The organism is Microbacterium thalli, from assembly GCF_028737325.1.
GTDB classification, from domain to species: Bacteria; Actinomycetota; Actinomycetes; order Actinomycetales; family Microbacteriaceae; genus Microbacterium; species Microbacterium thalli.
The window spans coordinates 1-57307 of the sequence record NZ_JAQZCH010000003.1; the positions used below are offsets into that span (position 1 = coordinate 1).

The 57307-nt window shown below is 69.5% G+C and carries 52 protein-coding genes and 1 pseudogene (1 of these 53 cut by a window edge); 25 read left to right on the forward strand and 28 right to left on the reverse strand.

All coding sequences use genetic code 11. The annotated features are described in order from the left end of the window. The first annotated feature begins 257 nt into the window (after positions 1 to 257). Both PUW82_RS14225 and PUW82_RS14230 read left to right on the forward strand, forming a co-directional pair. Positions 258 to 848: a hypothetical protein gene (locus PUW82_RS14225; protein WP_274222977.1), complete on the forward strand. Its 591-nt coding sequence runs from the start codon at positions 258 to 260 to the stop codon at positions 846 to 848. Next, on the forward strand, positions 845 to 1417 hold the full coding sequence (locus PUW82_RS14230) for a Na+/H+ antiporter subunit E (RefSeq protein ID WP_274222978.1): 573 nt from the start codon (positions 845 to 847) through the stop codon (positions 1415 to 1417). Before PUW82_RS14225 ends, PUW82_RS14230 begins: the two co-directional genes overlap by 4 nt. On the opposite strand, the gene PUW82_RS14235 is transcribed toward PUW82_RS14230, so the two are convergent. Beyond that, a complete protein-coding gene (locus PUW82_RS14235) occupies positions 1361 to 1612 on the reverse strand; it encodes a three-helix bundle dimerization domain-containing protein (RefSeq protein ID WP_274222979.1) in 252 nt (83 codons plus the stop codon). The two genes, PUW82_RS14230 and PUW82_RS14235, sit on opposite strands and share 57 nt — an antisense overlap. Positions 1613 to 1793: 181 nt before the next feature. Here PUW82_RS14235 and PUW82_RS14240 point away from each other — a divergent pair, with 181 nt between their 5' ends. Then, positions 1794 to 2216: an acyl-CoA thioesterase gene (locus tag PUW82_RS14240; protein ID WP_274223084.1), complete on the forward strand. Its 423-nt coding sequence runs from the start codon at positions 1794 to 1796 to the stop codon at positions 2214 to 2216. On the opposite strand, the gene PUW82_RS14245 is transcribed toward PUW82_RS14240, so the two are convergent. From PUW82_RS14245 to PUW82_RS14265, 5 genes are all read right to left on the reverse strand, one after another. Then, complete coding sequence (locus PUW82_RS14245) at positions 2217 to 2933, reverse strand: glycosyltransferase (RefSeq protein ID WP_274222980.1); 717 nt, start codon at positions 2931 to 2933, stop codon at positions 2217 to 2219. It lies immediately after the preceding gene. Beyond that, positions 2930 to 4285: a PIG-L family deacetylase gene (locus tag PUW82_RS14250; RefSeq protein WP_274222981.1), complete on the reverse strand. Its 1356-nt coding sequence runs from the start codon at positions 4283 to 4285 to the stop codon at positions 2930 to 2932. Before PUW82_RS14250 ends, PUW82_RS14245 begins: the two co-directional genes overlap by 4 nt. Further along, positions 4279 to 5343 (reverse strand): acyl-CoA dehydrogenase family protein, encoded by a 1065-nt coding sequence (locus PUW82_RS14255; RefSeq protein WP_274222982.1) that lies wholly within the window; start codon positions 5341 to 5343, stop codon positions 4279 to 4281. The genes PUW82_RS14250 and PUW82_RS14255 overlap by 7 nt, the downstream gene beginning before the upstream one ends. Before the next feature lie 67 nt (positions 5344 to 5410). Then, a complete protein-coding gene (locus PUW82_RS14260) occupies positions 5411 to 6721 on the reverse strand; it encodes a UDP-glucose dehydrogenase family protein (protein WP_274222983.1) in 1311 nt (436 codons plus the stop codon). A gap of 107 nt (positions 6722 to 6828) precedes the next feature. Then, positions 6829 to 6978, reverse strand: coding sequence for a hypothetical protein (locus PUW82_RS14265; RefSeq protein ID WP_274222984.1), 150 nt, complete (start codon positions 6976 to 6978; stop codon positions 6829 to 6831). Positions 6979 to 7119: 141 nt separating this feature from the next. Here PUW82_RS14265 and PUW82_RS14270 point away from each other — a divergent pair, with 141 nt between their 5' ends. Beyond that, entirely contained in the window at positions 7120 to 8601 is a 1482-nt protein-coding gene (locus PUW82_RS14270; RefSeq protein WP_274222985.1) for a protein adenylyltransferase SelO, read from the forward strand. Between the two features lie 47 nt (positions 8602 to 8648). Further along, a complete protein-coding gene (locus PUW82_RS14275) occupies positions 8649 to 9569 on the forward strand; it encodes a cation-transporting ATPase (RefSeq protein ID WP_274222986.1) in 921 nt (306 codons plus the stop codon). Positions 9570 to 9578: 9 nt separating this feature from the next. On the opposite strand, the gene PUW82_RS14280 is transcribed toward PUW82_RS14275, so the two are convergent. Next, positions 9579 to 10514, reverse strand: a complete 936-nt coding sequence (locus PUW82_RS14280; RefSeq protein ID WP_274222987.1) for an aldo/keto reductase — start codon at positions 10512 to 10514, stop codon at positions 9579 to 9581. Between the two features lie 127 nt (positions 10515 to 10641). Between PUW82_RS14280 and PUW82_RS14285 the strand changes: the two genes are divergently transcribed. After that, the gene (locus tag PUW82_RS14285; RefSeq protein ID WP_274222988.1) at positions 10642 to 11130 is read left to right on the forward strand and encodes an SRPBCC family protein; all 489 of its coding nucleotides are present in this window, start codon (positions 10642 to 10644) and stop codon (positions 11128 to 11130) included. 32 nt (positions 11131 to 11162) lie between these two features. Here PUW82_RS14285 and PUW82_RS14290 read toward each other — a convergent pair whose 3' ends face one another. Beyond that, the gene (locus PUW82_RS14290) at positions 11163 to 12581 is read right to left on the reverse strand and encodes an HNH endonuclease signature motif containing protein (RefSeq protein WP_274222989.1); all 1419 of its coding nucleotides are present in this window, start codon (positions 12579 to 12581) and stop codon (positions 11163 to 11165) included. Positions 12582 to 12689: 108 nt separating this feature from the next. Further along, complete coding sequence (locus PUW82_RS14295; RefSeq protein ID WP_274222990.1) at positions 12690 to 13505, reverse strand: NAD(P)H-binding protein; 816 nt, start codon at positions 13503 to 13505, stop codon at positions 12690 to 12692. An 84-nt stretch (positions 13506 to 13589) separates the two neighbouring features. On the opposite strand from PUW82_RS14295, the gene PUW82_RS14300 reads away from it, so the two are divergent. Next, the gene (locus tag PUW82_RS14300; protein WP_274222991.1) at positions 13590 to 14012 is read left to right on the forward strand and encodes a winged helix-turn-helix transcriptional regulator; all 423 of its coding nucleotides are present in this window, start codon (positions 13590 to 13592) and stop codon (positions 14010 to 14012) included. 94 nt (positions 14013 to 14106) lie between these two features. Here the strand turns inward: PUW82_RS14300 and PUW82_RS14305 are convergent. Continuing rightward, positions 14107 to 14280, reverse strand: a pseudogene (locus tag PUW82_RS14305) (DUF1905 domain-containing protein); the annotation flags it as partial. Positions 14281 to 14460: 180 nt separating this feature from the next. Here PUW82_RS14305 and PUW82_RS14310 point away from each other — a divergent pair. Continuing rightward, positions 14461 to 15123: an excalibur calcium-binding domain-containing protein gene (locus PUW82_RS14310; protein WP_274222992.1), complete on the forward strand. Its 663-nt coding sequence runs from the start codon at positions 14461 to 14463 to the stop codon at positions 15121 to 15123. 54 nt (positions 15124 to 15177) lie between these two features. Next, on the forward strand, positions 15178 to 15666 hold the full coding sequence (locus PUW82_RS14315; RefSeq protein WP_274222993.1) for a DUF4916 domain-containing protein: 489 nt from the start codon (positions 15178 to 15180) through the stop codon (positions 15664 to 15666). Here PUW82_RS14315 and PUW82_RS14320 read toward each other — a convergent pair. From PUW82_RS14320 to PUW82_RS14335, 4 genes are read right to left on the reverse strand one after another with little or no spacing between them, the layout of a single operon-like run. After that, positions 15654 to 15935 carry a Dabb family protein gene (locus PUW82_RS14320; RefSeq protein ID WP_274222994.1) on the reverse strand — a complete coding sequence of 94 codons (282 nt, stop codon included), beginning with the start codon at positions 15933 to 15935 and terminating at the stop codon, positions 15654 to 15656. The genes PUW82_RS14315 and PUW82_RS14320 overlap by 13 nt on opposite strands. Positions 15936 to 15937: 2 nt before the next feature. Further along, positions 15938 to 16918 carry a GDP-L-fucose synthase family protein gene (locus PUW82_RS14325; protein WP_274222995.1) on the reverse strand — a complete coding sequence of 327 codons (981 nt, stop codon included), beginning with the start codon at positions 16916 to 16918 and terminating at the stop codon, positions 15938 to 15940. Next, entirely contained in the window at positions 16915 to 17943 is a 1029-nt protein-coding gene (gmd, locus tag PUW82_RS14330) for a GDP-mannose 4,6-dehydratase (protein WP_274222996.1), read from the reverse strand. Before gmd ends, PUW82_RS14325 begins: the two co-directional genes overlap by 4 nt. A gap of 20 nt (positions 17944 to 17963) precedes the next feature. Then, complete coding sequence (locus tag PUW82_RS14335) at positions 17964 to 19232, reverse strand: glycosyltransferase (protein ID WP_274222997.1); 1269 nt, start codon at positions 19230 to 19232, stop codon at positions 17964 to 17966. A gap of 52 nt (positions 19233 to 19284) precedes the next feature. Between PUW82_RS14335 and PUW82_RS14340 the strand changes: the two genes are divergently transcribed. From PUW82_RS14340 to PUW82_RS14360, 5 genes are all read left to right on the forward strand, one after another. Further along, positions 19285 to 19833: an LbetaH domain-containing protein gene (locus PUW82_RS14340; protein ID WP_274222998.1), complete on the forward strand. Its 549-nt coding sequence runs from the start codon at positions 19285 to 19287 to the stop codon at positions 19831 to 19833. Next, positions 19830 to 20951 (forward strand): glycosyltransferase, encoded by a 1122-nt coding sequence (locus PUW82_RS14345; protein WP_274222999.1) that lies wholly within the window; start codon positions 19830 to 19832, stop codon positions 20949 to 20951. The genes PUW82_RS14340 and PUW82_RS14345 overlap by 4 nt, the downstream gene beginning before the upstream one ends. Then, positions 20948 to 22078, forward strand: coding sequence for a glycosyltransferase family 4 protein (locus PUW82_RS14350; protein WP_274223000.1), 1131 nt, complete (start codon positions 20948 to 20950; stop codon positions 22076 to 22078). The genes PUW82_RS14345 and PUW82_RS14350 overlap by 4 nt, the downstream gene beginning before the upstream one ends. 18 nt (positions 22079 to 22096) lie before the next feature. Next, positions 22097 to 23323 (forward strand): lipopolysaccharide biosynthesis protein, encoded by a 1227-nt coding sequence (locus tag PUW82_RS14355; RefSeq protein WP_274223001.1) that lies wholly within the window; start codon positions 22097 to 22099, stop codon positions 23321 to 23323. Positions 23324 to 23406: 83 nt separating this feature from the next. Beyond that, positions 23407 to 24378 (forward strand): hypothetical protein, encoded by a 972-nt coding sequence (locus PUW82_RS14360; protein WP_274223002.1) that lies wholly within the window; start codon positions 23407 to 23409, stop codon positions 24376 to 24378. Here PUW82_RS14360 and PUW82_RS14365 read toward each other — a convergent pair. The 9 genes from PUW82_RS14365 to PUW82_RS14405 form a co-directional block, all read right to left on the reverse strand. Further along, on the reverse strand, positions 24332 to 25786 hold the full coding sequence (locus PUW82_RS14365; RefSeq protein WP_274223003.1) for an O-antigen polymerase: 1455 nt from the start codon (positions 25784 to 25786) through the stop codon (positions 24332 to 24334). The two genes, PUW82_RS14360 and PUW82_RS14365, sit on opposite strands and share 47 nt — an antisense overlap. A gap of 104 nt (positions 25787 to 25890) precedes the next feature. After that, positions 25891 to 26910 carry a glycosyltransferase family 2 protein gene (locus PUW82_RS14370; protein WP_274223004.1) on the reverse strand — a complete coding sequence of 340 codons (1020 nt, stop codon included), beginning with the start codon at positions 26908 to 26910 and terminating at the stop codon, positions 25891 to 25893. Next, positions 26907 to 27809, reverse strand: coding sequence for a hypothetical protein (locus tag PUW82_RS14375; RefSeq protein WP_274223005.1), 903 nt, complete (start codon positions 27807 to 27809; stop codon positions 26907 to 26909). The genes PUW82_RS14370 and PUW82_RS14375 overlap by 4 nt, the downstream gene beginning before the upstream one ends. A gap of 161 nt (positions 27810 to 27970) precedes the next feature. Continuing rightward, positions 27971 to 29383, reverse strand: a complete 1413-nt coding sequence (locus PUW82_RS14380) for a Coenzyme F420 hydrogenase/dehydrogenase, beta subunit C-terminal domain (RefSeq protein WP_274223006.1) — start codon at positions 29381 to 29383, stop codon at positions 27971 to 27973. A gap of 98 nt (positions 29384 to 29481) precedes the next feature. After that, positions 29482 to 31047, reverse strand: coding sequence for a sugar transferase (locus PUW82_RS14385; RefSeq protein ID WP_274223007.1), 1566 nt, complete (start codon positions 31045 to 31047; stop codon positions 29482 to 29484). 305 nt (positions 31048 to 31352) lie between these two features. Next, entirely contained in the window at positions 31353 to 33320 is a 1968-nt protein-coding gene (locus PUW82_RS14390; RefSeq protein ID WP_420792771.1) for a glycoside hydrolase family 127 protein, read from the reverse strand. Further along, entirely contained in the window at positions 33317 to 34240 is a 924-nt protein-coding gene (locus PUW82_RS14395; RefSeq protein ID WP_274223008.1) for a carbohydrate ABC transporter permease, read from the reverse strand. The genes PUW82_RS14390 and PUW82_RS14395 overlap by 4 nt, the downstream gene beginning before the upstream one ends. A gap of 1 nt (position 34241) precedes the next feature. Then, positions 34242 to 35147, reverse strand: coding sequence for a carbohydrate ABC transporter permease (locus tag PUW82_RS14400; RefSeq protein WP_274223009.1), 906 nt, complete (start codon positions 35145 to 35147; stop codon positions 34242 to 34244). Between the two features lie 54 nt (positions 35148 to 35201). Continuing rightward, entirely contained in the window at positions 35202 to 36503 is a 1302-nt protein-coding gene (locus tag PUW82_RS14405) for an extracellular solute-binding protein (protein WP_274223010.1), read from the reverse strand. A gap of 158 nt (positions 36504 to 36661) precedes the next feature. On the opposite strand from PUW82_RS14405, the gene PUW82_RS14410 reads away from it, so the two are divergent. The 7 genes from PUW82_RS14410 (at position 36662) to PUW82_RS14440 (ending at position 51050) form a co-directional block, all read left to right on the forward strand. After that, positions 36662 to 37684, forward strand: coding sequence for a LacI family DNA-binding transcriptional regulator (locus tag PUW82_RS14410; RefSeq protein ID WP_274223011.1), 1023 nt, complete (start codon positions 36662 to 36664; stop codon positions 37682 to 37684). Positions 37685 to 37818: 134 nt separating this feature from the next. Continuing rightward, positions 37819 to 44100, forward strand: a complete 6282-nt coding sequence (locus PUW82_RS14415; protein ID WP_274223012.1) for an OmpL47-type beta-barrel domain-containing protein — start codon at positions 37819 to 37821, stop codon at positions 44098 to 44100. 90 nt (positions 44101 to 44190) lie between these two features. Continuing rightward, complete coding sequence (locus PUW82_RS14420) at positions 44191 to 47796, forward strand: OmpL47-type beta-barrel domain-containing protein (RefSeq protein WP_274223013.1); 3606 nt, start codon at positions 44191 to 44193, stop codon at positions 47794 to 47796. Between the two features lie 21 nt (positions 47797 to 47817). Continuing rightward, on the forward strand, positions 47818 to 49512 hold the full coding sequence (locus PUW82_RS14425; protein ID WP_274223014.1) for a LuxR C-terminal-related transcriptional regulator: 1695 nt from the start codon (positions 47818 to 47820) through the stop codon (positions 49510 to 49512). Positions 49513 to 49576: 64 nt separating this feature from the next. Then, a complete protein-coding gene (locus PUW82_RS14430) occupies positions 49577 to 49930 on the forward strand; it encodes a PadR family transcriptional regulator (RefSeq protein ID WP_274223015.1) in 354 nt (117 codons plus the stop codon). After that, complete coding sequence (locus PUW82_RS14435; protein WP_274223016.1) at positions 49927 to 50769, forward strand: hypothetical protein; 843 nt, start codon at positions 49927 to 49929, stop codon at positions 50767 to 50769. Before PUW82_RS14430 ends, PUW82_RS14435 begins: the two co-directional genes overlap by 4 nt. Beyond that, positions 50742 to 51050 (forward strand): hypothetical protein, encoded by a 309-nt coding sequence (locus PUW82_RS14440; RefSeq protein ID WP_274223017.1) that lies wholly within the window; start codon positions 50742 to 50744, stop codon positions 51048 to 51050. The genes PUW82_RS14435 and PUW82_RS14440 overlap by 28 nt, the downstream gene beginning before the upstream one ends. Before the next feature lie 23 nt (positions 51051 to 51073). Here the strand turns inward: PUW82_RS14440 and PUW82_RS14445 are convergent, their stop codons facing one another. Beyond that, complete coding sequence (locus tag PUW82_RS14445; RefSeq protein ID WP_274223018.1) at positions 51074 to 51529, reverse strand: MarR family transcriptional regulator; 456 nt, start codon at positions 51527 to 51529, stop codon at positions 51074 to 51076. A gap of 310 nt (positions 51530 to 51839) precedes the next feature. Here PUW82_RS14445 and PUW82_RS14450 point away from each other — a divergent pair, with 310 nt between their 5' ends. Further along, positions 51840 to 53096, forward strand: a complete 1257-nt coding sequence (locus PUW82_RS14450) for a sensor histidine kinase (protein ID WP_274223019.1) — start codon at positions 51840 to 51842, stop codon at positions 53094 to 53096. Further along, complete coding sequence (locus PUW82_RS14455; RefSeq protein WP_274223020.1) at positions 53093 to 53770, forward strand: response regulator; 678 nt, start codon at positions 53093 to 53095, stop codon at positions 53768 to 53770. The genes PUW82_RS14450 and PUW82_RS14455 overlap by 4 nt, the downstream gene beginning before the upstream one ends. A gap of 84 nt (positions 53771 to 53854) precedes the next feature. Here the strand turns inward: PUW82_RS14455 and PUW82_RS14460 are convergent, their stop codons facing one another. From PUW82_RS14460 to PUW82_RS14470, 3 genes are read right to left on the reverse strand one after another with little or no spacing between them, the layout of a single operon-like run. Beyond that, positions 53855 to 54574, reverse strand: coding sequence for an alpha/beta fold hydrolase (locus PUW82_RS14460; RefSeq protein ID WP_274223021.1), 720 nt, complete (start codon positions 54572 to 54574; stop codon positions 53855 to 53857). A 40-nt stretch (positions 54575 to 54614) separates the two neighbouring features. After that, a complete protein-coding gene (locus tag PUW82_RS14465; protein ID WP_274223022.1) occupies positions 54615 to 55079 on the reverse strand; it encodes a RidA family protein in 465 nt (154 codons plus the stop codon). Then, the gene (locus tag PUW82_RS14470; RefSeq protein ID WP_274223023.1) at positions 55079 to 55900 is read right to left on the reverse strand and encodes an alpha/beta fold hydrolase; all 822 of its coding nucleotides are present in this window, start codon (positions 55898 to 55900) and stop codon (positions 55079 to 55081) included. Before PUW82_RS14470 ends, PUW82_RS14465 begins: the two co-directional genes overlap by 1 nt. 168 nt (positions 55901 to 56068) lie before the next feature. Between PUW82_RS14470 and PUW82_RS14475 the strand changes: the two genes are divergently transcribed. Further along, on the forward strand, positions 56069 to 56335 hold the full coding sequence (locus tag PUW82_RS14475) for a hypothetical protein (RefSeq protein ID WP_274223024.1): 267 nt from the start codon (positions 56069 to 56071) through the stop codon (positions 56333 to 56335). A gap of 9 nt (positions 56336 to 56344) precedes the next feature. On the opposite strand, the gene PUW82_RS14480 is transcribed toward PUW82_RS14475, so the two are convergent. Continuing rightward, positions 56345 to 56698, reverse strand: coding sequence for a MerR family transcriptional regulator (locus PUW82_RS14480; protein ID WP_420792774.1), 354 nt, complete (start codon positions 56696 to 56698; stop codon positions 56345 to 56347). A 140-nt stretch (positions 56699 to 56838) separates the two neighbouring features. On the opposite strand from PUW82_RS14480, the gene PUW82_RS14485 reads away from it, so the two are divergent. Further along, positions 56839 to 57307, forward strand: partial view of a SulP family inorganic anion transporter gene (locus PUW82_RS14485; RefSeq protein WP_274223026.1) — the start only. 1058 nt of this gene lie beyond the right edge of the window; the window shows 469 of its 1527 coding nt (coding positions 1-469); the start codon lies at positions 56839 to 56841; its stop codon lies off the right edge, out of view.

The following is a 57307-nucleotide window of genomic DNA, read 5'->3' on the forward strand; positions in this document are numbered from 1 at the left end:
CGATCCCGCAGGAGTCGATCGACAAGCTCTACGACCGGTACCAGAACGTTTACGGACAGACCACCGACGACCGCCGGCAGCCCCGCACCGGAGCGCTGCGGTAGCCCGTCCCGGGCGGTCAGCGTCGGCACAGGCGAACCTTCGTATTCTGGATAGCCTGGAGCTTGACGTCAGAGGGGGGACGCCATGGCTGCCGTGCCGATCGCGCTGACCGCCGCCGCCGCGGTGCTGCTCGTGTGCATCCTGAGGCCGTCGGTGTGGCCGCCGGCATGGGTGTCGCGGACGTGCTGCCGTGGTTCGGCGTCGGGTCGACGCTGCTGCTGGCGCGGTTCGCGGTCGTGCTGCTGCGTCGCGAGCGCGCCCCGAAGCAGACCCCGCGGACGCGGGCGGTCGCGTGGGCGGCGCTGGCAGCCGGGGCGGTCGTGCCGGTCGCGGTGCTCGCGGCGGCGCGGCAGCCGCCGCTCAGCCTGCCGGGGTGGTTCGATCCGTCGGCGCTGTGGGCTCAGTCGTGGCCGCTGCTGCTCGGGCTCGCGCTCGCCGTCGTGGCGTGGCGTTCGGCGCGGCGCTCGTCGCGGCCGGTACCGAGCGTGCCGCCCGGCGACATCGTCGTTCTCGAGGAGCGCGCGGCGCGCGGGCTGGTGCGCGCGCTGACCGCCGGGTCGGAGGCGCTGGGTCGCGTGCGCGGCGCCGCCGTCGCCCGCCTCGTCGCAGGCCCGAAGCCGGGACCGGTCGTCGAACGGGTGCAGCGGGCGATCGGAAGCTGGCGCGGCTCGGGCGTCGTGCTGGTGATCGCGCTCGCCGTGGTTCTGTGCGCCGCGGTGTTCGCGAACGGGGGAGGGATGCCGTGAGCGGATCGGTGCTCGGGTTACTGATCGGGTCGGTGGTCGGGCGGGTGGTCGTCCTCACCGGGGTGTGGCTCGCCGCGACCGAGGCGTCGCTCGACGCGCTCGGCTACGGTGCGGTGGCGGTGCCGCTCGTCGTCGCGGCGTCGTACGTCCTGACCGGGCGTCCGCGCGGCGGCCGCATCGGCGTCGGACGCCGCGCGCGCGGCATCCTGTGGTGCGTCGAACTGGCCGGGTGGGTGCTGTGGCGCTCGGTGGTGGGCGGGCTCGATGTCGCGCGCCGGGCGCTGTGGCTGCCGCGCCCCGACATCGCTCCGGAATGGTTCGCGTACACGACCGCGTTGGCGACGCCGACCGCGCGCGGCGCCCTCGCGCTGGTCGCGAACCTCATGCCCGGGAGCCTGACGGCGCGGCTCGACGGCGACCGGCTCGAGGTGCACGCGATCAGCCCCGCCGTCGACGTGGCGGGCTCGCTCGACGCGCTCGAGGGCCGCATCGCGCGGATCGAGCGGGTGTGGTCAGCTCGGGGGCGGGACGCTGGTGTCGATGTCGGCCCCGGCCTCGGCCACCCCTGACAGGCGCTCGCGGGTCTCGCGCTCGGCGATGATGCCCAGGAAGTCGGTGACGCGGGCGTCGGCGTGGCTCTCGACCGACGCCTCGGCCTCGCGGCGGATGAGGTCGCCGTCGACGTCGGGTAGGCGCTTGCTGACGCGACCGGTGACCTCGTCGACCAGCTCGGCGGCGTCGTAGTCTCTCGTGGGCTTGTCCATGCCGACATCCTCGGTCGATCCGCCGTGCCGCAACAGCTCTCGCGCGGACGGGCCCGGCGTGCGATGATTCGCGCGGCTACGCTGGATGAACGTGACCGACAACGCGAACCCCGACGCAGCGAACCCCGACACCGCGAATCCCGATACCGCGAAGCCCGAGTGGTACTGGTCGGAGGACGGCATCAACTTCCACACCCGCAAGTGGGTGCGTCCGGAAGACCTCAACGCGAACGGGACGCTGTTCGGCGGCAGCCTGCTGCGGTGGATCGACGAAGAGGCGGCGATCTACGCGATCATCCAGCTCGGCAACTACCGCGTCGTGACGAAGCTCATCTCGGAGATCAACTTCGAGTCGTCGGCGGTGCAGGGCGACCTGGTCGAGATGGGGCTGACCGCGACGCACTTCGGCCGGACGTCGCTGACGATGCGCGCGGTGGTGCGCAACATGATCACGCGCAAGCGCATCCTCTCGATCGAGCGGCTCGTGTTCGTGAGCGTCGACGAGGAGGGGCAGCCGATCCCGCACGGCTACTCCGCGATCACGTACGACCGTGACCGGATGCCGCGCGAGCACCCCCGCACCGATTCGGTGCGGCTGCCCTGATCACCGGCCCGCCCGGCCCGAGATGCGCTCGTGGGTGGCGTGCACGAAGGCCGCATAGCCCCCGGGAGTGCGCCCCTCGAACCGTCCCGAGGTCGTGACCTCGTTGCGGTCGGTCGCCACGACTCGGGCGCCCGCCGCGCGTGCGGCGCGAACGATCTCGACGTCCTCGTGCTCGTCGAGGTCGGGGAAGCCTCCCGCCGCCAGATGGACGGCGCCGCTCATCCCGAGGTTCGCCCCGTGGACGTTGCCGGCGGGCTCGCCGCGGGGATGGGTGTCGAGCCAGTGCGTGGCGTGGGCGGGGGTGAGGTCGGCGAAATCCGGGCGCACGGTTCCGAGCACGACCTGGGCGCCCGCGGCGCGGAGGTCGAGCTGGTGGTCGAGCCAGGTGAGGGGGACGGTGGAGTCGCCGTCGGTCGTCGCGATCCAGGTCTCGTCGGGTGCGGGGTCGCCGAGTTCGGCGAGGGCCGCCGCGACTCCCCGGCGACGTGCGGTGCCGACGCGGCGCGCGTCGATGCGCAGGATGCTCACGGGCCACGAGCGCGCGATGCGCTCGGAGGCGTCGGTGCAGGCGTCGAGGACGACGACGGGCGCGATCCTGATGCCCGGATGTGTTCGACGCGTGTGATCGAGCGCCGCGGTGAGGGCGGCGAGGCAGGCGTCCAGCAGGGCGGCTTCATCGTGCACGGGCACGACGACGGCCACAGCGAGCGGCGTCACGGGACGAGGCCGGTCTCGGCCGCGACCGACCGGGCCTGGCTGCTGCCGAACACCTCGAGGACGAAGTCCTCCTCCTCGTGCCGGAGGAGGCGGCCCAGCACCTGCTCGGCATCGAGCGCGGCGTGGACCTCGTCGCCGGAGAGGGGGTACTCCGCCACCGGATGCCGCCAATGGCAGGCGATGAGGTGGCCGTCGGGGGTCAGGGATGCGGCGATCCGCGCGACCGCCCGGGTGAGGTCGGCGCGGTCCCAGTAGTAGCCGACCTCGGACAGGACGATGAGATCGAACGTGCCCGCGGGCCACTGCGCGGGCAGCCCGGCGCGGGCGAAGCGGACGCCCGGGCGTTCGCCGAGGCGCCGCGCGGCGACGGCGAGCGGGACCTCGGCGATGTCGAGCGCGAGCACGGTGTCGCAGCGGTCGGCGAGGAGAGCGGTGAGCGCACCCGTCGAGCAGCCGAGTTCGAGAGCCGACCGGTAACGCGCGCGGGGCAGGCTCGCCACCGTGACCGCCCGCTTGCGCTGTTCGTACCACCGCGAGTCGAAGCCCCAGGGGTCGTCGCCGTTGCGGTGGTAGAACGCGTCGAAGAAGTCGCGCGTGAGGCTGCCGCTGTCGCGCGGGGGACGGACGAAGACCTCGAAGGGGCGCTCGAAGTGCTGCTGCATCCCCGCGTGGAGCATCTCCTCGTCGCCCGCGGCGGGCGAGAGCGGCTCGACTTGCGAGCGGTGGAGGCGGGTGGCGGCGCGCTTCGCCTCGACCGCGTCCTCGTCGAGTGTCACGACGTCGAGGTCGTCCCAGGGAGCATCGTCGGGCGTGCCCCAGTGCCAGAGCCAGATCGGGTAGGACCGCCAGGGGATGTCGCGCTCGCCGCACACCTGCCCGACGACCTCGCCCACGACGCGGTGGTCGCGGTGGCCGTCGCCCGTCCAGGTCGAGACCACGAGCGTCCGGCCACTGATCAGCGTGTCGCGGAGTGCGGTGGCGATCTCGTCGCGGTGGGTGTCGGTGCCGCCGTCGGGAAGGCCGAGGAATCGTCGCCGGATGCGGGGGGACAGGCGGTCGAGCGCGCGCTCGGCCTCATCGCGGCGCAGGCGGGCCAGGTCGATCGGGGTGTGGGTCGGCGAATCGGGATGCGACCCCTCGCCGTCGGTCGCGATGAGGACCGCGACCGTCCCACCGCGCCGAACCGTGCGCGCCATGAGGCCGGCGACGCCGAGGGTCTCGTCATCGGGATGTGCCGCGACGACGACGAGGTGGTCGAAGTCCTCGGGCAGTGCCGGCAGTGAGCGGTCCGCGAAGGCGGCGGCCCATGTCGCTTCGGCGGTGCCGGGGTCGCGGTGGCTGAAGCTCACCATGCGCCGCGTCCCTCGCTGACGCTCGCGCCGAGGCGGGCGAGGTCGCGTTCGCCGTGGTGCTGGCGGACGTAGATCTGCAGGTCGGCGACGCGGCGCGCGTAGGTCTCGTCTGCCACGAGCGGCAGAGGGCCGAGAGCGCGAGCGGACTCGGCGAGCGTCGTCTCGACGGCATCCACCACGACCGCGCGGACGCGGCCGGCGAGCAGTGCCGGGTCGGGATCGGCGTCGATGGTCGCCGCGGCGGTCTGCAGCGTCAGCCGTGCATTCCACAGGGCGGTGTCGACGCGGCCGAGGTGCACGCGAGACAACTGATCGGCCTCGGGGCGCTGGGCGGCCTCGAGCAGGGCACCGCGCAGGCGCACGGCTGCGCCCCACCAGCACGAGGCGACGCCGATGCCGCCGCGGGCGAATCCGGGGCGGCGCAGGTACCAGCCCGCCTGGCCGACAGGGACCGCGGTGGCCCCGGCGAAATCGACCGGGGCGCTCACGACCTGCGCGAGTCCGCGGGCATGCCACGGGCCGCGACGGGCAGACACCTGGGGGGTGCGCAGGGCGACGGCGAAGAGTCGGCGGGTGTCGCCCACCCACGCGGTGACGAGCGCGTGCGAGAGGTGCTCGGCGAGCGAGCACCACGGCTTCGTGCCCGAGAGGCGCCAGCCGTCGCCGGCGTGCTGGGCTTCGAGTCGCATGCCGGCCCCTTCGGCGGCGAAGACGCCCCACGACGACGCGGCGGTCGCCCCGATCGGTGCGAGGTCGAGGTCGAACCCGTCGCGAGCCGCTTGATCGAGGATGTCGAGTGCGTCGAGGTGCGGTTCGAGGATGCGCGCGGCGGCGACGTCGCGGCTCGCGACCGCGGCGAGGAGCGACCAGTCGTCGACGACCGGGCGATGGGCCGGTCGATCGGCGCCGACCGCGACCGCCCACGCGAGGGTGGCGGCGGTGTCCGTCCCGAACCCGTCGACGCGGGAGGCGGCATCGAGCGCGCGGGAGATGACGCCGTCTGCGAGCGGCTCGTCCGTCAGGAGGTGAGCGGGTCTCGGGTCGCGATCAGCGGGCACCGTTTCATCATCGCCTGTGGCGCCGGCCCTTCGGTTCCGAGTGCTCAAACCGGCGCCGTGGTGTATGTCAGGGGCGTCCCATGCCGTAGTAGTCCCACCCGGCGGCGCGCCAGGCGGCGGCATCCAGGCAGTTGCGGCCGTCGACGATGACGCGGCCGGTCGCGAGTGACGAGGCGTGCTCGGGGTCGAGCTGGCGACGGTACTCGTCCCATTCGGTCACGACGATGACCGCGTCGGCGGCGCGGAGGGCCTCGTCGCGGTCCTCGACGTAGTTCAGCTGCGGGTGGATGCGGCGGGCGTTCTCGATCGCCTCGGGGTCGGTGACGGTGACCCAGGCGCCGAGGCCGTGGAGGCGCACGGCGACGTCGAGCGCGGGGGAGTCGCGGATGTCGTCGCTGTGCGGCTTGAACGCGGCACCGAGCACCGTGACGTTCTTCTTGTACACCGAGCCGCCGAGCGCACTGACGACGAGGTCGACGGCGCGGTCGCGGCGGCGCATGTTGATGGCGTCGATCTCTCGGAGGAACGCGACCGACTCGCCGCGGCCGAGCTCTTCGGCGCGGGCCGAGAACGCGCGGATGTCCTTGGGCAGGCAGCCGCCGCCGAAGCCGATGCCGGCGCCGAGGAAGCGGCGGCCGATGCGGGCGTCGTGGCCGATCGCGTCGGCGAGGGTCGTGACGTCGGCGCCGGTGACCTCGGCGATCTCGGCCATCGCGTTGATGAAGCTGATCTTCGTCGCGAGGAACGCGTTGGCGGCGACCTTGACGAGCTCGGCGGTGGCGAGGTCGGTGACGATGAACGGCGTGTTCTTGGCGACCGAGGGGTGGTACACCTCGCGCAGGACGTCGGCGGCGCGCTCGCCCTCGGCGCCCGCGGGGACGCCCGCGACGAGGCGGTCGGGGTCGATGGTGTCCTGCACGGCCCAGCCCTCGCGCAGGAACTCCGGGTTCCAGACGAGGGTCGCGCCGGTGGGGGTCACGCGCTCGGCGAGGGTCGCGGCGGTGCCGACCGGGACCGTGGACTTGCCGGCGACGATGTCGCCCTCGGCGAGGTGGGGGATGAGGGCGTCGACGGCGGCGTTGACGTAGGTGAGGTCGGCGGCGTACCCGTCCTTCTGCTGCGGGGTGCCGACGCCGACGAAGTGGACCTTCGCGCCGGCGGCATCCGCCATGTCGGTCGAGAAGCGCAGGCGGCCGGACGCGAGACCCTCGCTCAGGATCTCTTGCAGCCCCGGCTCGAAGAACGGCGCTTCACCGCGCGAGAGCGAGGCGATCTTGCGCTCGTCGACGTCGATGCCGACGACCTCGTGGCCGATGGAGGCCATCGCTGCGGCGTGGACCGCTCCGAGGTAACCGCAACCGATAACCGACAGACGCATGGCGCTCTCTTTCCGTGAACCCGGGAAGGGCCGACGTTCCTTCATACCAATTTCATGCGACCGGCGTGTAAACGAGGGGCGCGGCGTGCCATGGAGTGCGGGTGTGATCAGCGGGTGAGGAGCGCGGCGGTCACGAGGGCGATCGCGCCCAGCGCCACCAGCGCGACGCCCACGTAGACCCAGCGCGAGCTCGAGCCGGGTGGACGCGAGGGCGCGGCGTTCACGCGACGGCGGCGGCGTCGACGACTGGCCATCATGGTGTCCCCCTCTGAAAAAGCGAAAGTCCCAGGTGCTCACGGCGGCGTGTCCTGGAACTCACCGCCCACTGTAGGTGATCCGGGAGGCGCTGTGTTGCGGCATCCGGCCCTCGAAGTGTGGTGCGCGCGTAGCCTCGATGCATGTCGGAGCCGTCTGTGTCGCTGTCGCTGTCGCACGAGTTCGCCGACGCGCTGCCGGCCCTGGCGGTGCGGTGGCCGGCGGATGCCGCGCCGGATCCGCGGCTGCTCGTGCTGAACGAGTCGCTGGCCGATGAGCTGGGGCTCGACGTGGCTTTCTTGCGGAGCGAACTCGGGGTGCGGACGCTCGTCGGTGTCGCGGTGCCGCCCGGCGCGACGCCGGTGGCGCAGGCGTACTCGGGGCACCAGTTCGGTGGGTTCTCACCGCGGCTCGGCGATGGCCGGGCGTTGCTGCTGGGCGAGCTGCGGGCGCCGGACGGTTCGCTGCGCGACCTGCACCTGAAGGGGTCGGGGCCGACGCCGTTCGCTCGCGCGGGCGACGGGCTGGCGGCGGTGGGGCCGATGCTGCGCGAATACGTGATGAGCGAGGCGATGCACGCGCTGGGGATCCCGACGACGCGCTCGCTCGCGGTCGTCGCGACGGGGCGCGACGTGCAGCGCGAGTCGGCGCTGCCGGGCGCGGTGCTCGCACGGGTGGCCGCGAGTCACCTGCGGGTGGGCAGCGTGGACTTCGCGCGCGGGACGGGCGACATCGAGGTGCTGCGGGCGGTGGTCGACTACGCGATCGCGCGGCATCACCCCGAGGCCGCGGATGGCGCGGTGCCGGCGCTCGGGCTGTTCCGCGCGGTGGTCGCGGCGCAGGCGGACCTCGTGGCGCGGTGGATGCTCGTCGGGTTCGTGCACGGCGTGATGAACACCGACAACATGACGCTGTCGGGCGAGACGATCGACTACGGACCGTGCGCGTTCATGGATGCCTACGACCCGGCGACCGTGTTCAGCTCGATCGACACGCAGGGTCGGTACGCGTACGGGAACCAGCCCTACATCGCCGAGTGGAACCTCGCGCGGCTCGCCGAGGCGATGCTGCCGCTGTTCGACGACGAGCTCGAGCGGGGCGTCGAGCTGGCGCAGGAGGCGCTCGCAGAGTTCCGGCCGCTGTTCGGCGCGGCGCGGGCGGCGGGGATGCGGCGGAAGCTCGGGCTGGTGGGCGCCGGTGCGGGCGCGGCCTCGGCGAGCGATGCAGACGCCGAGGCGCTCGCCGGTGAGTTCCACGATCTGCTGGCGTGGACGCGCGCGGACTACACGTCGTCGTTCCGGGCCCTGTCGAGCGCCGCGCGGGGAGATGCGGCGGCGCTCGAGCAGGCGGTGGGTGTGTCGGACGGGCTCGACGCGTGGGTCGAGCGGTGGCGGTCCTTCGGGCCGGACGCCGAGGTGATGGATGCCGCGAACCCGATCTACATTCCGCGGAACCACCTCGTCGAAGAGGCGCTCGCGGCGGCGACATCCGGTGATCTCGAGCCGCTGCGCTGGCTGACGATGGTGCTGTCGACGCCGTTCACCGAGCGGTCGGGGGCGCAGCGGTACGCGGAGCCGGCGACGGCGGACTTCATCGCCGGGTACCGGACGTTCTGCGGCACCTGAGGTCGGGCTCTCAGAGGCCTCATCAGCTGGTCGTCTACGGTGCCGGGATGAGCAAGCTCAATCGTCTGATCGGTATGGCCTCGAAGGCGCTCGGCGACAAGAACGGTTCCGGTTCGGCGGGTGCCGGCGGGTCGGACTGCCGGTCGGTCGTGCGGAGCGCGGCGGATGCGCTGACCGGTGACGCGCGGGACACCCGTGATGAATCGCGGCCGGGCGCTGGAGCGGGTGCCGGGGCCGGGGCCGCTGCGCCGGGGCGCGGGTCGGTCGGGCTCACGCCTCCCCGGGCTGGCGCCGGTGCCGGTGGGGGCGCTGGTGCCGGTGCGGGTTCGCGCAGCGCGGCCCGCGGTGGCGTGACGGACGCGGATCGCGCGGCGATCGCCCGGTACGACTACCTCGTGAAGACGGCGGACCCGACGCAGCTCGAGCAGATCCACCGCGAGGCCTTCGCTCGGCTGACGCCGACGCAGCGCGCCGAGGTCGAGCAGCGTCTCGCCGGCGATCTTCCGCCGCATGAGCGGCCTCGCTCGTCGGAGCCGGACCACCTCGCTCGCGCGGCGACGCGCGCCGAGATGATGCGGCCCGGGTCGCTGCGTGGCGTGCTCGCGCGGGTGCGCGGCGGTGTCGGCGCTGGTGGCGGTGGTGGTGGTGGCGCGCGGTCGGGTGCGCTCGCCGGCGTGGGTGCCGGTGTCGGGGGCGCCGCGGCGGGTGGTCTGCTGGCGGCTGTCGCGGGTGGTGCCGTGGTCAGCGCGGTCGCGGCGCCGCTGCTCGAGCAGGCCGCGGGCCTGGTCGATTTCGATGCGATCGCGTCGGGCATCGATCCCGAGACCCTGGTGTCGGGCTTCGACGCCGAGGCGCTGACCGGCGGCCTGGGCGAGCAGGTGTCAGGCGCGGCCGATCACGTCTCCGGGTTCGGCGAGCAGCTGTCGAACTTCGAGCTGCCGAACCTGGGTGACCTGTTCGGACGCTGACCCTGCGGCTCAGGGCACCATGTGTCCGGCGGCCTGGATGAGCCCGTACCACTCGGCGCGCGTGAGCGGGATCTCGCTGCCTGCGGCGGCATCCGCGACGCGCTGCGGGTTCGTGGTGCCGAGCACCACCTGCATGCCGGCGGGGTGACGGGTGATCCAGGCGGTGGCGATCGCGGTGGGTGTGACGCCGTACTTCGCGGCGAGCTCGTCGAGCTTGGCGTTGAGTTCGGGGTACTCCTCGGCGCCGAAGATGACGCCGTCGAAGAAGCCCTTCTGGAACGGCGACCACGCCTGCAGGGTGATGCCGTTGATGCGGGAGTAGTCGACGAGGCCGCCGCCGTCGCGGGTGATCGAGTCGTCTTCGCCGGCCATGTTCGAGGCGAGGCCCTGCGCGATGATCGTCGAGTGGGTGATCGACAGCTGCACCTGGTTGGCGACGAGCGGCTGCGTCACGGCCGTCTTGAGCAGGTCGATCTGGCGGGGCGTGTGGTTCGAGACGCCGAAGGCGCGGACCTTGCCGGATGACTCGAGGTGGTCGAACGCGCGGGCGACCTCGTCGGGCTCGACGAGCGCGTCGGGGCGGTGCAGCAGCAGGACGTCGATGCGGTCGGTGCCGAGCGCTTCGAGCGACTCTTCTGCCGAGGCGACGATGTGCTCGTAGGAGTGGTCGAAGTGCCACTCGTCGGTCATGATGCCGGTCTTGGTCTGCAGCGTGATCTCGTCGCGCTCGGAAGCGCTGAGCTTCAGCGCTTCGGTGAAGCGTCGCTCGCAGGCGTGGCGGGTGGAGCCGTAGATGTCGGCGTGGTCGAAGAAGTCGACACCCACCGCGCGCGAGCTGTCGTAGAGGGCGCGGATGTCGTCGTCGGAGAGCTCCTCGATGCGCATCATGCCGGCGACGACGTTGGGGACCTGGATGTTGCTTCGACCGAGGGGGACGTGGCGCATGATTCTCCGTTGACTCAGGGCGGGCTCGGTTCCGGTGGGGTTCCGGTGCCGGTTCGTTCTCAGTATCGCGGCAGCTGCCCGGGTGAGGGGCCGCTCGGTCGCGGGCGGTCCGTGCCACGATGGGCGCGTGCCGGTCGTCGAGTCGCGTTGCGTCGTTCCCGTTCCCGTCGAGGTCGCGTTCGCGGTGTCGCAGACGCAGGGTGAGGTGCGAAAGCGATGGGATCCGTTCATCCGCCGGCAGCACCTGATCGATGCGGAGCGGCCGGCGAAGGGTGTGCGGACGTTCACGGTGCAGCGGTTCGGTCTGCGGATGGAGAGCGAGTACGTCTCGTACAACCCGCCGACCAACGTGGGGATGAAGATGACGCGCGGGTCGTGGTTCTTCGAGCGCATGGGTGGCGGGTGGCGGTTCAGTGCGGTCGAGGGCGATGCGTCGAGCACGCTCGCGGTGTGGCGCTACAACTTCACGTGTCGTCCGCGGTGGCTGGCGCCGATCGCGGAACGGGTGGGGGCGTTGCTGCTGCAGCGTGACATCGACCGTCGGATCGCCGGGTTCTCGCGCGGGTGCGTCGATCCGGTCGTGCTGGCCGAGGCGGAGCGCATCCGGGCGGCGTGAATCCTCGGGCGTCGGGCCCAGGGCGGTGCGTGTCAGAAGGGTGGCGGGTCGTCCGGCGGTCCGCCGGGATCGCCCGGTCGTCCGGGTGGTGCTGAGACCGGCTCGGGGACGAAGCACACGCTGGGGACGGGAACGTCTTCGCGATAGACCCGACCCCGGGGTGACGTCCACTCGAGAACGCCGCCGCCGACCTGCCGGACCTGCCACTTCGTGAACTGCTTCATCGAGTGGTGCCGTTGGCAGAGGTGGGCGAGGTTGAAGATGTGCGTGTGTCCGCCGAGGGCGTGGTCGATGGTGTGGTCGATCTCGCAGCGGATCGCGGCGCGGCGGCATCCGGGGAACCGGCAGTGCTGGTCGCGCGCTTGCAGCAGCCGTCGCATCGAGGCGGTGGGCCGGTAGGTGTCGGTCTCGACGGGGGTGCGGGTGACCGGGTCGACGAAGAGGCGGTCCCACGTGGCGCTGCGCGCGGCGACCTCGCGCGCGGAGTCGGCGTCGATGAGCGACGCGCCCGCGGCTTCGGCAGGCGCATTGTCGACGCCGGTGAGCGTGTCAGCCGTGACCACGACCTGCACCCGCGCGCGGATCGCCCCGAGGGGTCCGGGCGCGTCGGTGCCGTACGTGGGATCGACGACCGGGGCGCCGCCCAGCAGCAGGTCGCCGAACGCGTCGGCGCGGAGCTGGTCCATCGTGCGGAGGTCGGGTCCGCCGGCTTCGTCGCCGGGAGCGGACGTGGGTAGCCCGAAGGCTTCGCCGGCGGCATCCGGTCGGGTCGACGCGGTCTGACGGGCGTCCTTGACAGACTGGGCCATGGCGGTCAGGCGGTCGTGGATGCCGGTGGCGATGAGCACCGGCAGCGTCGCGGTGAGCTCGGACATGCCGTCGTCGCCGTGGGTGACCCACACGCCCCGCTTGGCGGATGCGGCGAGGTGGCGCTCGGCGAACGAGTCGGGGCGCAGGCGGGCGGCGAGGTTGCGCAGGGGCTCGCGCACGCGCGATGCGATGTCTCGCTCGCAGATCGCGATCGCGGCCTGTTCGTACTCGGGGCGGAGGTCGTCGGCGATGCCGCATCCCGTCCGTACGACCAGGTCGACGTGCTCGCGGGTGACCCGCCGGGCCCGCCACGCGTCGAAGACCGCGGGGTAGTCGTCGACGATGGTCAGGGCGTGGTCGATCTCGTTCTGCGCGCGGCGATCGTGTGAGCGACGCAGGCCCGCGATCTCGGCCGCGATCGACCGCATCTCCATGTCGGAGTTCATGCCGCGGGGACGCGACGTGGCCGCCGCCGCACGCTCCAACGCCGTGCGACCCGCGTCGGCGAGCACGCGGGTCAGCTCGATCTGGGCGGCGTGGAGGACGTCGTCGGCCGCGGTCAACCGGTCGATGATGCTCGCGTACGGCGACTCGGACGACGCGGCATCCCGGTCGTCGAACTCATCGCCTGTCGCCTGCATGTACCCATCTTGCCAAGTGGGTACGACACTGCAGCCGAACATCCGCGCGATGGGGGAGAACTCGTCGACGGTGCCAGTCGGGGAGGAGTCGCCCCGCCGGACGCGCGGTCACATCCCGTTCGGCCGCATCGCGGCGGCGGTGTCGGTTGCGACACCGAGGGCATCGGTGAGCGGCCGGTCGAGCAGGCGTCCAAGGTCGGAACCCGTGTCGCGCAGCAGGCCATGACGGATGCTGCTGGCGATCGAGGCCAGCATCGGCGGTTGGAACGCCAGAAGTGTGTCGTCCGCGAGGAGTCGGGAGCGGTACTCGGAAAGCCCGATCGTCCTGTGGGTGACGCCGAGACGCGCGGCGACGCCGGATGCCGTGATCGGCTCACCGACGAGGTCGTAGGTGGCACCGCGGTGGGCAGGCGGGTCGCTGGCGACGACCGCTGCGGCGGCGGCAAGGTCGGCGCGCGCGACCGCCGCAGGGGCGCCGTCGCCGAACGCGGACTCGAGGCCGGCGGGCGTCCACGTCAGCAGGGCTCCGAACAGCTCGGCGTAGAGACCGTTGCGCAGGATGGTCCACGGCAGGCCGCTGGTGCGGATCAGTTGCTCGGTGACGCGGTGGGCGAGCGCGAAGCCGAGGTGGTCGCCGGCGCGCGTCAGGCTCGTGTAGATGACGTGGGCGACGCCGTCGCGGGCAGCGGCATCCAGGATCGTCCGGTGCCGGGTGATGACGTGATCGTCCTCGGCGTAGCCCGCCGAGATGAGTACCAGCGTCGAGATGCCCGTGAGGTCGAGGCGGGCGGGATCGTCGAAGTCGATGAACCGTTGCCTCTCGGTCGGCGTGCGCGTTCCGCCGATGGTGGGTATGTCGCGAGCGGCCAGCTCGTGGAGGGTGAGTGATGCGAGCTGTCCGTTCGCGCCGGTGACCATGATCATCGCTGTGGGTCCTCTTGGGTGGTTCTCATCAGTAACTACGATGAGCTTCGACCGGTCGCGGCCGGGCCACAAGGAGGCAGTTCTATGTCAGTGACGCACACGGAGGTAACCGCGGGAGCGGCGGAGCTCGACCCGTGCGGGCAGCCGGACCATCCCGACTGCGGGATCCGCGATGTGCTCGACCGCGTCGGCGACAAGTGGTCGGTGCTCGTGATCGTCGAGCTGGCGAGCGGGGCGCGTCGCTTCCGCGAGCTGCAGCGCGCGATCGACGGCATCTCGCAGCGCATGCTGACGCTCACCGTGCGCCGGCTCGAGCGCGACGGCCTGGTCATCCGGACCGTCTACCCGACCGTTCCGGCCCAGGTCGACTACCGCCTCACCGAGACCGGCGCGAGCCTGACACACCTCGTGAAGGCGCTCGCCGACTGGTCGCTCGAGAACCGCGACGGCATCGCGGACGCGCGACAGGCGTACGACGCGCAGCATCCCGACAACGGCATCCGCTAGCGCGGGGCGATGACGACGTCGACGACATCACCGACGTCTTGCCGAGCGCTGTGCGCACCTTCGCGTTGAGCGACACCATGTGCCCGCCGGTGCCGGCCACCATGGCGCCGACGTTCTCGAGCAGGATGCCGTCGACCGTCGCGTCGACGCGGACCGTTTTGCCCGTGCCGAAGAACTCGGCCGAGCCGGGGATCTCGACGCAGCTCCATGTCTCGCCTTTGATGGCGACCCCGATGGTCGTCTGAAACCGTAGCTCGCTCGCGCTCATGCCGTCAGGTTAGGGGAGGGCGCGACGCGGATGCCGTCCCGTGAGATGGCCCGCTATCCGGAATGCGCGGGTGATGCGGGCTCCCGACTTTTCCGCCAAGATGGCGCAGGGGATCGCGCCGGGGAGCGCGACGCGCACGAGTTACGGGCGGCAGCGGTGCCGCCCGGATGGGGGAAAGAGATGACCGAGTCGAGCCTGCCGCCCGCCGGATGGTATCCCGCACCGCACGCCGCGGGGCAGTCGCGCTACTGGGACGGCGCCGCCTGGACCGAGCACGATGTGGAGCCCGAGAAGCAGCCGTCGTTCCTGCAGCGAGGGATGTCGCGGAAGATGGGTCTGATCGCGTCGGCATCCACACTCGCGGTGGGGATTCTGCTCGGGTCGTCGATCGGCGGCTCGGGTGCCGTTGCCGAACTGTCGTCGCTGAAAGAGAAGGTGACCGCGCTCGAAAGCGACATCGGCGAGGCGGAGGTGGTCGCTGCAGACAGCGACGCGGCACTCGCGGACGCTCAGGCGGATCGGGATGCCGCGGTCGCCGAGCTCACCGAGACCACCGAGGCCCTCACGCTCGCCGCAGCCAAGGTCGTCGAGCTTGAGGGTGCCGCGACCGCAAACCAGGGTGAGCTCGATGCTCGCGCCGCGCGTATCGCCGAGCTGGAGGGACAGGTCTCGGCTCAGACCGCGCCCGTCTCAGCGCCTGCGCCGGCGCCCGCTGCCCCGGCGATCGTGTCGTTCGACAACTGCACAGCGGTGCGCAACGCTGGAGCCGCCCCGATCCGCTCGGGCGACCCGGGTTACGGGCGCCACCTCGACCGTGACGGGGACGGTATCGGCTGCGAGTAGTCGCCGGACGCCGGGGTGGCGTCGTGTGCGGGAGATCGGCGCGACAATGTCGGGGTGAGTCTTCTTCCCTACGAGTTCTACCGTCAGGTCGAGCAGACGATGCCGATCGCGTGTATCGATTTCGTCCCCGTGCGTCAGGTCGGTGACGGTAGGCAGGTAGGTCTCATCTCGCGCGAGTCGCCGTATGGCCGAGTCTGGTGCCACCTCGGCGGGCGCATCCGTCGTGGCGAGACGATTGTCCAGGGACTGCAGCGGCATGCGCGCGAGACCGTGGGGGTGGAGACGGACGTCGCCCCCAACGCGCAGCCGGTCTACGTGTACGAGTGGTTCCCGTCAGCTGTCGCTCCGAACGATGGCACGCAGTTCGGCAACGATGAGCGAAAGCACTCGATCGGGTTGTCGTACGTCGTGCGCTTGCTCGGCGATCCGTCGCCTCAAGGAGAGGCGCTCGCATTCGAATGGTTCGAGACAGACCGCTTGCCCGAGAACAGCTGGCCCGGAAGTGCCGAACTGGTCCGCCGACTTCTGGGTCAGGTTTCGTAGTCCCCGATCCACCAGTCCGAGATCTCCGACATCTGCTGGGCGACCGTTTCGTGGCGCGGATCGGCCCGGAACGCCTCGAACGCCGAGCGATCCGCGAAGGTGGCGTCCTCGACCAAAACCAGCCCCTTACGCGTGTCGAGCGAATGATCGATTCGCCACGACGCGACGCCCGGAAGAACGGCGAGTGACCGAAGCGATTCAGTCGCCCCGGTCACTCGTTCTCGTGCCACCCCATCGTGAATGCGGAAGAGCACGATGTGGCGGTACACCGTTACTCTCGCACTCGGTCCACGTTGTCGTGGTACCAGGCCACCGTCCGCTCCAGGCCCTCCTGCAGCGAGATCTGCGCGGTCCAGCCCGCCTCGGCGAGCTTGGAGACATCGAGCAACTTCTGCGGTGTGCCATCGGGCTTCGACGTGTCCCACTCCGTCTCGCCCTCGAACCCGACGACCTCGCCAATCGTCTCTGCGATCTCGCGAATTGTTACGTCAGATCCGGTGCCCACGTTGACCTGCTCAGGCCCGTCGTAGTGCTCCATCAGGTGGAGAACGGCGTCCGCCATGTCGTCGGCGTGCAGGAACTCCCGGCGAGGGGTGCCCGTGCCCCAGTTCGTCACCGAGCTGGCGCCGGACCGTGCGGCTTCGTCGTACCGGCGTATCAGCGCCGGCAGCACATGCGACCCCTTCGGCGAGAAGTTGTCGTTGGGGCCGTAAAGGTTCGTCGGCATGGCCGAGATCCAGGGCAGCCCGTACTGACGGCGCACGGCCTGGGTGTGCAGGATGCCGGCGATCTTGGCGATCGCGTATGCGTCGTTCGTCGGCTCGAGGTGGCCGGTGAGCAGCGAGTCCTCGCGGATCGGCTGATCCGCGAACTTCGGGTAGATGCACGAGGACCCGAGGAACGCGACGCGCTCGACGTCATTCGCGACAGCGGCATCCAGCACGTTCGTCTGGATGCGCATGTTGTCGCTCAGGAAGTCGACCGGGTACGTGCTGTTGGCGAGGATGCCGCCGACCTTCGCCGCCGCGAGAACGATGTACCGCGGCTTGACTTCGCCGAGATAGGCGAACACATCGTCGCGATCCTTGAGGTCGAGCTCTTTCGACGTCTTGCCGACGACGTTAGAGAATCCCGCAGCCTCGAGTCTGCGGACGATCGCCGACCCGACCAGGCCACGGTGGCCGGCAACGTAGAACGTCGCGTCGCGGTCGAGCTCGCCGGGGGTGTAGGTCAGCCCGTCGCTCGCGGTCACTTGTGGCCCCACGAGGCGAGCTTGACGGTGTCGATCCAGTCCGGGCCTTGTTCCAGTGCTTGCACGTCGGCGTCAACCATCAACTTCGCGAGTTCCTTCCCGTCGATAGTGGGAACCCAGCCGAGCCTCTCCGCCGCCTTGGCAGGTTCGCCGATGAGGGCATCCACTTCCGTGGGGCGCAGGTACCGCTCGTCGAACTTGACGTACTCCTGCCAGTCGAGGCCGACGTGGCCGAAGGCCGTCTCCAGGAAGTCGCGGATCGTGTAGCCGACACCGGTGGCGAGCACGAAGTCTTCCGGCTCGTCGACCTGCAGCATGCGCCACATGCCTTCGACGTACTCGGCGGCGTAACCCCAGTCGCGGACGGAGTCGAGGTTGCCGAGGTAGATGTCCTTCTGAGTGCCGGCCTTGATGCGTGCGACCGCCCGCGTGATCTTGCGGGTGACGAACGTCTCACCGCGGCGGGGCGATTCGTGGTTGAACAGAATGCCGTTGACCGCGAACATGTCGTACGCCTCGCGGTAGTTCTTCGTGATCCAGTACGAGTACAGCTTCGCGACGCCGTAGGGCGAGCGGGGGTAGAACGGCGTCTCCTCGTTCTGCGGCGGGGGAGTCGCGCCGTACAGCTCGGAGGTCGACGCTTGGTAGAAGCGCGTCGTGATGCCGGAGAGGCGGACCGCTTCGAGCAGACGGATCGTGCCCGTGCCAGTGGTGTCGGCGGTGTGCTCGGGCTCATCGAACGACACACGCACGTGCGACTGCGCAGCGAGGTTGTACACCTCGTCGGGGTTGATCTCAGACATTAGCGTGACCATGCGCGCACCATCAGAGAGATCGCCGTAGTGCAGGAAGAGCTTCGCGCTTGGGTCGTGCGGGTCGACGTAAAGGTGATCGATGCGGTGAGTGTTGAAGGTCGACGCACGGCGAATGAGCCCGTGCACCTCGTAACCCTTCGACAGCAACAGCTCCGCGAGATAGGAGCCATCCTGCCCCGTGATGCCGGTGATGAGTGCGCGCTTGGACAACTGATGGCTCCGATCGGAAACTATGACGAAGGTGTTGTAGCTTCGGGCGGCTTACGTTTCCTGTTGATAAGCAGCGAGAGCAGATTAGCGAATCGTTCGATCGCGAACGATTCGTCGAGCACCGTCTCGCGGTATCGCCGCCCGCTGGCGCCGAGCGCATCGGCGCGCGCCCTGTCGCGACCAAGTGTGATCGCGGCTGTGAGAAGTTCCGATGGCGAGCCCGCCGGCACCACGGTTCCTGCCCGCGCAGCCCGAATTTCGTCAGCGGTGATCCCGGTCTCGTCGGTGGCAGCGAGGACTGGTCGGCCGGTCGAGAAGTAGGACGTGAGCTTGCTCGGCACCGCCATCTCGGAGACACCGGGCTTCTCGTTCACGAGCAGAACGTCAGCGGCGACAAGTGCTTGCGCGAACTGCTCATCGGGCAGCGGATCGACGAAGTCAAGGTGGGGGATACCCTCGGCCAATTTCTCGAGCTTCGCGCGCTCTCCGCCGTTCCCCAGCAGCACGAATCGCACTCGCGCGCCTTCGTCGGCAGAGCGGCGAGCGGCCGCGATGACGTTGTCGAGTCCTTGCTTCAGGCCCATGTTGCCGGCGTGCAGCACAACGGTCTCGTCACCCCACCCGAGCGCACGGCGTGCCTCCGCCCGATCAATGTCGGGGGAGGGGGGAAGGTGAGTCCAATTGCGCACCACCGTGATGCGGTCCGACTGCACGCGGAGGTCGTGCGCGATGCGCTGCGCGAATCGATCGTGGATCACGACAACGCTGTCCGCGGCTCGGAGGAGGCTGCCCTCCAGCACCCGCATGATCCTCGCAACGATTCCGGAGCCCTGGCCAGTCTCCGTCAGTCCGAGCGTGTAGAGGTCTTGCACCCAGACGACTACTGGCGTGCGACGGTGGAAGAGCTTGGCTCGGGCCATCGCGACGCACGCGCTGAATAGGGCAGGCGAAACGAGGACGAGGGCGTCCGGGGATCCCCAGGGTACGGTTGCGGACCGCAAGCCGAACGTTAGCTCGGACAGCAGCCGGCGCACTCCGGTGGGCGGACGCGGAATGTAATGCCGAACGCGATGCACCTGAACCGCGGCAAGCCGTTCCTTGCGCGACCACTGCCCGTAACCTGGGGCCAGCTCCCAGTCCGGATAATGAGGGTGTGCTGTGACCGCGCGCACGCGCATTCCGCGAGCGGCCAGGCCCCGTGTCAGCGCCCCGGTGTACGGAGCGATGCCCGTCGGCTCAGGAGGATAGTTGATCCCGACTACAGTGACAGCAGGGGCATCCTTCGGCATACTCCTGACCATATAGCGGACAGCGTTTCGCAGTCGTTACGGAGGGCGCACGTTGGATGACATCCCGGTGATCGACCTCTCGAAGGCGCCAGGCGAACGCGCGGCGTGGGATCAGCCGCGATGGAAGGTGTACCTGTGGGCGGTCACCGAACTGCTGTTCGTTACGAACCCGTGGCAGATCAGCTCTAGCATTCGGACCCGTATGCTCCGCGTCTTCGGCGCCGAGATTGGGCGAGGGGTGGTGTTCCGGCCGCGGACACGCGTGAAGTTCCCGTGGAAGCTCCACATTGGAGACCGCAGCTGGATCGGAGAAGGTGTCTGGTTCCACAATCAAGACCACATCTGGATCGGCCACGACGTCGTCATCTCGCAGGAGACGTTCCTCACGACAGGGAGCCATCGACACCGTAAGGATATGGCGCTCGTTACGCGCCCGATCACCATCGAGCCGGGGGTGTGGGTGACGAGCCGATGCCTCATCCTCGGCGGGGTGACGATCGGGCGTTCCGCCTTGATCAAGCCGCTCACCCGCATCGACGACGACGTCGAGCCCAACTCCGTCTGGGATCAGAGCGGTTGGCTCGCGAAGCGATTCGCATGAGAATTGCCCACGTAGTCACCTACATTTCGAACGACGGGTCGTTCGGTGGCCCGGTTCGGGTCGCCCTCAGCCAAGCCGCTGCACTCGCCGCGCGCGGCCACGACGTCACGGTGTACGGCGCGTCACCTGACGCCGTGCCGAGGACCGTCCGCCAAGACGGCTATCGCCTCCGAATGTTTCCTGCCCGGCGGTTGCACCGCGCCCTAGGTTTCGCTGGGATGTTTGCGCCTGGGCTCACGCGGGCGCTGAAGGCCGAGATTCATGCGATCGATGTGGTGCACGTGCACCTGGCCCGAGACCTGGTGACATTGCCCGCGGCTCGCGCTGCGCGGAAGGCGGGTGTGCGTCTCATCGTTCAGCCGCATGGGATGATCGACAGGTCCACCAATCCTCTAGCAGTTCCTGTCGACGCCTGGGAGGTCCGTCCGGCGCTTCGGGCGGCGTCGACGGTGCTTACGCTGACCGACCAGGAACAGCGCGACATCCGCGCGATCGTCCCCACCGCTAGGGTTCGAAGTATTGGTAACGGCATCGTCGTCGCGGACGTGCCGGACTATGAAGGGCGGGCCAACGAGGTGCTTTTCCTCGCTCGCCTGCATCCGCGCAAGCGTGCCGTGGCTTTCGTGGAGATGGCGAGTGAGTTGATCGCCCGCGGTGAGACTGCCACCTTCACTCTCGCTGGACCTGATGAGGGCGACGGGGAAGGCGTCCGTGCTGCGATACGCCGCTCGCCCGCTCCCGAGCGCATCCGCTGGATCGGGCCGGTCGACCCGGCACTGACCGACGCTCTGCTACGACGTGTACGCGTGTTCGTGCTGCCATCCACAGGTGAGATCTTCCCGATGGCCATCCTTGAGGCGTTCGCCGCTGGAACTCCCGTGGTGACGACGGACTCGCTCGGCATTGCCGCTGCGTGCCGCGGTTATGACGCCGCCGCGGTTACCGACGGGTCGATATCCGCGCTAGCGGACGCCGTCTCAGCGGTGCTTGCAAGCAGTGAGCGTGCGCACGAGCTGCGGACGGGAGCGCGAACCTATGTTACGGAGGAACTGGGCATCGACAGGGTCGTAGCCGAACTCCTCGATACCTACGGAGCCATTGAGGAGTTGAGCACATGAGTGGCCTGCGAAAAGACGTCATCGCCGTCATTCAGCCCTTCGTGCCCGGATACCGGCGACCGCTTTTCGATGCTATCGATGCGGAGCTGCGACTGAGGGGACTTCGGCTTGAGGTATGGCACGATTCCCCGAAGGGGCGTGTGGCGGCCAGAGGGAACGCGGCTTCGGGAGAATGGTCGGTGCCAATCCGTCAGCGCCGCGTGTCGCTCGGTCGGCGCAACATCACCTACCGAGGTGTGCTGGGGGAGGCGCGGCGCGTACGAGCGGTCGTCGCCGGGCTGGCCAGCACGAACATCGAGACTTATGCTCTCGCGCTCGACCCGCATGTGCGCCTTATGCTTTGGGGCCACGGGCGGAATTTCACTGCATCAAATAACACAATCGACACGCGTATCGAGGCATGGCTGGCGCGACGGTCGGCGCACGTTCTCACTTACACCGACGAGGGGAAGAGCCACGTCGTAGCGCAGGGGGCACCGGACGATAAGGTCACGGTGGTAGTGAACGCCACCGACACCCGCAGGCTTCGTGCGGAACGCGCTGCGGTCACCCCGCAAGAGTCGGAAGAACTGCGCGCAGCCCACGGGCTCAAGGGGCGCCGTGTGGCGCTCTTCGTCGGCGCGTTCGATGAACCAAAGCAGCTGCCGTTCTTGTTCCACGCGATGGATCAGGTGACCGCCGTTCACGACGACGTAACTCTCGTTCTCGCCGGTGCAGGCCCGGAGGCAAGCGAGGTCGAGCAGTTCGTCGCGGCGCGTCACTATGCTCAGGTAGTAGGACGACTAGAGGCGTCAGAGTTGGCGCGGTTCTCTACCATCACGGACCTTCTCGTGATGCCGGGCCGAGTCGGTCTCGTAGCAGTCGATGCTCTGGGCCTTGGCTTGCCCATTGTTACCACGAGGTACCCATGGCACGCCCCAGAGGCGGCTTACCTCACGGATGGGGTCGATTCGGTGTGGACCGAGTTCGAAGTCACCGCTTACGCAGAGGGTGTGACTGAGTTGCTCGGCGACGCTGCCCGACTCCAGTCGCTGCGGGCCGGGGCCGAACACAGCGGCGCTAGCTTCTCAGTTGAGTCCAGCGCCGCTCGCTTCGTAGCTGGGATCCTTGCGGGTCTGGAGTCATGACGCATCTGGACAACCGGCGTGGCTAACTCGCGCAGAATCGCCGGGCAGTTCGCGTGGGCGTCCTCAAGTCGCGTCGGCGCCGCGCTTTTGCAGGCGCTGCTGTTCGTCCTAGCTGCGCGCGCCCTCGATCCTCGCGAGTTCGGTCTCCTCGCGGCGATGCTCGGTATCACGACACTCCTTCAGACGACGTTTGACATGGGTGTTCAGACCTTCGCGACTCGGGAGCGCGCGGCGCATGGCGATGTCGGCGCGGTAGCTACTGCACTGCGTTTCAACGCCCGCACGTCGGTACTGCTGGCTGTGGTGGGTGCGATTGTGATAGCGGTGGCTGGTTGGACGCTCAACTCGTCGTTCTTCTTCATGCTTCCACTCGCTATCTGCATCAGCGCCGAGCGCACCGCTGACGTGCGTTTGACAATCGCGTTCGCTGACGGCGACGTCCGCGGCAACGCCATCAATCTCATAACCCGTCGGGCGGCAGCCATCGCCCTTTTCCTACCGCTCGTCATGGTCGACGTGGAAGCGCTTCTGTCTTACTCGATTGCCGTCGCGCTAGCAGCCATCGGCTCCTCGGTGTTTGCGCGCGTCTACGTGCGCGGGCGGGTCAACGCGAAGCCCGACATGACCTACCGGGATCTCCTGCGGGCGAGTTGGCCCTATTGGTTGAATTCTGTAGCGACCCAAGCCCGGAATCTGGATTCGACGATCACCGCGGGATTCGCGGGTGCCACCCAAGCTGGGCTTTTCTCCGTTGCCAGCCGGCTGACGAGCCCGTTGCGGATCCTACCTACGACTCTGTCTAGCGTTCTCCTGCCCAACGCGGCGAAGTCCGTAGGTTCCCGGCGCGAGACTCTTAGCCTTCTCAAACTCGCGGGCATCGCGTGGGGGGCGACTACGGTGCTGTACTTAGTGCTGGTCGTGACTGCGCCGTGGTTCGTCCCGCTCCTGCTCGGCGCGGACTACGCGCATTCTGTGCCAGCAGTTCAGATAGTGGTGGCCGGGCTCCCATTTGCTGCCCTCATCTCGCTGCTGTCATCGATTCTGCAGGGCCATGGCCACAAGCACTACGTTGCGACGGTGTCTACCGTCTCGGTCATCGTGTGCTTGGGGATGGTCGCGACAGGAGCGTGGTTGTGGGGTGCGGCGGGAGCAGCGCTTGCGCTGACCGTCAACTTCTTTGCGCAAGCGGTCGCGATCGCAGTCGGGTTCATGAGGCATGTCTGGAATGGGAGCGGCTCGAAATGAGCAAATCTAATCGTGGGCGGAGCGTCTTTTGTACGATCGCGGCGCAACACGACAACTTGGGGGACATCGTGATCCGGCAGAGGATGCTGGACCTCGTTGATCAGCACCACGACTTGCACATCAGTGCAGGCTCGATGCCTGATGAGTATCTCGCAGCCTTCGATCTACCCCTAAACGCTCGCATCTATCGCTCGTCGACAGGCTTCGCGGCGGCGTTCTTTTGGGCGAGCGTGCGCGGTCGAAGCGCGCTGCTTCTTCCGCCTGGCCCCTACCCGCTAACCTCGACCCGCGCGGCGGTGCGTGGTGCTGCCAGTATCGCGGGCACGCTCCTCGCGCGCGCCGGCGGAGGGCCGTCGATCACCGTCGGAAAATCCGTTCGCGGGACGCATCGCGCTGCGGTGCAGATTGAGCGGGTTCTTTTTCGTCTGTCCAACATTTACGTCGCCCGAGATCGACGCAGCGCAAGTACGCTGAGCTTGCCCGTGGCGGCCGAGCCCGACCTTTCCCTGCTTTCGCCTCCCGCGCCGCCGCAGGAGTCCCGTTTTGTAGCGATCTCCCTCCGTTATGACCGCCCGGTAGCGGAGCAATTTCTCGACGCAGTTGTTCGGTGGGCGCGTGAGAGTAATTTGACGCCGGTTTTCGTTACGCAGGTTCGACGCGACGAGAGACGACACGCGGAGCTCGCAGCATTGCATGGTGCGGAGCACGTCGCTTGGGGCGACCGTACCCATCGGCAGCAGATGGGAGCCGTAGAGCAGGCCTATGCGCACTCGGCAGTCGTCGTGACGGATCGTTTGCACGCTGCGTTGCTTGGCGCTCTCGGCGGCGCGATTCCGGTGGCTATGACCGCGCCAGGAAAGCCCAGTAAGATCGCGGACGCGGCCGACGGTGTAATGCGAATTGTTTCCATCGAAGGCACAGCTGACCAGGCCGAGGTCATGGGTCAACTCGACGCTGCACGTGCCCAGGGGCCGATGACTGCGGCGATGGCAGAAGCGGCGGATCGACTCAGCTCTGTTCGAGCCCGCGTGTCGAGGGCACTGGCGCGAGGCTGATCTTTGACTGCCCGATGCGGTCGGCCGCGCGCAAATCCTTTGCCGTCGAATCGCGGTGTGGGACTCGTCCGATTCGAGTTGCGAGCCAGCACACTACCACGAGCACGATAATCACTTGGGCAGCGATCCATAGTTGCGCGATCGAGTTGCCACGCACGACTTGCGGCACGAACGCGGCGAGCGTGAGGAGCGCGAGAAGAGAGACGCCCTCCGCGCGAAGAAAGTTCTCCTCAAATCGGGACAGCAATATCCCGACCAGAATCATCCCCAATACGACACCCGGAAGACCGAAATCGTAGAAGAAGATCCCGCTCGTGCTAGGTACGGGGCAGTACGAGACGCCACACGGACCCCCAAATGCCTGGATCAGTATCTCATTGCTCCATCGCTCGCCGAGTGAGAAAGCTGAGGGGGCAGGGGTCACTAGTGCTTCGCCTATTGTCCCGCGCCCCAGGCCGTACTCAATGGTGGCTCCAAGTCTGGTCGACAAGAACGCGATGTAGCTGAACATCTCAGTGTCATAGGACAGGAAAAAGTTCTCGAGCGTGCCGCCAAGGCCCTGAGTGCCGAAATAGTCACCCATCGCGCCGAGCAGATCGGTCCTGCCGGTCCGCGAGCCCGAGCTGCGGACGAAGGGAATGATCGAGAGCGCCAAGAACCCCGCGAGAGCCAACGTCACCATCCGCCAAGTGATGAGCCGATACCACTGTGGGGGCAAGGCGCCCAACACTGCTGCGAGGGCAGAGGGCAGCAGGAATCGGCGCGACCCCAGCGCTGAGGGAGGGATGATGGTCAGGACGATGACGATCCAGTATGCGAGATTCTCGCCCGGGCGGATTCGGCGTGTGCGTTGAGTCGTGATCCGCGCGAATGCCATCAGCAGCCCTGCTATCACCGGCAGTGCGGGGACGACAGCGGGCATACCCGCGAGAGCAGTCTCGCTTCCGGCGCCGCGTCCTTGGAACATGAGCAACACGTATGCAAAGCCGCCCCCCGTCGCCGCCATCAGAACGAGCCAGGCCAGAAGCACACCGACGCTGAACACGGCGGCGGTGGGAATTGTCAGAGCGAGCCGCGGGGCACCCCCTGGAGGAGAGACAGTGTCGCGTTGGCGCCGTGACATTGTTATGCGCCCCATGAAGTACCCGAACAGCAGAAAGGCGACCGAGAGGAGCCCGACCCATGCGGCGGTCTCAAAGCCGTTACGGACGGTGTTGCCCCCGTAGAAGTTGTAACGATCATGGGCGACCATCATGATCGGACGAACACCGAAGATTGCCGTGAGCATCAGCAGCGTAACCGACATCGGAGACACAAGGGAGCCGCGCCGTAGGCCGGTGACGAGCACGACTCCGGCGATGCTGAGACAGAGAGTCAGCCAGGGAACGATGGTTGACGGCGTGTCCATGCTTCACTCCGTCCCACGTGCATACATCGCGGTCTTGCGCCGGGCCATCATCCGAAGCGCTCGCCTGTCTACAGTAACTGCATCCGGTGCGGGCCTGGACGAAGTCATCTCATGCCCGGGAGGTGGCGGACCACGTTGGAGGCCTGACGATACAACCCCATGTAGGCGGTGGGATTAGCAAGAGCTAGCGCGGCCTGCAGCGCTAGACGGGGGCGTTTGCTCCGTAGGAGGCGGGCGGAATCCACCCAGCGCATCAAGCTTCGTACTTGAGCTGCCTCTGCGCGGGCGGTTGCTGGTGACATAGTGCTCCGCCTGCGGGCGATCTCGTTTAGGGACGGCATCACGACGTTCCGATAAGTGAAATAACGCAGCGCATCGTCCGTCCGTGCGCCCATTCCGCCGTTGGCCCGATCGTGGGCGATCGCGAGGCAACTCCGCAGGTCGCTGAAGTCATATAAGCGACCGTTCAGGATCGAGCCCGGATTTTGGAAGTATGTGTAGAGCGTCCGGGGGAGGGTGCTTACGATGCGCGCCTTCGGCAATACGCGAAGAACACCCCCGAGATCGGAGTGCGCACGCTGAGGGGGAAAGGGGTCTGCGCCAAGGACAGCACGGCGAAAGAGCTTGTTCCAAAGGTGGCCTTGGAGGCGTCCCTCAAGGAGGCGCGTGAGAGCCTCCGCTCCCCCAAAGTGTTCCTCAACCGTAGCGTCCGTGATATCGCCCACCTTGGTGCCGTCCGGTGCGCGCTTCACTGCATTGCACACGACAATGTCGGCGTTCGACTCACGCGCGGCGGTCACCTGCTCGCTCACGATTGATGGCGACCACTCGTCGTCGGCGTCGGTGAGCCACACAAACTCTCCCGTACACGCGCTTAGCGCATGATTGCGTGCGTGGGCTACCCCTCTTTCCGCAGCGTCGAGGATCTTTACGTCGCCTGGCAGGCACGTGCGCCATTGTTCGATCCGGGAGCGCGAATCGTCCACAGAATGGTCGTCAACGAGAACAAACTCGTAGTCCACGCTCGTGTTCAGTGCGACGAGCTGCTCCAATGTCCGGTCAAGGTAATCGCTCGCATTGTGAATAGGAAGCACAACGCTGACGAGCGCGCGTCGGTCAGTCATCGCGACGTGAGCGCCCGCTCGATCCTTCGATCGAGTCTCGTCTGCGCAGCCAGGAGCTTCGCGCGCAGGTCATCGTTGCGGCCTGTTTGCGCTGTTAGGAAGGCCCGGACATCGTTGGCGGATGCTGTGGCGGAATCAAAGCTCACGTCGACGTATCCAACTGTCGCGAAGTGCGTACGGATCTTCGCAGCCGGGGATGGCGCAATCTCGACAGGCGTCACGCCCGCCTTAGCGGCCAGGATCAAGACGTGCAGACGATCGCTGACCGCGAAGGCACATTCTTCGTATAACAACCGGACTGCGACCTCTTGCTCCAGGTCGCTGCGTTTTCCCCAGGGGAGGTGCTCGGCGTCGGCGAGGCGGGCGGCGATTTCCGCGCACCGCTTCTCGTCTTCGTCTACCTGTGCCATAGTCACGATTCGGAGGTTCTGATCCCGGGCAAAAGCTGCAATGCCCTCGAACCACGCATCGGACGGAAGAGGGCGTTTCCCGCGCATGGTGACAAGCAGCGTGCGGCGTTCGGTGTGAGGGAGCCCGGCGACAGCCGGCTCGGCAAATGCGGTGTCAGGAGCGAGCTCTCCGACACCCATCCGGTCAAGAGAGGGGCGATCCCGCCACAGCACGACATTCGAAAGCCGTGCTGACGCGCGATAGAAAAACGCGGTGACTAGGTCGTACCCGCCAACGGCGCGTGGCGGCCGGATGACCTGAGCGCCCCGCAGTCGAAGGCCGAGCACGATGGCGAAGAACATGATCTCCGATTTCAGGTGCTCCCGTCCAAGAGGGACTTCGCCCGGGTCGAAGACCAGAACCCGCTTGCCGCGCCCGAACAGTAGGCGTCGGAGCCATAGCTTGCGCTGGGAGGCGGGATAGGGCGTCTCGCCGTCGCGAAGACCCATTTGCTCAACCCATCCGGATGACGTTCGCCCAAGGTATGCGTGTATGCGACCGGCCGGCCTGCTCCACTCGAGCACACGACGACGGATGACCGCGTCACCGAGGTTTCCGCTGACTCCGGTCAAAATCACGAACACGTCCTGCACAGATGCTCCCTGTAGTTTCATCGCTTTGTGAAGCGCCCGACGAGCTTCCACGTTTCTCTTTGCAGCTTGTTACGCACGCGCGTGGTGAGAGACAACTTGGTCTCATTTTGGTACGCGGCGATGAGAGGTTGGATGGCGTTCATGTAGACCTGCAGGTCGTTTCGTGCCTTTGCGTCCTCGAAAGCCGCTTGGCTCACCTCCGAAATCTCGCGCCGATTGCGGATGAGCTTCACGCGCTCCGGCGTTACATGGTCATACCCAGGAGCCACGCGCTTGCGCGGCGCCCAGCGAGCCGTCTTCTCGTCGTCTGCGAGCCGCACCGCTAGGCCATCGCGACGGTGCCGGTAGTTTCCGGCCTGCGTCTTTGCAACCGCGTCTGGATCGAGTTCGTCTTTCACGATGGCGCCCGTTGCTGCACCTTCGCGCAGTATTTGGTCGATCGTCTCATTACGGGTGAGGACCACGTTTGTGCCACGCCAATCGATCTCGTACTTCGACAGCCACGCGTCACCGAATACAACGTCGGCCGTCTCTGCAAAGACGTCGTCGCAATAGTTGCACGCGTTGAGTTGGAAAACGGCGTGCCCCCAGCTCCCGCCCACCAACGACAGCGTCTGGGCCTGCGACCATTCCGTCGACCCCGCGGCGCGGGCGCCAAAACTGTACTGTCGCGACGTCAATGCAGGATCTTTGATCCGGAAGTCGACAGTGTCGAGCCGGTCGGGTTCGATCCCGAGTTGCCAAGCAAATGATTCTGCGTATGCGGAAGTCTTGAGATGTCCGCATACGATCCCGATGAAGAAAGCGATCTGGTCTCGCAGCACGGGATCCTCAGCGGCGACATGTCGAGCCGCCTTGATTGCACATGGGATCCCGACGAAAGCGTATCGGCCCGAGTCTCCGCGAATGGAGCGCAGTGCTTCGTCGAAGGTGGCGGGATAGTACTTGGACTTCCGGCCCGCGAGGAGTTCCTCGCGAGTCGTCGAGACCGTGTAGCCGAACATCGGCTGGTCGAAGTCGCGTACGTGAATGACGCCGTCGATGAGGCCACGGTCGAGTAGCTGAATGAGGGTCCAGCTGGTGAGCCCGCCGGAGCTACTGTAGGGAATCTGGGCATCGTCCCGAATGCGACCGGCGAAAAGTGATCGGTAGCGTCCGATGCGGTCGTCATGCGGAAGGTCAGGGTAGTGCAGATCGGCTACTTCGTCCTCGTTCTTCGACTCGTCAGCGAAAGGGCATACGCGGCTTCCGATGGCGAGATCTGCGTCGGAAGCGCCGGTGAGGTCGGCCTGATAATAACCCCGCGGACGTATCGTGACGGGGATCCTCCCGTTAGTTACGACGCCGCATGCGCCGCATCCGACACAGACATTGTTTTCCACAACATTTTGGATGCTGTGGGTGTGATTCAGTTCGGTCTGAGGCGCCATAGTCCGATCTCTGTTAGGGGCACGATCTGCGGCAATCGGCCGTGAACGCGATTGCGGGAACGTTGCCTGTTGCTCATGCGAGATCATTACGCCGCCTCTCAAGCGGCGGTTTCTCCCGGGATGAGGGCTGCGCGAGCTGTTCTGGTCAAGATGACGAAGTCGCCGAGTAGCGACCAGTTCTCAACGTACGACAGGTCTAGCCTGACGGACTCCTCCCACGACAGGCTGGACCGGCCGCTGACCTGCCACAGGCCGGTGATGCCGGGCTTCACGAGGAACCGGCGGTGCACGTGGTCCGCGTAGCGCTCGACCTCGGAGGGCAGCGGCGGGCGGGGGCCGACGAGCGACATCGAGCCGCCGATGACGTTGAACAGCTGGGGGAGCTCGTCGAGGCTGTACTTGCGCATGATGCGGCCGACCGGCGTGACGCGAGGGTCGTTCTTCATCTTGAAGAGAACCTCATTGCCCGAGTCTCGTTGCTGTTTGGCAAGCTGCGCGAGCATGTCTTCGGCGTCGACGACCATCGAGCGGAACTTCAGCATCGTGAACTCGCGGCCGCGCAGGCCCACGCGCTTCTGGCGGAAGAACACCGGTCCCTGGCTCGACAGGCGCACCGTGATCGCGAGAGCCAGCAGCAGCGGGCTCAGGACGATGACGCCCGCGGTGCTGGCGACGATGTCGACGGTGCGCTTGAGGAAGAGCTGGCCGCGGCTGAAACGCGGGGTCTCGACGTGCATCAGCGGCACGCCGGCGACCGGTCGCGTCTGGATGCGAGGTCCGGCGATGTCGACGATGCTCGGCGCGAGCACGAGGTGCTGACGGCCTGCCTCGAGGCCCCATGAGATCTGCTTCACCTTGTCGGGCGGCAGCTCGTCGGTGCTCGTGACGGCGACGGTGTCGGCATCCGTCGCGGCGAGGGCCTGCGGCACGGCATCCACGCTGCCCATGATCGGGATGTCGGTTCCGTGCACGGTGCCGGCGACGCGACCCGACGGTACGCAGGCGCCGACGACGCGGTAGCCCGATCCGGGGGTGCGCTGCAGTTCGCGAGCGAGGTGCGTGACGGATGCCTCGGACCCGACGAGCAGCACCCGAGCCGAGTACTCGCCGGCCGAGCGCTTCGCGACGAGCCATTGGCGACACAGCCACCGCGAGAGCAGCAGCAGGCCGACGCCGAACGGAAGGCTGAGAAGCAGGAATCCACGCGCGACGTCGACGCGGGTGAGGAAGGCGATGATCGCGATGACGCCGAACAGCGACAGGCTCGCCCGTGCGATGCGCGCATACTCTTCGGCGCCGGCGCCGATGATGCGGTGATCGCGGGTGTCGGCGAGGCTGAGCGTCCACATCCAGACGGCGATGAGTCCGGCGGAGAAGAGCCAGTACGAGATGTCGGTGATGCGCGAGTCCTCGCGGATCGCGACCTGCGCGTTGCCGAACCCGAACCAGGCGATCTGCGTTCCGTAGACGACCCACACCAGGACGAGCAGATCGGTGACCCGCAGCAGAGTCGCATAGCGGCGACGCCAGTCGCGCGGACCGCGGAACGCCGTGGGCGAGGGGGATGCCGCGGGACGCTGGACCAGCGCCGGGCGCGGAGCCTCGGACGAGTCGCGGGATGCCGTCGACGGCCACTCGGTCGCAGCGGAGAAGTCGTACGGCATGACGTCCTCCCTCGCTGCTGTTTTGGGGTGGTGCGGGGAGAGAATACCTGCCAGATGTGTCGGATATGTGACGTAGGGATCGCCGAACGCCGCTTCTCTTCCCCCACGCCGATGGTAATCGCGCCCCGGGCGTCAGCGGTGTCGGCCATCTGGGGGACAAGTGAGGAAAATCCCCGGTCAGGTGGCGTCCGGCCCGACTCAGCCGATGCGCGGCACTCGTATTTCGTACCAGGGGTGTCGCCTGCTGCATCCGGTCGCAACGGGCACGGCTCGTGCGGCGTCCGCCGCCGCACGAGCCGCCGCCGTCACTCCACCGGCAACCAGACCCGCATGGTCGAGGGGCCGCGGTTGGCCCAGTCGTGATACGCCACGAGCGGGACGAGCTCGCCGGTGTCAGCCGCTACCGCACCGTGGCCGTGGCGATCGCCGTACGGCCACCCGTCCGAGTCGTCGGGGCGCAGGCCCACGCGCAGCCAGACCCGGCCGTCGCGCTCGACGGGTTCCGCGTCGTCGGCGATGGCCACCCGACCGACGTCGGCACCGCCGGGCAGGTCGGTCGACTCGAGCGCCAGCACCTCGGGGCCGCGCTCGACGGCGACGCACCCGCGGACGGCATCGATGCGCGGATCGGGCGCGACGAGACGCGGCGCCATCGGCAGCTCGAGCTCGACGACCTCGCCCGCGCGGAAGTCGCGGCGCACCTCGACGCGACCCGGCGAGACGGCGTCGTCGTCGAGGACCGTGCCCGCGGCATCCCGCACGCGCAGGCGCGCGCCCTCGGCCCACTCGGGCACGCGCAGCGACAGGGTCCACGCGCCACCGGCATCCTCTGCCACCACCACGCGCACGAGCCCGTCCGCAGGGTAGGCCGTGCCCACGTCGAGCGATGCGACCCGGCCGTCGGGAAGGACCGTGCGGATCTCGGCCGGCGCGTACTGGTGCAGCTGCACGCCGTCGCCATCGGCTGTCGCGACGTAGGCGTCGAGGCTCGCGAGCGTGCGCGCCACGTTCGGCGGGCAGCACGACACCTCGAACCACGGTGCCCGCAGCGACGACGAGGCTCGCGGCGACGTCCCGTCGGGGTCTGCCTCGACACCGGGCACGCGCTGGTGCAGCGTGTTGGCGTAGAAGAAGCTGCGGCCGTCAGCCGCGGGCGAGGTGGCTACAACGTTGTAAAGCGTGCGTTCGATGAGGTCGGCGTACGCGGCATCCCCCTCGGCGAGCAACAGGCGCCACGAGAACATGATCGAGGCGATGCCGGCGCAGGTCTCGGAGTAGGCGCGGTCGGGCGGCAGCTCCCAGTCGTCACCGAACGCCTCGTCCTGGTGGTGCGACCCCTGACCACCCGTGATGTAGGTGCGGCGGCCGCGGGTGCGGGCCCACTGCCCGCGCAGGGCACCGAGCAGCTCGTCGTCTCCCGCGTCGACGGCGACGTCGACCGCCCCCGCCGCGAGATAGTTCGCGCGCACAGCGTGCCCCGCGAGAGCATCGGCGTCGCGAACGGGCACGTCATCCTGGAAGTACGTGCGCCCGAACTCGATGTCGCGGAGCGTCTCGTGTCCCCGCCGCTCGATGAACAGCTCCGCCTGTGCCCGGTACCGCTCGTCGCCGGTCACGCGCGCGAGCTCGGCCAGCGCGGTCTCGACCTCGGGGTGCCCGCAGACGGCCGGGATGCCGCCGGGCCCGAAGACCTCGCATACGAGATCGGCGGCACGGCGCGCGATGCCGAGGAGTCCGTCATCCGCTCCAGGGCGCGTGCGCTCGCGGGCCACGGCCGCCTGGAACAGGTGACCGAGGCAGTACAGCTCGTGCCCCCACTCGAGGTCGGACCAGCGCGGTTGCTGACCGGGCCGGCCGAACCGGGTGTTGAGGTAGCCGTCGGGCTCCTGCGCGGCGGCGACCCGGGCGACGACCGAGCGCAGCGTCGCTTCGAGCTGAGCGTCGTCGCTGCGCCCGATCTCCCAGGCCGCGGCCTCGAGGTACTTGTAGACCTCCGAATCGGAGAACTCGCGCCCGCGGCGCCCGGCAGGCAGGGTGCCCGCGGCGGCGCGGTCGAAATTGGGCAGCCAGCCCTCGGACTCGAGGCGACCGAGCACGTGGCCGAGCGTGTGCGCCGCGTTGATGCGCTGGCGCTCGCCCCAGAAGCCTCCGGTGATCCGCACCTCGTGCAGGCCGAGCGGACGCAGCCGCGAATGGGCGGGCACGACGGGGGCGGCGGCGGCGGATGCCGCGGAGCCGAGCGAGCGTGCGGGGAAGGTAGTCGACATGGTCATCCCTTGAATGCGCCCGACATGAAGCCGCGCACGTAGTGACGTTGAAGGATCAGGAACAGAACGATGCAGGGCAACGCGAGGACGACGACGCCGGCCTCGGTGACCCCGTAATCGATGACGCCCATCGTCTGGCCGCGCAGGTTCGCCACCGCGAGGGGCAGCGTGATGCGCGACGAGTCGTTGATGAGGATCAAGGGCGCGATGAAGTCGTTCCACGCGGTGAGGAACGCGAACAGGCCCACGGTGACGAGGCCAGGCTTGACCGCGGGGAGCAGCACGCGCCACAGGGCCGTCAGGCTGGTGCATCCGTCGACCAGTGCAGCCTCGTCGAGCTCGCGCGGCACCGACTCGAACGAGATGCGCATCATGAACATCGAGAACGGCAGCTGGAACATCGTCAGCACGAGCGCGACACCCACGAGCGAGTTCTGCAGCCCGACGGCGTTGAGGATGACGTACAGCGGGATGAGCAGCGTCGCGTACGGCACCATCAGGATCGCCAGCACCAGCAGGAACAGCAGGTTCTTGCCCGGGAAATGGAAGCGAGCGAACGCGTAGCCGCCGAAGAACGAGGTCAGCAGCGTGAGGGCCACGGTCAGCAGCGACACGAAGAGCGAGTTGCCGAGGTAGACCCAGATGCCCGACTGGAAGTTCGCCAGGGTCACGTAGTTACCGAACCCCCACCCGTCGGACTGGCTGGTTCCGGCCTGCGGGCTCACCGAGGCGACACCGGTCCACACGAGCGGGTACAGGAAGATGATCGCCAGCGCGCCGGTGAACACGGTCGACGGGATGCCCCACAGCAGGCGCCCCGTCGGCCGGCGGCGGGCGCGCGGCCGCCCCTTCGGGACGACGATCGTGCGGGTGGTGTCGGGAGCGGCGGGCGGGACGGAGCCCGCGGGGGCGTCGGTCAGAGCCATGTCAGGCCTCCTCGGGGCGACGGAACGCGCGCAGCTGCACGACGTTGATGACGACCAGGGCGAGCAGGATGATCACCGACAGGGCCGCGGCGACGCCGAGGCTGTTCTGTCCCTGGAACGCGATGTTGTAGATGAGCTGGACGACGGTCATCGTGCTGTTGTCCGGGCCGCCCTTGGTCAGGATGTAGAACTGGTCGAATGCCAGCAGCGAGCCGGTGACGCACATGACGGTCGTCAGCGCGAACGTCGGCCGCAGGAGCGGCACCGTGATGTCACGGAAGATCTGCCACCGCGAGGCCCCGTCGATACGGGCGGCCTCGTAGACGTCTTCGGGGATGCCCTGCAAGCCCACGAGCAGCAGCAGCATGTAGAAGCCGGCGTAGCGCCAGACGATGAGGAAGACCGTCGACCAGAGGGCGCCGTCGGGTGTGCCCAGGAACGTGATTCCCCACGACTCCATCAGCCCCGCGAAGGGGCCCGCGATGGGGGAGTAGAGGACATAGAAGAGGAGGGATGCCGAGGCGAGGCCGAGAGCGCTCGGCAGCAGGAACGCCGTGCGGAGGAACCCCTTCCACGCCGTGGACTCCTGCACGAGCAGGGCGAGCCCGAGCCCCAGACCGATCAGGAGAACGGTCGTGATCGCGGTGTAGACCAGCGTGAACCGCACCGAATCCCAGAAGAGACGGTGGTCGAGCGCCTCGACGAAGTTCGTCGGGAAGTTCGGGCCCATGTTGCCCCGCAGCAGCGGCCAGTCCGAGCCGGACATCTGCAGCACGAGCACGAGCGGGATGAGGAACAGGGCGATGACGAAGAGCGCGGTCGGGGCGGCGTAGAGCCAGCCCTGGACCGGCCCGCCGAGGGCGGTGCGCCGGTATCGGGTGCGGCGCGGTGATGTGGTGAGTGCCACGTCATTCCTTTCGGAGGGTGGGGGCGCCGCCGCGCGGCGACGCCCCCGGGTGTGTCACTGACCGAGGATCGCGCTGATCTCGTCGTTGTCGGCGTCCACCGTCGACGTTCCTTCGAGCACGGCGTTGCGCACGAGGGTCAGCCACGGGCTGCCCGGGGCGTTGAACGCCTGCTGGAAGTTCAGCGCCACCGGCGTCTGGCCCTCGGCGGCGACCTGGTTGATGGTCACCTGGCGGGGGTCCTCCGACGCGTAGCTGTTCTCGGCGAGGTCGCCGCGCGAGACGGCGTTGCCGTCCTTCGCGAGCACCTCGACCTGCGCCTCCTCGGACATCATCCACGAGAGGAAGTTCCACGCCTGCGCGGACTGCTTCGAGTCCTTCGAGATGCCCACGCCGTCGCCACCGACGAACGTCGAAGCGCCGCCGTCGACACCGGGGATACCGGCGACCCCGGCCTCGAAGTCGAGGCCCGACAGCAGCGTGGCCGGGAACGGCATGACGCCGACGTTGCCCTCCTGGAAGCCCGCGACCCACGTCGCGCCGGTCTCGTCGGCCGAGCCGGGAGCGACAGCGCCGGCATCCTCGAGGCCCTTCCAGGTCTTGTAGATTTCCTGCGCGGCGTCGCCGGCGAGGAGCGACTCGGTGCCGTCTTCGCTCAGAACCTCTTCGCCCGAGGCCCAGACCGACGGGAACCACGTGAACACGAGGCAGCCGCCGCAGTTGAGGCCCGTCGAGGTGCCCGAGACGCCGGGCTTGCCGAGGTCCTGCACCGCCTGAGCCGCGTCGGCGAACTCCGACAGCGTCGCGGGAGCCTTCTCGGGGTCGAGCCCGGCCTCGGCGAAGAGCTCCTTGTTCCACATGAGCATCGACAGGTCGAGCACGAACGGCAGCACGTGCTCCTGGCCATCCACTGTTCCGGCCGAGAGGTGGCCCTGGTTGATGTCGTCCTTGTAGTCGAGGCCGTCGATCTGCGCCGTGATGTCCTGGAAGAGACCCTGCTCGACCCAGTTCGGCACGTAGACGATGTCGGCCGCGAACAGGTCGGGCAGGCCGCCCGAGCCGGCGGCGGCACCGACCTTGGCGACGTAGTCGTCGTTGGGGACGACGGTGAGTTCGACCTGGTTCTCGTGGCTGGCGTTGTACGCCTCGACGAGCAGCTTGGCCTGACGCTCGAGCGGTGCACGCGTCCAGAGCGTCAGCGTGGTGCCGTCATCGGTTCCCTCGGCGGGGATGTCGGCCGGTGCGGCGGTGTTGCCGCCACCGTTGCTCGAACACGCGGCGAGGCCGCCGACGAGGACGCCGGCGACGAGCGCGGCGGTCGCGGCCCGGAACGCCGGGCGGCGCCGGAATGGGGTCATTGCAGTCTCCTCTTGCTCTTCATTGAGCGGCTGCGCCGTTCGGGCGGGCGCCGCCGGTGGGCGGGATACCGAAAGAACCGAAATCCCTTTCGGGAAGGTAACGTGTGTGTAGGTCGTCGTCAAGACGTCCCTGGGTAACGATGAAGAAACGGATCAGGATGCCCCCGACCGACCCGGCCCGCGCCGCCACCCTCAGCGACGTCGCTCAGCGCGCGGGGGTGTCGATCGCCACGGCATCCAAAGCGCTGAACGGGCGGGGCGATGTCGCCCCCGGTACGCGCCGGCGCGTGATGGCCGCCGCGGAGGAGCTCACCTTCACGCCCAACGCGATGGCCCGGGGTCTGCTGGCGGGGCGGACCGGTACCGTCGGGCTGCTCACGAGCGACCTCGAAGGCCGATTCGTGCTGCCGATCCTCATGGGCGCCGAGGACGCGTTCGGTGCGGGGCAGGTCAACGTCTTCCTGTGCGACGCCCGCGGCGACGCCATCCGCGAGCAGCATCATCTGCGCGCGCTGCTCAGCCGTCGCGTCGACGGCATCATCGTCGTGGGGCGCCAGACCGACCCGCGTCCCTCGCTCGGCCAAGAGCTGCCGGTGCCGGTCGTCTACGCGTACTCGCCATCGGACGACCCGCGCGACGTGTCGCTCACGCCCGACAACCAAGCGGGCGGGCGCCTCGCGATCGAGCACCTGCTCGCGTGCGGGCGCACCCGCATCGCCCACATCTCCGGCGACCCGACGTATGCCGCCGCCCAAGACCGCGTCGCCGGTGCGCGGGCCGCGCTCGCCGACGCCGGCCTCGACTTCGTCGGCGAGCCGCTCTTCGCGGCGTGGACCGAGCACTGGGGCCGGGACGCCGCAGCGATGCTGCTCGAGCGGCATCCCGACATCGACGCGGTCTTCTGCGGATCCGATCAGATCGCTCGCGGTGTGCTCGACACCGCGCGAGACTTCGGCCGAGACGTGCCGGGCGACCTCGCCGTGATCGGCTACGACAACTGGGAGATCGTCGCTGCCAACGCGCGGCCGCCCCTCACGAGCATCGACGCCAACCTGCAGCAGCTCGGGCGGCAAGCGGCGCAACGCCTGTTCGAGGCCATCGACGGTGTGGCGACGGATTCGGGCACGCGCCAGCTGCCGGTGCGGCTCGTGATCCGCGGGTCGACGATCGCCCACCGCTGACCTTCACGATGGCCGGTGTTTTCGGAGCGCAGCGAAAAGACCGAAAAGGATTGCGGGAACGGATCCGTCCTCGGTAGCGTCCTGGCACGCACGCGTCGCTCATCGGTGAGCGGCGCCGAGAGGAATCAATCACCGTGGACTGCACTCCGACGACCTCCGGTCGGCTCGGGCGAACCGCGATCGCTACCGCAGCGGTCACCGCTGTGCTCGCGACGACCTTCGCGGTCGCGCCCGCCTACGCCGCCAACACAGACATCGGCTATCCGACCTTCACGGGCAGCCCCAACCCCGTGCCGGAGACGGGGGTGACATACACCCCCGGCAACCAGCTCATGCGGATCTTCGACGCCGACGTCGCTGCGGGCGCGGGGAGCAACGCCCAGAACGACTTCTGGATGGACGAGATGCTCGCCCGCACCGGTACGGCCGGCAGCTTCGGCGACAACAACCAGTGGCTCTTCACGCGCGGCCGCGCGGCGTTCATGAAGGAACACAACCCCGCGATCCTCGGCTTCGCCGGGCAGCTGGCGTACTGGGAAGCGATCGACGGCCGGAGCGCCTACACGATCACGGCTCGCGTGGGGGGCGCCGACATCGCCCTCACCGAGGACACGACCAAGCGCAAGCAGACCCCGAGCTACTGGCAGAGCGTGCACACCGACGCGGGCACCGGCATCGAGGTCGTGCAGACGAAGTTCATCACCGACGCGAACGTGCTCGTGACGAACCTCGACGTGCGCGCCACAGGCGGCGCCGTCGACGTCGAGCTCATCGTGACGTCGCCCTACGCCACCACGGCCGAGGGCGACGAGCTCGTCGGTCATGTCCAGGCACTGAACGACCTGACGAAACTCTCGCCGCGCCTGTCGGGAGACCAGTTCGCCCCCGCCGGCGAGACTCTCGTGCGCACCCTCGCCGTGCCCGCGGGCGGAACAGCATCGACGAAGGTGCAGCTCGGCCTCGTGACCGACGAGATCACCGACTCGCGCACCGACTACGACGCCATCCGCGAGGCGACATCGGCCGCGGCGTACACCGCTCACGTGACGCTCTACAACCGGTGGTGGGCCGAGAACGTGCCCTACCTCGACACCCCCGAGGACAACATCGACAAGACGCTCTACTACCGCTGGTGGCTGATGCGTTACAACTTCCTCGACGCCGACATGCCGGGCAACACCTACCAGTTCCCGACCTCGATGGAGGGCGTGCTCGGCTACAACAACGCGATCGTGCTCACCACGGGCATGTTCATCGACGACCTGAAGTACTTCCGCGACCCGATCTATTCGTACGGTCCGTGGGTCTCGGCGGGAGAGACGAGCAAGAGCTACAAGTTCGTCGACAACCCCGGCGACCCGGCGAACTGGTCCAACAGCTACACGCAGTACATCTCCGAGGCGGCCTGGCGCGCCTACGAGCTGCACGGCGGTCCGACCCCCATCGCGCAGAACCTCGCCGAGTACGCCGAGTACGACGTCAAGGGACTCGTCGACGCCTACGACCACAACGGCAACGGCCTCATCGAGTACGACTGGGGCGCGATGACCGGCAACGACGCGGATGCGGTGTCGTTCCACTGGAAGGGCGGGTTCCAGGACCGCGCCGAGAACGCCTACCTGTACTCCAACGCGCTCGCCGCGGCGGAGGCCTACCGCGTCGCGGGCGACACCGCCAAGGCCGACGAGATGGACGCCTTCGCGCAGAACATCAAGACCCAGGTCATGGACGTGCTGTGGAACCCCGACCGCAAGCTCCTCGAGCACGCGATGGCGAACAACGGCGAGCACGTGCCCTGGAAGGAGATCAACAACTACTACCCCTTCACCGTCGGGCTCGTGCCCAAACCCGGTGACGCCGACTACGACGACGACTACGTCGAGGCGCTCCGGCTGTTCGCCGACGACAAGGAGTACCCGATCTTCCCGTTCTTCACCGCCAACCAGGCGGACCAGGCCGCGTACAACGCGACCGGCGGGCAGGGCAGCAACAACTTCTCGGTGATCAACTCGACGGTGACGTTCCGGATGCTCTCCACCGTGCTGCGCGAGTACCCCACCGACGCCATCAACGCCGATTGGTACAAGAAGCTCCTCTACTGGAACGCCTGGGCCCACTACCAGAACGGCGGCGACAACCGACTGCCCGACCAGAACGAGTTCTGGGCGAACGGATCGGCCGACCCGCAGAAGATCGACTACCGCTCGTGGATCCACCACACCATCCTCGGCGCGACGAACTTCACGATGATCGAGGATGCGATGGGCGTGCGCACCCGCAGCGACGCCAAGATCGAGCTCGACCCGATCGCGATCGGCTGGGATCACTTCACGGCCAACAACATCCGCTACCGCGACCGCGACCTCACCGTCACGTGGGACCAGCCGGGCGGCGAGCGTCACTACGGCGACGACGTCCCCGAGGGCTACTCCGTCTTCCTCGACGGCGAGCTCGCATTCACCGTCGACGACCTCGCGCACGTCGTGTACGACCCCGCCACCGGCGACGTCGAGGTCCTCGAGGGCGACGCCGAGGTCGTGACGGCCACGGCATCCGCCATCCAGACGCCGCAGGAGGTTCGATTCGCCGACGACGCGCGTATCGTCGACCTGTTCGCCAAGGCCGGGGCCGACATCCGCACCGCCAGCACGGGCAGCGCGAACCTCGCCGAGTCGGCGACCGCGACCTTCTCGGCTCCCGGGCGCGAGCCCGCGGGCGCCGTCAACGGCACGACGATCAACGAGCCCTTCTGGGGCACGGCCGGTTCGCCCAACGACACGGACGCGCTGACCGTCGAGCTCGGCGGAGAGCAGACCTTCGACGACGCGCGCGTGTACTTCTACGACAGCTCGTCGTCGGCGACGGCGGCAGGCTACGCCGAGCCGTCGGTCTACACGCTCGAGGTGCGGCGCAACGGTCAATGGACGCCGATCCCGCAGCAGGCGCGCATGCCCGCCTACCCGCGCGCCAACTACAACCACGTGCAGTTCCCCGAGGTCACCGGCGACGCCGTGCGGCTGACGGTCACCCACGCGGCCGGAGCCAAGACGGGTGTCAAGGAGCTGCAGGTGTTCCGCACCGGTCTCGCGGCGCCGGAGTCGACGAACCAGGCGCCCCTCGTGACGGCGTGGGAGAACCGACAAGCGTCGGTCGGCGGAGCCGCCGCGCTCGTCGGCTCGGTCAAGGACGACGGACTGCCCAGCGGCGAGCTGAGCTCGCAGTGGACGGTGCAGAGCGCGCCCGAAGGCGCCACGGTGCTGTTCGACGACGCCTCCTCGGCCTCGACGACGGCCCGGTTCTCGGATGAAGGCGAATACGTGCTGCGCCTGACCGCCACCGACGGCGAGAAGACGTCGCAGGCCGATGTCACCGTGCAGGGCGAGCCGGCCACGGCCGGAGCCAACGTCGCCCCCGACGCGGTGCCGACGGCCGAGTACACCGCGTCGTGGAACAACGTGCGCGCGGTCAACGACGGCAAGGTGCTGTTCTCGGGCGGCAGCCAGAGCGACATCTGGGGCACCTGGTCGGGCAACCACCCGGCGACCCGCTGGCTGCAGTACGAATGGGCGTCGCCCCAGCGCATCGCCGGTGCCGAGATCAGCTTCTGGAGCGACCAGGCCGACCCGGCCTCGACGAGCGGCGTGAACGTTCCGAAGGGCTGGAAGGCGCAGTACTGGACGGGTTCGGCGTGGGCGGATGTGACCGGTGCCTCGGAGTACGGCATCGCCCGCACCTCTGCGAACACCGTCACCTTCGACGCCGTGACCACGACGCGCCTGCGGGTCGTGCTCGAGGCAGCCGGCACCGGCTCGGCGCGCGCAGCCGTGGCCGTCAGCGAGCTGGAGGTCTACGCCGACGCTCCGACGGCGATCGAGCCGATCGACGTCCGGACGGCCGTGGGCACCCTCCCGCAGCTGCCGGCGACGGTGGACGCGACGTACTCCGACGGCAGCCACGCCGACCTCCCGGTCTCGTGGGCTCCCGTCTCCGAGGAGCAGGTCGCGGGCGAGGGCAGCTTCCCGCTCTCGGGCATCGTTCCCGGGTCGCCGCTGCCGGCGAAGGCGACGGTCTGGGTGCGTGCCACCGCCCCCGGCCAGATCAACCAGGTCGACACGGTCACGACGCGCACCCTCGTGGGGGTGGCGCCGGTGCTGCCGAAGACCGTCGGCGTGCTGTTCAACGACGGCTCGCGGCAGGACCTCCCGGTGAACTGGGACGCGGTCGAGCCCGCTTCGTACGCTCAGGCCGGCGACTTCACCGTCGCCGGGACGGTGCAGAGCGATCTGCCGGGCACGAAGGCCGCATCGGCTGCCGTGACCGTCGGGGGCGGTGGAGACGACACCACGGCGCCGACCGTCACCTTCGAGGTCTCGCCCGCCGCGCCGGACTCGGGCTGGCACACGCAGGCGGTGACCGTGGCCGTCGCCGCGACCGACGACCAGGACTCCGCCCCCCGCACCGAGGTGCGCGTGGGCGAAGGTGCCTGGGCGGCATACACCGCGGCGGTCTCGGTCGAGGCCGACGGCAGCCACGTCGTGCAGGCGCGGTCGACGGATGCCGCCGGCAACCAGTCGGCGGTCGCTGAGCAGCCCGTGCGCATCGACACCACCGCCCCGGTCGTGGAGGTCACCGCCGACGCCGTCTCACGGACGGTGAAGGCGACGGCCACGGATGCCGCATCCGGGGTCGACTCGGTCGAGTACCGGCTGAACGACGACCAGGCGTGGACGCCGCTGACGGGCAGTGTGCTCGTCGGTCTCGACGAGACGCGGGTCGCGGTGCGGGCAACCGACACCGCGGGCAACGTCTCTGAGGTCGTGGAGCGCACGGTTCCCCGGGCCGATGGCGAGCAGCGCCGCAACGTGGCGCTGCTGGCGACGCCGACCGCGTCGGGGACGGCAGGCTGGAACACGGTCGACGGTCTGAACGACAACGTCCAGCCGACCTCATCGGGCGATGTCACCCCCAACGACAACGCCAACGTATGGGGTGTGTGGCCCGAGGTCTCACCGCAGTGGGTGCAGTACGAGTGGACCGAACCGGTGCGCATCAACTCGCTCGGGGCCTACTTCGTCTCGAACCTCGACGCACAGGGGCTCGGCATCGACGTGCCGAAGGCCTGGGCGGCGGAGTACTGGGACGCGGATGCCGAAGCCTGGGCTCCCGTCGAGGCGACCGGTGACTACGGTGTCGCGAAGGACGCCTACAACACGGTCGACTTCGCGCCGGTCGAGACGACGCGTCTGCGCCTGAACCTCACCCCGGTCGGGACGGAGTCGGGCAAGGGCAGCGTCGGCATCAAGGAATGGCAGGTCTGGGAGCAGCCCGAGGTGGTCGTCCCCGACACGCAGGCCCCCGTGGTCACGGACGCCGTGTCGCCGGCGGCGCCGGCAAGCGGTTGGCACACCGGCACAGTGAGCGTCAGCGCGACGGCGATCGACGATCGCGACGACACGCCGGCGATCGAGGTCCGCGTCGGCGACGGGGCCTGGGCGACGTACACGGCGCCCGTCGAGGTCGCTGCGGACGGAACGACGACCGTGTGGTTCCGTGCCACGGATGCCGCAGGCAACACCTCCGAGCCCGGCTCGGTCGAGGTCAAGCGCGACGCGGCGGCGCCCGAGGCGAGTGTCGGTTGGAACGCCGCGTCCCGCACCATCACCCCCACCGGGGCGGACGCCCTTTCGGGAGTGGCGCTCGTCGAGTACCGGTTCGGGGAGGGCGCGTGGTTGACGGCGACGGGCGGGGCGATCCCCGCCGGTGACGCCGCAACGACCGCTCAGGTGCGGGTGACGGATGTCGCCGGCAACGTCTCCGCCGTCGCCGAGGCGGCGGTGCCGGCCAAGGCGACCGGCGGCACCGACCCGGGGACGGACCCCGGAACGGGTCCGGGCACCGACCCCGGAACGGGACCGGGCACCGACCCCGGAACGGGGCCGGGCACCGACCCCGGAACGGGACCGGGCACCGCCCCGGGCGGCGAGCCGAGCGGTTCGCTGACGGGCGACGAAGTGCTGCGCCTCGGCGTCTCGCAGGTCGCCCCCGGCGGGCAGCTGCCGGTGAGCGTCTCGGGCGCCACGCCGGGCACGGTGTTCGCGGTGGAGTTCCGGTCGACCCCGGTACGCCTCGGCACCCTCACCGTGGGCGCCGACGGGACGGCATCCGGTGTGTTCACCGTTCCCGCCTACGCCGAGGCCGGCGTGCACACCGTGGCACTGGTGGTGCCGGGCGATGAGCTGACGGCGCAGGTGACGGTGGTCACACCCGGCGCGACGTCTCCCACCGTGACGGGTCTTTCCGCCACGGGCCAGGAGGCCGGCGTCGTCGCGAACACCATCGGCATCGGCGCGGGCGTGGTCCTGCTCGGACTCGCGCTGGTCGCCATCGGCATCATCCGCCGCCGCCGGGCGGCGTGACGCCGAGGGGCCGGGGGTTCGCACCCCCGGCCCCTCTCCCTTTCCCCGTTCCCGCCGCGGCATCCGTTGCTTTGGTCGAAGGAGACCGTCATGCCCCGCTCGCTTCCCCGCCGCGCATCGGCCGCCCTCCTCGCGGGCGCCGTCGTCGCGGGCCTCGCCGCCGTGGCGCCGCCCCCCGCGGCCGTCGCGCTCGACAACCCGATCCTCGGCGACGGCTCGGTGTACTCGGCGGACCCCGCCACCCTCGTCGTCGACGACACCCTCTACGTCTACGCGGGGCGCGACGAGGCGGACCCGACGACGAACGACTTCATCATGAACGAGTGGCAGGCCTTCTCGACCGCCGACGTCGCGGGGGGAGAGTGGGAACGGCATCCCGCGCTCATGCGCCCCGAGCAGGTGTTCGACTGGGCGACACCCGGACGCGCCTACGCCGGACAGGTGGTCGAGGGCGCCGACGGCCGCTTCTACTGGTACGTGCCCGTGCACGAAGCCGGCAGCGACTCGCCGGACCCCTTCGGGATCGGCGTCGCGGTGTCGGACACGCCCCTCGGCCCCTGGACCGACGCGGTGGGAGCACCCATCGTGTCGCAGGAGATCCTCGGCAACGACGCGCACAACATCGACCCGACCGTGTACGTCGCGAGCGACGGGCGCGTGTGGATGTACTGGGGCAGCTTCAGCCGGCTGTTCGCCATCGAGCTCGGCGCCGACATGACCAGCCTCGTCGGTGCACCCACCGCCATCACGAGCGGCGTCGACGGGTTCTTCGAGGCGGCGTGGCTCTTCGAGCGCGCCGGCACCTACTACCTCGCGTACGCCGCCAACACGGCCGGCCCCGACAGCTGGTGCACGCCCGCGGTCTACCACGCGTGCATCGCGTACTCGACGGCGCCTGGCCCCCTCGGTCCGTGGACGTCGCAGGGCCGCATCCTCGCGCCGGTCTCATCGACGACGAGCCACCCGGCGATCACGGAGTTCCAGGGGGAGTGGTACATGGCGTACCACACGGCTGACGCCGAGGGCGGCAACCACTTCCGCCGGTCGGTGGCCGTCGACGCCCTGCGCTGGGACGACTCGGTCAGCCCCGCCCGCATCCTGCCGGTCGTGCCGACCCTCGGTGCCGAGCAGGTCGAGACCCCGAGTGCGAACGTCGCTCCGCACGCGACGGCCTCGGCATCGAACGAGCCGATCCCCGCGCAGTACTGGATCGCTGCGCTGAACGACGGAATCGTCCGTCCGAACCCGCTGCCGCCGGACATGTGGGGCTCGTACGACGGCGACCGTGCCGCGACGGAGTGGATCCAGTACGACTGGACCGAGCCGGTACGCATCGACCGGTCGACGATCCAGTTCTGGAGCGACCGCGCGCCCGGCAGCGGCGACGGCGTCTCGGCCCCCCGAGCCTGGAAGCTGCAGTACTGGCAGAACGGCGGGTGGCGGGATGTCGCCGGAGCGAGCGGATACCCCACGGCTACGCGCACACCGATCGAGGTGACCTTCACCCCCGTCACGACGACGCGCCTGCGGGCCGTGCTCGACGCTGCACCGGGAACGGGCGCGACGCCGCGATACTCGGCCCTCGCGGTGGAGGAATGGTCGGTGGGCGCCGTCACCGCCGACGGCTACAGCCCCGCCGCGACCCGCACCGCCGTCGGCGAGGCGCCGGAGCTGCCCGAGACCGTCGAGCTGCGGTACGGAGACGAGCGCGTGCCCGCTCCGGTGCGCTGGGATGCCGTCGACCCGGCGGCATACGCGCAGCCGGGCACATTCGTCGTGAGCGGCGTGGCCACGGGCTATGCCGCTGCGCGCGTCGAGGTCACGGTCACCGTCGTCGACCCGGGCGACGCCGGCGAGCCCGACGTGACCGCGCCTGCGCTGCAGCTGACAGCCCGCGGCCCCGAGGGCGCTGACGGCTGGTTCGTCGGCACCGTGACGATGCGCGCCGAGGCGACCGACGACCGCGATGTCCGCTCGAGCATCGCCGTGTCGGTGGACGACGGCGCCTGGACGGCGACGCCGGACGTCCGGCGCATCGACACGACGATCGAGACCGACGGCACCCATACCGTCTCGGCGCGGGCGACGGATGCTGCGGGCAACGTCTCCGCCGAGCAGACGGTCTCGGTGCGCGTCGACCGCACCGCTCCCGTGGCGACGGGCGTCGTCGACGCGCAGGCGCGCACGGTCGCCGCGACCGCGACGGATGCGGGATCGGGGCTGGCGAGCCTCGAGTATGCGATCGGCGAGCCGACGGGGTGGCAACTATACGGCGCCCCGATCGCCGCGCCCGATCTCGAGCGCCACGTTGTCTACCTTCGCGGGACCGACGTCGCGGGCAACGTGTCGATGCCGGTGCCGGTGACGATCCCGCGCTCGCCGGATGCCCCGCTGACGGGCAACGTCGCACCGTTCGCCGCGGTGACCGCCTCGTACGCGTCGCCGTGGGCGCCCGTCGACGCCGTCGTGGACGGTGCCCTCGATGGGGCGTCGTGGGGCACCTGGCCGCGTGTCGGCGAGCAGTGGCTGCAGCTGGCCTGGGACCGCGCCGTCACCCTCGACCGGGCGGCCATGGTGTTCGCGCGGGATGCCGCCGACGAGCAGAACGCCGGCCTCATCCCGCCGCGCTCGTGGGTGCTGCAGTACCGCGACGCCAGCGGGACGTGGCGCGACGTCGCGACCGACGACGCCTACGGGCGGTCGACGACCGACCGCAACGAGGTGCGCTTCGCTGCGGTCGAGACCACCGCGCTGCGCGCGCTGATGCAGTCGTGGGGCGCGGCCGAAGCGGGGGGATCCGCGGCGGCGCACGAGTTCGAGGCATGGACCGCCGAGGCGCCGCAGCCGGTCGACACGACGGCGCCCACTCTGAGCTTCGACACCGTCGACGCGGCGCCGGCCTCGGGCTGGTTCCGGGCACCGGTGCGCTTCGCCGCAGTCGCGGTGGACGACGCGGATGCGGCACCGGCGGTGCGTGTTCGGGTCGATGGCCACGCGTGGCAGCCGTTGTCGGATGACGTCGTGGCGGCCGATGACGGCATCCATCTCGTCGAGGCCGAAGCCGTCGATGCGGCGGGCAACGTCTCCGACCGCGTCGCGGTGACGGTGCGGATCGACACGGTCGCCCCGGAGGTGCGGGGCTCGGTGAGCGAGGACGAGCAGGGTTTCCTCGTCGATCTGCAGGCCACCGATGACGGTTCCGGGGTCGACCTCATCGAGGTGCGTTCCGGTGATGCCTGGGTGCCCGTACGCGGCGGCGACCTGCGCGTCGCGCGAGACGGCACGGCGCTGGCATCCCCCGACGATGCGCTGCGGCTGCCGCGCGGTGGCGGCGCGGTCGACGTGGTGTTCCGCGCGACCGACGTCGCGGGCAACGTCTCGCCGGAGCGTTCGCTGCGCGTCGAGACCGGGGCGACCGGGACAGAGCAGCCGGGCGTGCCCGGAGTCCCGGACCAGCCCGGGGTCCCCGGCGTCCCGAACGTCTCGGGCGGGGGCAGCGTCGCGGGTCCGGGAACCGTGCGCGCGGACGCGACACCCAGCGGTCGCCTCGCGCGCACCGGAGCCGAGGCGCCGACGGGGCCGGTGGCAGCGGCGCTCCTGCTCCTTCTGGCAGGCGGCGGGGTTCTCCTCCCGCGCATGCTCCGCACCGTGACACCCTCGCGCGGGCGGGTGAGCCCGCCGCACCTGGCAGACTGAACGCCGACAGAAGGGCGGCGGATGCGACGACACCCGCTTCTCGACGAGGCCCGCTCCGCGTGGCGACGTCAGGAGACCGAGACCGCCGTCCGAGCGGCACTCGCCGCACACGCAGCCGGTGATGACGACGGCCTCGCGCTCGCGTGCTCGATCGCGCTGCGGGGTTACCGCGCCGACCTGCTCGGGGCACACCGCAACGAGATCGCCGCCTCGCCGGCGGGAGCACCGCGGGACGGCGTGCTCGCGATGCTGCAGGTCGGGCACGGTGACCTCGACGGCGCGGTCGCGCGGCTCGTCGCGCTCGCCGACGCGGCCGCCGACCCGCAGCGGGATCCGCTCGAGGACGAGGGGATGCTGCTGCCCCTGCTGCTCGCGTCGCTGGCGGCCGGCTGCGTCGTGTCGGCGTCGTGGGTGCGGGCGCGCCAGTGCATCGATGCCGCGCGGGCCGTCATGGCCGCGGCATCCGGTATCGACGGTGCTCCGCCGCCCGAGCACGTGCCCTTCGACTTGCTCGGCCTCGAGGCGGTCGTCGAACGGCACACGGGAGCGGGGGATGCCGCGCACCGGGCCCTCGTCGAGACCCTCGCGCCGTTGCGGCTGCGCAACAGCCTCACGTCGGCGCACGCGCTCGCGCTGGTGAGCCTCGGCAGCGTCGAGCACGTCTCGGGGCGGCTGGGGGAGGCGGCGCTCAACCTCGCGCGGGGGATCCGCCTGACGCCCGCCTGGCGACCCGGCGTGCGGCTGCACGGCGAGGTCGAACTCGCGCTGGTGCGCATCCGGCAGGGCCGGTGGCGCGACGCCGCCGAAGGTGTGCGGACCACGACCGCCCGAGTAGGGTCGATCGAGCACGACTGGCTCGAGCCCCCGGCCCTCGCGGTGCACGGACTGCTGCTCGCCCTCCGCGGCGATTTCGACGCGAGCCGGCCCGTGCTCGAGCGGGTCGCGCTGCTGTGCCGTCACACCCCCTCGTTCCTCGCGCAGATGGTGCTCACCCACGCGCGCATCATGGCTGCCATCTCGCTGAGCGACTGGCCGGCGCTGCAGCGCGCCCTCGACGACGCCACGGAGCCGGGGTATCGGCACCCGTACCGCGTCGACGAATGGCGGATGCTGACCCTGCTCGCGGCATGGCACCTCAGGAGCATCGACGAGTTCCGCAGCGGCGTGCTCGCGTGGGAGGCGGAGTCTGCAGCCGACGAGAGCGCCTATTGCTGGGCCTTCGTCTCGATCCTCGCCGAGCACGACGGGCGGTACGCCGAAGCGACCCGCGCCGTCGACCGTGCCCTCGGGCTGCTCTCGCTCGACAACGACCCCCTCGGGCGTGCGTGGGTGCGGGTGGTCGCCGGCATCCACTACAGCCGCTTCGGCGCACACGGCCAACCCGACCCTCTGCGCGCGCTCGTCGTCTACGAAGACGCCAGCGCCGAGCTGACGGAACTCGGTGCCGGTGGGCTCGCACGCCGCTACGACGAGGCCGTCGCCGCGACCACGACCGCGGTGGTGCGCGTCTCGCCGGGCGAAGACCCCGCGGCGCGCCTGACCGACCAGCAGCGAAAAGTCGCCGACGCCGTCGGCCAGGGCTACACGAGCGGTGAGATCGCGGGGCTGCTGCACCTGTCGAAGCGGACCGTCGACTACCACGTCGCCAACATTATGCGCCGGCTCGGAGTCTCGACCCGTCGCGAGATCGCCCGCGTGCTCGGCGTCCGGCCCTGACGGGGCGCCGCGCGCGTCGTGACGTCCGTGCTATCTCTAGCTATATAGAGATAGGGTCTGCGGTATGCAGTCGTTGAAACGCGTGACCCCGGCGACCGTCGACGTCCTCGTCGCGCTGGTCGAGGCAGCCGAGCCGGTGTGGGGGCTGCTCGTAGTCAGCAGCACCGGTCGGCCCGCCGGGAGCGTCTACCCGATCCTCGAGCGGCTGGAGTCGATCGAGTGGGTGACCTCCGAGTGGGAGGTCGATGCGCGGCGCACCGGCCCCCGGCGACGGCTCTACCGGCTGACACCCGACGGCCTCGGGGCGGCCCGCGCCGCGATTGACGCGCACGCGGTCCGGATGCAGCGCCGCCGGGGGAGCGCGGTCCACACGAGACCCGCGCCCGGCCGAGGCGACGCGACGGGCGTGCTCGCATGAACGTCGACCTCGTACTGCGCGCCGTGAGCCGGACGATGCCGACCGCCGCGCGCTCGCGGCACCTCGAGCAGTGGCGGGCGGATGTCGCCGGCGCCGACGAAGCCGGGATGCGGCCGAGCGACGTCGTCCGCGGTGCGATCGCGGTGGCGCTCTCCGCCGACCGCGACGCCCCCGTGCTCACCGGCGAGCCGCGCGGCACCGCTCCCCGTCGCCTCAGCCGGAGGGGCGTCGCGCTGATCGCCGCGATCGTCGCGGTGGTGGTCGCACGCTGGCTGACCGGGAACGCCGACAGCTCGGGGAGCGGCATCCCCTCCACGCTCGAGCTGGTGCTGACGGCGGCACATTCGACACTCGGGGTGCTCGCCTTCGCCGGCGCGCTTCTCGCCGTCACACTGTTCGTGGGCGCAGCGGTGCTGTCGCGCTCGGTGGCCGCGCGGATCGCGTTCGGCGTCACCGGGGTCGGTGTCGCGGTGCTGACCTTCGGCTGGGCCCGCCCGCTCGCCGCCGAGGTGACCGCCGCGGTCGTCGGGTTGACGCTCGCCGGCGCCGCGGTGGGACTCGCGGCGGCCTGGCGCGCGATGCCCCTCGTTCTCGAGCGGCGCTCCGCACCGCTCCATCGGCGGCGGCCGATCGCGCTCGCCGGGCTCACTGCCGTGACCGTGCTGCTCGTGCTCGGCGGCATCGACACACTGGTCTGGAACCCGCTCGCGAAGGTGCCCGGCTGGACCCTCGACGCGATCTACGCCGCGATGATCGCGCGCGACGGGTTCGACCCGGCGACCGCCGTCGGCTTCGTCGCGTGTGGGGAGGGGTGTGGTTCGCCGTCGCGGTCGCCGTGACCGTCCTGGCGCTCGCACCGCGCGGGGACGCGCTGACGCCGCGCCGGCTCGGCATCCTGTATCTGTCGGTGATCGGGGCGGCGCTGTTCCTGCGTCTCTTCTCGGGCTTCGGGATCGGGATGTCGATCGCCGACTCCTTCGCCACCACCGGCACCCAGGTGTCTGCGCTGTCGCTGGTCTTCGACCTCATCGGGCCGCTCAGCATCGCCGTCGCGCTGCTGTTGTTCGGGTGGGCGCCTGTGGCACGGGTGGCTCCGTACGCGCGCGTCGCGGCGGGCTGAGCCCGACCCGACGGGCGGCCGGGTCAGACGGCTTCGGCGGCGACGCGCAGACGCGACAGGAAGTCGACCAGCAGGGTGGCCGAGCCGTCCGGCATGTCGGCGATCACGGTCTCGACGCGATGGTGCGCATCGGTCCCCGAGCGGCGCAGGTGCTCGATGGGACGATCGCCGAGAGTGACGAACACCTTGCGGCGATCGGACGGATGCGGTTGGCGTCGCAGGTATCCGGACCGCTCGAGGCGGTCGAGCATCGCGGTCGTGCTCGCCGACGAGATGCCGAGCTCCTGCGTGATGTTCGACGGGGTGAGCGTGACGTGGTGATCCTGCGCCTCGATCAGCTGCTCGAGCGCCAGCAGGTCGTTCTCGCAGACGAGCATCGAGTCGCGCAAGCGACCACGGACCGCTCCCTCGGCGGCCTCGTACGCGGACAGTGCGCTCAGAATGGCTGCCGCCGATGACGTTTCGTCTTGCACTGCCATGGATCCCCCTGCGCTTGCGCCCTAGTGTCACAGTCTGACCGAGCGGGGGTGCGAAGGGCACCTCTATCCGTGAGAGCGCTCACCTGATATGGCGGGGAAGGTGAACCTCACTTGTGGAGCCGTGTGACGGCGGTGCATCGCTCGACCATGGCGTGAAGTAGCGTAGCGATGCCTACTTGGCAAGAAGGAGACCTGCCCGATGATCGACCGCGTCGCAGAACAGGCGCCGTCACGCACCCGAAGGCTGGGGGCGGCGCAGGTCGATCCGACACCGACGAGCCCCTTCAGCGCGGTCGACTCTCATCGTCGAATGCCGATTCGCCGGTACCTCGCACAGCACCCGCAGGTCGCCGATGTGGCGATCGCGCTGTGGTTTGTGGCTCCCTCGATGACGAACGCGCTGCTCGTCGTCGCCGGCGACACCACGGGAACAGCGTGGCGCGGGTGGGCATTCGTCGTCGTGACCCTCGCAGCGGGAGCGCTGCTGCTGCGCCGGCGACAGGCGCCGCTTCTCGTCGCGTCGGGCATCACGCTGCTGGGGGTCGCGTCGATGGCGCTGCTGCGCGATTCCAGCAGCCTTGAGCTTGCGGCGGCGTTCACCGTCTACGCCGTCGCAGCGACGCGCCCCGGGTGGCTCGCGTGGTCGGTGCTCGGCGCGCAAGCCATCGCGATGCTCGGCGCCGCGACGCTCTTCCTGTCGGACATCCCGGTACCGTCGGCGCGTCCCGTCGAGTTCGACTCGTCGACCTCGTTCGGTCCGTTCAGCTCGGTGCTGATCCTGGGCCAGCTCATCGCGATCGCCGTGGGCACGGGGGTTCGCGGTCGACGCCAGCACGTCGCCGACCTCGTCGCCCGAGCCAACGCCCTCGCGCGAGACCGCGAACACCGCTCGCGGCTGGCCGTCGCCGCTGAACGGGAACGTATCGCCCACGAGATGCACGATGTCGTCGCCCACTCGTTGACGGTCATGGTGGCGCTCGCGGAGGGGGCACGCGCCGCGTCGGCCGCAGACCCGGCCCGTTCGCACGATGCGCTCGTCGCCCTGACGGCGACCGGCCGCTCCGCGCTCGGCGACATGCGCCGAGTGCTCGGCGTGCTGCGCGATTCGGACGAGCCGGAATCAGCGCCGGCACCGGCGCGCGCGATCGTGCTCGATGACCTGGCGGACCAGTTCCGTGCCGCCGGGCTGCCGGTGCGCGTGATCGCGCGCGGGGACGTGCCGCCGCCGTCGATGCCCGCGCGGGCTGCAGCCGACCGCATCGTGCAGGAGGCCCTCACCAACACGCTGCGTTACGCCCCCGAGGCCGAGGCCGTCATCGTCGAGCTGCGCCGCCGCGGCGAGCGCGAGGCCGGCGGGCAGGACTGGCTCGACGTCGTCATCGCCGACCACGGCTCGCCGCGCGCCCGGCCCCCGCGCCGAGGGCTCGGCACCGGACGCGGCATCATCGGAATGCGAGAACGCGCGGCGATGCACGGCGGGACCCTCACCGCCGGGCCCGACGGCGACGGCTGGCGTGTGCACGCGACATTGCGCCTCGACGATCACACGGAGGACACCGCAGGATGACTGAGCAGCCGATTCGCGTGCTGATCGTCGATGACCAACCCATGCTGCGGCTGGGGTTCCGGCTGGTGCTCGACGCGGAGGATGGCATCACCGTCGTGGGCGAAGCCGGCGACGGTGCCGCCGGCATCGCTCTCGCGAAAGCGCTGCACCCCGACGTCGTGCTCATGGATGTGCGGATGCCCGGGATGGACGGCATCGCCGCCACCGCCCGGCTCGCGCAGGACGCTCCGACATGCCGCGTGATCATCCTGACGACCTTCGACATCGACGAGTACGCCTTCGCCGCGCTCCGCGCCGGCGCGAGCGGGTTCCTCGTGAAGGACGCGCAAGCCGCCGAGCTCGTCGACGCCGTACGAGCGGTCGCCCGCGGCGACGCCGTGGTGGCGCCGCGGGTGACCCGGCGCATGCTCGAGCTGTTCGCGCGGCAGCTTCCCGACGCGGACGGGGCCGAGGCCGCCACATCCGACCCCCGCCTGGGGCTGCTCACCCCCCGAGAGGCGGACATCTTCGGGGCGCTGGGCCTGGGGCTCAGCAACGCGGAGATCGCGGCGCGCTTCGTGCTGTCGGAAGCGACGGTCAAGACCCATGTGGCTCACGTGTTGCGCAAGCTGGGGCTGCGTGACCGGGTGCAGGCGGTGGTGCTCGCGTACGAGACGGGTGTCGTGGGGCGGTGAGCCCCGCCCTGTGCGACGAGGCCGGCGCCCCGGCGTCTCGAAGAGGACGCCGGAACGCCGGCTGGGCATCGCCCGGGCGCGGTGTTATCGGGCCAGGTGCGCCAGCGCCTCGGTGATGACGGCGACCACCGCGTCAGGCTGCGAGACCATGACGGAGTGCGACGCGCCGGGAACCTCGGTGACGGTCAGACCGCCGGCGCGCTGCGCCATGAACCGCAGACCCTCGACCGGGATGTTCTTGTCGGCGTCGCCGAAGACGAACCACGACGGCAGTGTCTTCCACGCGGGTGTTGCGGCGGGCTGCGGCTCGCCCAGGGCCGCGTCACGGATCGGGCGCTGCGTGCGCGCCTGGACCGCGGCCTCGTCGGGCGCGACGTCGGCGGCGAACTGGTTCGGGAACAGCGCACGGTCGACGTACAGGTCGTTCGTGCCGTCGCCGAGCGGGTAGGCGCGAACCGTCTCGCCGAGCGTGCTGCCCGGGAACTTCGCGGTCAGCTCGAGCGCGTTCTCACCGTGGTCGGGGGCGAACGCGGCGACGTAGACGAGCCCGACGACGTCCGGGTTCTCGACGGCCGCCTCGGTGATGACGGCCCCGCCGTAGGAGTGGCCGACGAGCAGCACGGGCCCCTCGACGCCCGCGACCGTCCGGCGGACGTTCTCGGCATCGGTGGCCACGCTGCGCAGAGGGTTCGGTGTGGCGATGACGGGGATGCCGGCATCCGTCAGCCGCGGGATGACGCCCGACCAGCTCGCGGACTCGGCGAAGGCGCCGTGGACGAGGACGACGGTGATGGGAGTGGACATGGATGTTCTCCTTGTGTGGGGATCAGGCGAAGGGTGGGCGTCAGGCGAATTCGACGGTGAGCTCGACCTCGACGGGCGCGTCGAGAGGGAGCACGGCGACACCCACGGCGCTGCGAGCGTGGACGCCGGCGTCTTCGAAGATGGCGCCCAGGACTGCGGATGCGCCGTCGAGCACGCTCGGCTGAGCTGTGAAGTCCGGGTCGGAGGCGACGAAGCCCGTGACCTTGACGATGCGGGTCACCCGATCGAGCGAGCCGAGCACCTCGGCGATCGCCGACAGGGCATTGAGGGCGCTGGTGCGCGCGCACGCAGCGGCCTCATCGAGGCTCACGGCGGCGCCGACCTTGCCGGTGACGGGCAGGACGCCGTCGACGAAGGGCAGCTGCCCGGCGGTGATCACCTGGTTGCCGCTGAGCACGGCCGGAACGTAGGTTCCGGCCGGTGACGGCGAGCGGTGCGGGATGGCGATGCCGAGCTCTGCCAGGCGTGCAGTGACGGTGCCCATCAGTGCGCGATGAACTCGAGGATGTCGGCGTGCAGGGCCGCCCGGAACGACCCCGAGATCCCGTGGGGAGCACCGGGGTAGACCTTCAGGGTGCCGTGCGTGACGAGCTCGGCTGCCTTCGCCGATGCCGCGCCGAGAGGCACGATCTGGTCGTCGTCGCCATGTGCGAGGAGGATCGGCACGTCGAGTGCGACGAGGTCGTCGGTGAAGTCGGTCTCGGAGAACGCGGCGATGCAGTCGTAGGCGGCGGAGAGGTTGACCAGCATGCCCTGTCGCCAGAAGTCGTCCTTCGCGCCCTGCGAGACGGACGAGCCATCGCGGTTCGCCCCGAAGAACGACTCCGTCAGGTCGCGGTAGAACTGGGAGGCATCCTGCAGCACACCCGCCCGGATGCCGTCGAAGACCTCGATCGGCAGCCCATCGGGATTGGTGTCGCCGGCGACCATGATCGGCGGCACGGCACCGATCGTGATCACCTTGGAGACGCGGCCGACGCCGTGCTGGGCCGCGTACCGGACGACCTCGCCCCCACCGGTCGAGTGGCCGATCAGCACGAGGTCGCGCAGGTCGAGGGCGGCGACGAGCTCGGCGAGGTCGCGGGCATAGGTGTCCATGTCGTGGCCCGACGCGGTCTTCTCGGAACGGCCGTGTCCGCGGCGGTCGTGGGCGATGGCCCGGTAGCCGGCATCGGAGAGCACCTTGAGCTCGACCTGCCAGGCATCCGAGCTCAGCGGCCATCCGTGGCTGAGCAGCACCGGCTGACCGGTGCCCTGCTCGGTGTAGTAGATCTCGATGCCGTCGGACGTGGTGAAGAAGGGCATTCGCGGTGTTGTCCTGTTCTCAAGGGGGCGATCGTGCGCTCCGACGCTATCGACGGGCGTCGGCGGCTCGCGGCCCCCACGGGAGGTATCTTCCGGGGGCCGTCTACCCCGCGAGGATGAGAACACGGCGGTAGAGAGAATCGAAGATTTGTTCTATTCTCGGATGCCATGACCGATACGACGAGCTCTCACGACGTGACCCTCTGGCTCGTCGACGACATCCCCGCCCGCATGTTCTACGGCGGTCGTCGCTGGACGGTCAGTGACACCCCGACGCGGCTGCGCGACTCGGTGTGGTCGCTCGACGTCGCCGACGACCGTCGCCGCGGACTGTACGGGTGGCGGTTCCAGGGCACCGATCCCGAGGGCTGCTCGTTCGTCTTCGATGTCTACTGCGGCGAGGGCGGGTGGCACGTCCACCGCGCCTATGCGTGAGCGCGAGCGTCAGATGCCGGTGAGCTGCTCGAGGAACTCGTCGGCCATCGCCACCTGACGGGTCAGCTTCGCGCGACGCTCGGCGGCCTCGGTGCGAATCGTCTCGAGTCGCGCCCGCAGCTCGTCGTCGCCGGGGCGCGCAGCGAGCGCGTCGACGACATCCAGCAGCTCGCGCATCTCGTCGAGGCTGTAGCCGAGCGGCTTCATCCGACGGATGAGCAGGATGCGGCTGACGTCGCTCTCGGTGTACAGCCGGAACCCGCCGTTGGTGCGGGCGGAGGGGGTGACGAGGCCGATCTCGTCGTAGTGGCGGAGCGTGCGGAACGACAGCTCGGTGCGCTCGGTCACCTCTCCGATGCGCATCGTGCGTTCCTCGGTCACGCGACGTCCTCCCGGATTCGACAGCAAACCTCACGTTACGTAACATTTGCTCTCGGCGCGGTTCTCGCGCCCCCTTCATTCTCCCCGCCCGCGGACGGCATCCGCGCCCGCCTGGAGGCCCCGTGTCTGCTGTCATCCCCGGCCGTGACGCCGCCGCCCGCTCTCGCATCGAGCCGACCGTATTGCAGGCGCTGCGCAGCCCCCGCCTGCTCACCCGCGAGGTGCTCGCCGGCCTCGTCGTCGCGATCGCGCTGATCCCCGAGGCCATCGCGTTCTCGATCATCGCCGGGGTCGACCCGCGCCTCGGGCTCTTCTCGTCGTTCGTCATGGCGGTCGCCATCGCCTTCCTCGGCGGCCGGCCCGCCATGATCACCGCGGCGACCGGAGCGATCGCCCTCGTCATCGCCCCCGTCGCGCGCGAGCACGGCGTCGACTACCTCATCGCCACCGTCATCCTCGGCGGGCTCATCCAGATCGTCCTGGCGGTGCTCAGCGTCGCGAAGCTCATGCGGTTCATCCCGCGCTCCGTCATGGTCGGCTTCGTCAACGCGCTCGCCATCCTCATCTTCACGGCGCAGCTGCCGCAGCTGT

Bases quoted from the DNA above. Each gene is read 5' to 3' on its own strand.
- PUW82_RS14470 (WP_274223023.1), bottom strand. From the start codon at position 55,900: ATGCCCTTCTTCACCACGTCCGACGGCATCGAGATCTACTACACCGAG.
- PUW82_RS14350 (WP_274223000.1), top strand. From the start codon at position 20,948: ATGAGTGGCCTGCGAAAAGACGTCATCGCCGTCATTCAGCCCTTCGTG.
- PUW82_RS14395 (WP_274223008.1), bottom strand. From the start codon at position 34,240: ATGGCTCTGACCGACGCCCCCGCGGGCTCCGTCCCGCCCGCCGCTCCC.
- PUW82_RS14290 (WP_274222989.1), bottom strand. From the start codon at position 12,581: ATGCAGGCGACAGGCGATGAGTTCGACGACCGGGATGCCGCGTCGTCC.
- PUW82_RS14335 (WP_274222997.1), bottom strand. From the start codon at position 19,232: ATGCCGAAGGATGCCCCTGCTGTCACTGTAGTCGGGATCAACTATCCT.
- PUW82_RS14380 (WP_274223006.1), bottom strand. From the start codon at position 29,383: ATGGCGCCTCAGACCGAACTGAATCACACCCACAGCATCCAAAATGTT.
- PUW82_RS14250 (WP_274222981.1), bottom strand. From the start codon at position 4,285: ATGGTGAGCTTCAGCCACCGCGACCCCGGCACCGCCGAAGCGACATGG.
- PUW82_RS14390 (WP_420792771.1), bottom strand. From the start codon at position 33,320: ATGACCATGTCGACTACCTTCCCCGCACGCTCGCTCGGCTCCGCGGCA.
- PUW82_RS14435 (WP_274223016.1), top strand. From the start codon at position 49,927: ATGAACGTCGACCTCGTACTGCGCGCCGTGAGCCGGACGATGCCGACC.
- PUW82_RS14375 (WP_274223005.1), bottom strand. From the start codon at position 27,809: ATGGGTCTTCGCGACGGCGAGACGCCCTATCCCGCCTCCCAGCGCAAG.
- PUW82_RS14430 (WP_274223015.1), top strand. From the start codon at position 49,577: ATGCAGTCGTTGAAACGCGTGACCCCGGCGACCGTCGACGTCCTCGTC.
- PUW82_RS14480 (WP_420792774.1), bottom strand. From the start codon at position 56,698: ATGCGCATCGGAGAGGTGACCGAGCGCACCGAGCTGTCGTTCCGCACG.
- PUW82_RS14405 (WP_274223010.1), bottom strand. From the start codon at position 36,503: ATGACCCCATTCCGGCGCCGCCCGGCGTTCCGGGCCGCGACCGCCGCG.
- PUW82_RS14420 (WP_274223013.1), top strand. From the start codon at position 44,191: ATGCCCCGCTCGCTTCCCCGCCGCGCATCGGCCGCCCTCCTCGCGGGC.
- PUW82_RS14280 (WP_274222987.1), bottom strand. From the start codon at position 10,514: ATGCGCCACGTCCCCCTCGGTCGAAGCAACATCCAGGTCCCCAACGTC.
- PUW82_RS14270 (WP_274222985.1), top strand. From the start codon at position 7,120: ATGTCGGAGCCGTCTGTGTCGCTGTCGCTGTCGCACGAGTTCGCCGAC.
- PUW82_RS14260 (WP_274222983.1), bottom strand. From the start codon at position 6,721: ATGCGTCTGTCGGTTATCGGTTGCGGTTACCTCGGAGCGGTCCACGCC.
- PUW82_RS14265 (WP_274222984.1), bottom strand. From the start codon at position 6,978: ATGATGGCCAGTCGTCGACGCCGCCGCCGTCGCGTGAACGCCGCGCCC.
- PUW82_RS14235 (WP_274222979.1), bottom strand. From the start codon at position 1,612: ATGGACAAGCCCACGAGAGACTACGACGCCGCCGAGCTGGTCGACGAG.
- PUW82_RS14455 (WP_274223020.1), top strand. From the start codon at position 53,093: ATGACTGAGCAGCCGATTCGCGTGCTGATCGTCGATGACCAACCCATG.
- PUW82_RS14365 (WP_274223003.1), bottom strand. From the start codon at position 25,786: ATGGACACGCCGTCAACCATCGTTCCCTGGCTGACTCTCTGTCTCAGC.
- PUW82_RS14300 (WP_274222991.1), top strand. From the start codon at position 13,590: ATGTCAGTGACGCACACGGAGGTAACCGCGGGAGCGGCGGAGCTCGAC.
- PUW82_RS14445 (WP_274223018.1), bottom strand. From the start codon at position 51,529: ATGGCAGTGCAAGACGAAACGTCATCGGCGGCAGCCATTCTGAGCGCA.
- PUW82_RS14360 (WP_274223002.1), top strand. From the start codon at position 23,407: ATGCTGGACCTCGTTGATCAGCACCACGACTTGCACATCAGTGCAGGC.
- PUW82_RS14460 (WP_274223021.1), bottom strand. From the start codon at position 54,574: ATGTCCACTCCCATCACCGTCGTCCTCGTCCACGGCGCCTTCGCCGAG.
- PUW82_RS14475 (WP_274223024.1), top strand. From the start codon at position 56,069: ATGACCGATACGACGAGCTCTCACGACGTGACCCTCTGGCTCGTCGAC.
- PUW82_RS14385 (WP_274223007.1), bottom strand. From the start codon at position 31,047: ATGCCGTACGACTTCTCCGCTGCGACCGAGTGGCCGTCGACGGCATCC.
- PUW82_RS14295 (WP_274222990.1), bottom strand. From the start codon at position 13,505: ATGATCATGGTCACCGGCGCGAACGGACAGCTCGCATCACTCACCCTC.
- PUW82_RS14425 (WP_274223014.1), top strand. From the start codon at position 47,818: ATGCGACGACACCCGCTTCTCGACGAGGCCCGCTCCGCGTGGCGACGT.
- PUW82_RS14450 (WP_274223019.1), top strand. From the start codon at position 51,840: ATGCCGATTCGCCGGTACCTCGCACAGCACCCGCAGGTCGCCGATGTG.
- PUW82_RS14275 (WP_274222986.1), top strand. From the start codon at position 8,649: ATGAGCAAGCTCAATCGTCTGATCGGTATGGCCTCGAAGGCGCTCGGC.
- PUW82_RS14310 (WP_274222992.1), top strand. From the start codon at position 14,461: ATGACCGAGTCGAGCCTGCCGCCCGCCGGATGGTATCCCGCACCGCAC.
- PUW82_RS14345 (WP_274222999.1), top strand. From the start codon at position 19,830: ATGAGAATTGCCCACGTAGTCACCTACATTTCGAACGACGGGTCGTTC.
- PUW82_RS14370 (WP_274223004.1), bottom strand. From the start codon at position 26,910: ATGACTGACCGACGCGCGCTCGTCAGCGTTGTGCTTCCTATTCACAAT.
- PUW82_RS14465 (WP_274223022.1), bottom strand. From the start codon at position 55,079: ATGGGCACCGTCACTGCACGCCTGGCAGAGCTCGGCATCGCCATCCCG.
- PUW82_RS14410 (WP_274223011.1), top strand. From the start codon at position 36,662: ATGCCCCCGACCGACCCGGCCCGCGCCGCCACCCTCAGCGACGTCGCT.